The following is a 56,250-nucleotide window of genomic DNA, read 5'->3' on the forward strand; positions in this document are numbered from 1 at the left end:
GGCGCGAGCGCGGCTGCGGTCGTGGCGACGGCGACGGCCGCGGGCGCGGCGGAGGCGCTCGTGGCGGCCGACGCGGACGAGGCCGTCCCGCCCTCGGCGCTCGACGTGGTCTCGCCGGGCATCGGCACCGAGCGCGCGCAGGCGCCGAGGCCAAGCGCCCCGAGCCCGATGAGCCCCATCACGATCCGCCGCTGCACCACCCTTGCTCCTCCCAGAGAGCTAGCAGGGGAGCGAGGGGGCCCGCAAGAAAGTCCCGTCTGTTTTTCCTTTGATTACATAACGAAATACGAACCGCGTCATGCCGCTCCATCGAGCCCGGCGGCGATCCGGGCGATGGTCTCGCGGTCTTCCTCGAACAAGAACTCGTCGACTTCCTCGATCGACCCCACCTTCGCGGGGGCGACGCCGAGGCGCAGCGCCGCCGCGCGCGCCACGGCGGCCACGATCGGGTGGGGCGAGCTCGACAGGCGTAGCAGCTTCGGCGTGACCTCCTTCGCGCCGAGCAAGGCCGCGCAGATCGCCGCGATCGGCCGCGGATCCGCCGACCCCGGCACGTCACCCGCGAGCGCGCGGCCGAGCACGACCAAGGTCTCGGGCCCCGGCGCCCGCAGCAGCGCCCGGCGATAATCGCCCGCCGGCAGGTGCAGCCGCGAGGCCCCCTGGCTCGTCGAGCAGAGCTCCTGCGCGTGCCGGAGCAGAAGGCCCACCACGGGCCCGATCCCGTCCTCGCCGAGCACGTCCATGCCGTCGAGATCCGTCGCCAAGGGCCGCGCCGCCTCGTCCGCGTAGGCATCGAGGTTCACCGTGAGCGACTCCAGGCCCACGGCCCCGGCAGCGTGCCCGACGAGCACGTCGTGCTCGGTCTGCACGGTCACCACGCTCGATACGATCGCGGGCGTCCCGCCGCGCAGCGTGTGCCTGACCGCCACATCGACCTTTCGAATGGCCGACCAGCGCAGAATCCGCGCCTCGGCGCCCGGGTCGACGAGCACGCCCCAGGGCACGATGGCCATGTTCACCTCGCGCGCCCCGGGCGGCGCCCGCGGCCTCTGGATCTGCCGCACGAGGCCGACGGCGAACGCGGCGCCGCCGGCCACGGCGAGCCCGATCGGGAGGGATCCCGACGTGAGCGACCAGGCCGCCGTTTCCGGCCCGAGCGCGAGGCCGAGGCTGGAAAGCCCCACGGTGCCGGCGGCGATCGTGAGCGCCCGGAAGCTCGGCCCCGGGACGAGCCACACGTACCGAAAATCCGGCGGAGGAGCGTAACGCAGCACGACTGCTGGAAGGGTAAGCCGATCCTCGCCCCGGCGGAAGTCCCGAGCGGACCAACCATGGCATCCGGGTAGGATGGTCAGCCAGGATTCCAGATGTGGCCGGATTTGGTATGCATGGAGGATGGTAATCGTAGATTCCAGCCACGTCGAGGTCGTGCGTCCGTGAAGACGTGGATACGGAAAGGATGATAGGGTCTGTTCATACGTGGATCCGGCATCCGGGGGGGAGGCCGGACCACGCGAGAAAGGTCGGTAGCTTGAACATGCGAACAATCGGAATGCTTGTGGTCGTGGGCGCGATGCTGGCGGCGGGCGCGGGCTGTGGCGACGATACGGGCACCGGCGGCTCGGGCGGGACGGCCGGCACGGGCGGCACCGGCGGCGGCACCGGTGGAATGGGCGGCGCAGGCGGCGCCGGTGGCGGTATGGGCGGTACGGGCGGCGCAGGCGGTGGTATGGGCGGGATGGGCGGCGCAGGTGGCGGGATGGGCGGCGCAGGTGGCGGGATGGGCGGGATGGGCGGCGCCGGCGGCGGCGGCATGATGGCGGTCAATGGCTGCACCGTGGACATGGCCGAGGATCACACGGCTGACGCGTCGACGACGGTGAAGACCATGATGATCTCGTACACCCCGAAGTGCATTCGCGTGAAGGCGGGGACGGACGTCATCTTCGATGTGAATTTCCTGAGCCACCCGCTCGTGGGCGGCACGGTCGACGGCATCATGAAGACGGAGGACCCGAATTCGCCGATCAAGAAGACGACCTCCGGAACGATGGCGAGCTTCAACCTCCCGAACAAGGGCGTGTTCGGTTATTACTGTGACACGCACGGCACCCTCGGGATGACGGGTGCGATCTTCGTCGAGTAATCCCATGCGAATCCTTGCCGTGGCCCTCACGGGCGCAGCGCTTTGCGGCGCCGCGCTCGTTGCCTGCGGGGACGTGGAGGAGGAAAACGTGCCCCTCGGGAGCAACACGACGGCCTCGTCGAGCAGCAGCAGCAGCACGACGGGGACTGGCGGAATGGGCGGCGCGGGGGGAATGGGCGGCGCCGGCGGGATGGGCGGCGCGGGAGGAATGGGCGGCAGCGGCGGCGCCGGGGGAATGGGCGGCGCCGGCGGCGGCGGCTCGATGATGCCCTGATTTCGCCTGCTCGGGCGCGGGCCTCGCGAGGTGGTTTTCGCGAGGCCCACGCCTTCCTCAGCCGAGGTCGACTCCGGGTGTGAGGTCGACCCACGCCTTGCGCCGGTGCGACGCGTAAAGCGCCTCGATGATCCTTTGCACCTCGAGCGAACGCGCGAAGCTGGCCGGCGGCTCGCCCCCGTCGCGGACGGCCTGCGCGAATCCGTCGAAAAGCCTCCCGAGCGAGACGCGCTGCCCGCCGCTTCCATCGTTCGGATCGGCTGCGACGACGCGGCCGTCGACCATGCACAGGCGCTCCGGGACCGGCACTTCCTTGCCCGTGGGCTCCATGGCGAAATCGCTCTTGGCCGCGTACAGCTTGGCGGAACCGACGCTCGGATAGCGCAGGGCGTCGAGCCGCAGGCGACCCTTGCTGCCGAACGCGTCGATATGAAAACCCGGACAGTCGGCCGCGGTCCACGAGGTCGTCAGGGTTCCCATCGCGCCGCTCGCGAACCTGAGCAGGGAATGCGAGGTGTCATCGGTCTCCACCTGCATGATCTCCCCGCTCGGCAGCTTCCAGGTCTTCAACTGCGTCTGCATCTGCCCGACGACGGATTGAATGGGGCCGAAGACCTGCCGGAGGGCATGCAGCATGTGCGACCCATGATTGCGCGTGACGCTCACGCCCAGGCCCGACTTGCCGAACCACGTGTAGGGGAAGCCTGGGAAGATCTCGAGGAAGAACGACATCTGCCAGGAGCAATGCACCTGGAAGACCTCGCCGATGGTCCCCTCGTCAATCATCTCCTTCATGAGCGCCAGGTGCGGCAGGCCGACGAGGCTGCATGCCGCGGCGCCCACGACGCCCTTCTCGCGCTGCAGCGCCCCAAGCCTCTCGGCCGCTTCGAGCGAGGAAGTGAAGGGCAGCTGGTTGACCACGTGCTTGCCGGCGTTCAGGGCCGCGGTGACGATTTTCTCGCGGAGGTTCGGGTTCGTGCCCGCGTCGATGACATCGATGTCCGGATCGGCGCACATGGCTTCGAAGTCCCAGAAGGGCCGGGCCACGGCGAATTGCTTCGCGGCGGCTTCGGCGGTTTCCTGTCGCGACGTGCAGATCGCGCTGACTTCGACGTCATCGAGGAGCCGCCACGCCGGAAGGTGGGCGATCGCGCCCCAGTTTGCACTCACGATTCCGACCCGAAGCTTGCCCTTGTTCGTTCCCGCCATGCGCTGTTCCTCTTGGTTGAATGCTTCGATGGATGCGGACTGTTCGCATCCCCGGCTCATCCGGGAGATACGCGGCCTGCGGGAGGGGGGGCCAGAAAACGCGCAGATTTCTGACCCGCGCTCCCGCTCCCGCCTCCCCTTCTGGAGCAGCGCGACGAACGCTCCCCATTCGCACGAGCATCCTGGATCGCGAAATTCGTGCTTCCCATACACCTTCAGCCAGCGGCGGCGCAGACTGCCAGGCTCACGCTTCTGCGTGGATCTTTGCTTCAACCCTGGCTTCATCGAGGTGACCATGCGCCCCGGAGTCCCCTGGCAACCCCCCGTGACCGTCACGCTGCTCTCGCTCATGACCAGCGCCGCCGTCCTCGTGACCAGCACGAGCGCCCCTGCGTCGGACGCGCCGCTCACGTGCCAAACGTTCCTCACGAACCCTCGGAATGGGCAGACGTCGACGCCCGCGGACGTCGTGATCACCGGGTTCTCGACGTGCGCCCAGCCGCAGAAGCCCAGCTTCACCGATGACACCGGCGCCGCGCTCCCTGTCGATTTCGTCGTGACACCCACGCAATCCGGGTCCGATTTCACGCTCACCCCGCAGGCGCCCCTCGCCGCGGACCGCACGTTCACGGTCTCTGCATTCAACGAGACGGTCCATTGTGTTCGCCCGCCGAACCGGATCACCTTCTCGACGGCTGCAAACCCGAGCGTGGCCGAGGTCGAGATCGTGAGCGAAGAAGAGGAGCTGGTCGCCCTGAAGGTGTACCTCTCCGAGCCCGTGATGAACCCGGGCGATCTGAGCGATCACTCGTCCTTCTTCTCCGTCGCGATCGATGGGTTCGATCTCGCGGGCGTCGGCACCGCGGAGCACGACGGCACCGGGGTATCGATCACCTACAAGCCCCTCGCCTCGCAGCCCGACACGACGCAGGCGGTTCACGTCCGACTGAAGCAGGGCCTCGTCTTTGCTTCCGGGGAGACGCTGGCGGAGGATCTCGACGTCTCGTTCGTGCCCTCGGAATGGCCCTATGGTTGGTCGCCCGCCGGCAAGATCCCCGTTGGTTGTGCGCCGCCATCGAATGACTCCGGTGGTTGCAGTGCGTCGCCCACCGGAAGCGGCGAGGGCGGGAGCGCGATCTTCGGGGTGGTGATGATGGGCTTGCTCGCCCGGGCACGGTGGCGACGCGATTGCTCCAAGAGATGCCCCTTGGAAATCCCTCGACCGAGGCTGCGCGCGACGCGCACGCGGCGGTCGGCAAGCTGTTGGCTGCGATAATAGAGTTTCGTTCGCGCGGCCCCTCGGGAGGAGTGCCCCCGGGGGGCGTGCGAGTGTGCCCGCCAAAAACGCATTCCTCGATCCGGAGGCGCGCCGGCTGGGACAACGATGAAGGGCGGCTTCGGTGAACGTCTCGCGGTTGCTGTTTGAAGGCGCCGATGCATCGGTGTGCTCGCCGTGCAAGAAAACTCGATGAAGAACTCGACACTCAGCGCGATATCCACGGGGGATGGTGTCTTGCTGTAGCCGGGGAGCATTTATTGACGCTCATCCGAGACCTCTCGGGCACTGTGCTCAGAATTCGTGATCTCGAGAAAGGAGCGTACGAGCGGATCCGCTTCGTCAGCGGCGCGCCACACGGAGCGACCAAGGATGACGACGTCCAGGTCACGAACCCGCTTGAGGACCGCTCCAACTCGGATGAAGGGTGCGGCGCTCTCCGTAAAGAAGCTGAGACCCTCGCCGCTCGCGACGAGCGTGACGAGGGCTTCGTTGTCCGCCTCCTCGTGGGCGATCTCGAGCGTTTGGCCACGCGCTCGAAACGCGGCGATGACGTCATCATGGAGCCGCGGACTCCGCTTGCGCGGGATCCATATGAAGCGCTCGTTCTTCAGGTCGGCGATCCGGGTAGCGGCACGAGGCGCACCTCGACGCGCGGATGACGTGCGCGGAACATCTGCACGCCCCTGGGCAGCAGGCCGCTGTAGGCCATGCCGCCCTCGAATCCGACCACGACCGTTCCGATGCGGCCCTGCGCCGCCTCGAGGGCGTCCTCGACCGCCCGCGTGGCGCGTGCCAGCGTGGCGCGCGCACCTTCCAGGAAGCTACGGCCGGCGGGGGACAGCTTTACCCCGCGTCCTGAGGCTACGAAAAGCTTGGCGCCGATCTCCTCCTCGAGCTGGGCGATCTGCCGGCTCAACGGCGACTGCGAAATGTGAAGCTGCTCGGCAGCCCTTCCGAAGTGCTCCGCTTCAGCGACAGCGATAAAGTACCGCAGGTGAAGTAGCTCCATGATTCAGACCCATAGGGTCTGGAACCGTTGCGATCAATGTCCTAGTCGTATCGAACGCGAGGTCGTACGCTCTTCGAAGCGACCCTGCTCGAGGTGGAGCATGTGCCCAACGAACGGCGCGCCAGCCGTCGTGGAACGACCCTTCAGTGCGGGGAATTATCGGCCCGTGCGCTTGCTGGACACGTCATCGGCGCGCTCGTGAAGAAGGGATCTCTCAAATGGTAGAGCCGAATCGCACTGTGACCCTCCGCGACGGCGACGGTGGCTTCGCCACCACGCGCCTCGAAGCGATGCTTGGGTGGGCGCGCAAGTACTCGCTCTTCTGCTATCCGTTCGTGACTGCGTGCTGCGGCATGGAGTTCATGGCGCTTTCCGGCCCGCGCTTCGATCACTCACGCTTCGGCGCGGAAATACCGCGCTTCTCGCCGCGTCAGGCGGACCTCCTCTGGGTTGTCGGAACCATCAGCCAGCGTCAGGCGCCGGCGCTCCGTCGGATCTACGAGCAAATGACCGAGCCGAAGTGGGTCCTCGCGTTTGGCACTTGCGCCAGCTCTTCCGCCCCCTCGATTCGCTGTGGCACGCGCTTGATTACCGCGCCTGGCCGAACGCGCACTGGTTCATGCACGCCGAGAGCATTCTTGTATTCGCAGCGACGGCCTTCTTCGCGGCCCGCCTTTATCGAAGGCTGCTCGGCGCCACGGTCGCCGCAGGGATCGCCGCGCTGATCTTCGCGGTCGACGACGCCCATTCGACGGACATCGGCTGGATTGCGAACAGGCACGCGGTCCTCTCGACGCTGTTCGGCGTGCTCGCGCTCGTCGCGCACGATCGTGCCCGCCGGGACGGCTGGAAGCCGGGCGTCTTCCTCGCGCCGCTCGCGCTCCTCGGGAACCGACGGGTTATTTTCCCTAAGCGCTCTTCTTCTTCATCCGCTGACCTGACCCCCGCACCTGACGCCAGGCGTACCGCCGGCCCTGGGTTATCCTGGGGGCCGGACCATGACGAAGCCGCGCAGCGCCTACCAGTACCCTCCCATCGACGCCCTCTCGCACGAACGGAGGATGCGCCTCACGGTCCATCCTGCTCCGGGCCGAGGGTGGCGCGACATCTTTCGCTCGCCTCACTACGAGCACCAGCTCTTCGAGGCCGAGGTGGCCGGCTACCGCGCGGCGCTCCCGAGCGAGCATCTCCGGTGGCGGCACGAGCGCCCGTCGGCCTGCCCCTGGGCGGGGTTCGTCCACGACGACGGCTCGTGTGCGGTGCTCCACGCGGACGACGAGCTGATCTTCGTTGATCCGAAGGGGACGCTCACCGGGGCGTGCAACGTGCTGAGCTTGCTCCGGCGCGATCTGCTCGAATCGGGGAGCTTTCGCGAGCGCACCTCGACCGCCGGCACCTTCTGGACCGCGGTCCCCGCGGGGCTCTTTGTCGAGACGGCGCAGGGGCTTCGCTTCGTGCTTCGCCTGGAGAGGCGGCTGCGCGTGTGCTTCGACCCCGCGACCGCGACGCGCGATCGGGAAGCCGAGAAAAGCGTCGATTTCTCTCGCGCCGAGCGCATCTGGATCCTTGATTCACTGCAGTCCGCGCTCGAACAGGGCGACCTGCCGCGGGCCGGGGCCATGGCGCTCTTTGCGGGGCAAGATGGCCTGACCGACGCCATCCCGCTCATTCTCTCGCTGGAGTCGCGAGCTTCCAGCCCCGACGCTCACATCATGAACTCCATCTGGAGCGCCACACGCTCTCGTGATCGCCTCCGCGCCCAGACCGCGCTGGTGCGCCTCGGGGCAGATTTCGAGCCGTCCAACGCCTTCCAGGAGCTCGCGCAGCCCAGGCCCGACGACTGGCACGCGGCGCTGGTGCGTGTCCGCCCCGGGATGACCAGCAAAGAGATCTTCCAGGCCGCCGGGGCTCCGTTCTTCGATGGTCACGTCGAGAACGAGGCCGTGTGGGAGTACGACGTTCGCATGGGCGATGGCTACCGGACCTTCCGTCTCTTGTTCTCGGACAAACGCCTGCGCGAGGTTCGCTGGGTCGGCGAGGCATTCCGCGAGCCGCACCGCGACGATGCCCCCGAATGACCACGGGAGGCAGCCCTGATGCGCCGCCTTCGGTGAACGTCTCGTCCCCGCTGATTGCCGGCGCGGATGCATACGTGTGCTCGCAGGGCAAGAAAAACTCGACGATGAGGCGCATTCTCCGCGAGAGACCCGAGGATAGGCCTCACGGCCAGCGGCGCGCCCCGGCTTGCCGAACCGAACGGCCCCGTCTATGGTCGCCCCGATGTCGGCGCAGCGTATTCCGAAGTGGTTTCGGGCGGTCGCGGGAGCAACAGCGGTCCTCTGGATCATCGTCAGCATCTATTATTGGCTCGGCGCCGGAGGCATCATCGAGCGCGTCCTCGCGGCGCAAGCGCGTGCCATTCGGACCGCCGTCGTAGTAATTTGGCCGAACGAAGAGGTGATACGGTGACGAAGGACGTGACGGGATGCTCGTGCAAAGCCTTTGCCGACGCACGCAACCGCAGATTCGTGCGCGAAGATGCAAAGGGCTTCTGGCTCGCCGATCTCGAGCAGGGCTCGTCCGGCATGGCGGGTTATCAGCGGACGTATGGCCCCGCGATCGCGTTCTGCCCGTTCTGCGGCACGAAGCTCGTGACGGCGCCGCGCGACTAAGACCGGCTTGCCGCCGGGCGTGATCACCGTGCTGGAGAGATCGCCCGCGAGCGCGGTGGCTCGATCGCGCCTTCGGCGTCGCCTGCGGGCGAGTGAACCTGTCGTTCATCGCTCACAGAGATCCTCCACGACGAATTTCAACCATCGCGAGTGCACGCTTGCCCTTGTGGTGGAACATTCTCCGCGTGGCCATCTCAAAAGAGAAAATGCAGAGCTGGGCGATGCGGATGATCGAAGAGGCTCGCCCGCCGTCGCGGACCATCACCGCCATCGATGACCTGCTCGCGTTACGCAGCTTCTTCAAAGGGGACCGGACGCTCTTGTTCGGTATGAAGACGACGCCCGACGCGTTCGACGATCCGAGCGCGCTCGTCGAGGAGGCGCGCGGCGCGCTTCGCGAATGGTTCGATCACTTCGCCGAGATCGGCGATGCGAAAGAGCAGGCACGGCTCTACTACCGACTCGAGCACCTGCTCGACATCCCCGAGCCCGAGTTCGTGCGCCAAGAACGCGCGGCCAACGAGGCGCGCGAATCCGCGAAGCGCGACGCATTGAGCGTGCTGCCACGACCGCTCGATGCGGTCGCCGCGGTCTCTCCGTCGCTCGCGGCCGCGCTGCAGAACCCCCAGGGCGAACGTTCCGAGGACTTCTTCGCCGAGTACGGGGAAGCGCTGACGCCCAAGGGCAACACGTCGCTCGACATGTCGAACTTCGATTGGCTGAGCGCCGATCCCGACTGGGACGATCTCGTCGGCTCCGGATTCGACACGCCGTTCTTCCCCATCGCCGGATCGGATGGCGACTACGTCGGCGTGCTCGTCTTCCTCGAGGCTCCGGACGACGACGCCGTCGTCCTCTATTACTCGCACGAAGAAGGCTTCTTCTTCATGGCCGAGAGCCTTCAGCACTGGAATGCGATGTGCGACGCGGCCTCGGTCGGCGGTCGTGGAGTGAAGAAGAAGGTCGACCGCGCTCGCGGCCGCGGACCGCGTTGGAACATCGACGGCGCTCTTCCGCCGAACGCCTACGGCGATGCGCTCGCGCGGGCGGAGGCGATCATCGAACGCCTCCACCGCGGCAGCTGAAGGCGCGAACGCTCACTTCTCCAGGAAGCTACGCGCACGTCGTGCTCGCCGCGCGTCATGGCTTCGAGGATGCGATCGTGGGCCTGCCCAGCCGGGTGCCAAGAAGGGCTCCTTCGACTAGCCTGCCGCCATGAGCGATGTGGTGGCATGGGTCGAGCAGCGCATCGCCGAGCATCGGCCCGGCGCGCAGCTCGAGCAAGGGCTGGGCGCGCGGGTGCAGGCGCTGGCCGAGGCGCTGGCGGCGATCACGAACGGGCCGGGCAGCGTGTTCGGCATGCACGCGAGCGCGGCGGTGATCGCGGCGCGTGATCGGCTGGAGCCGCTGCTGCGCGACGCGCTCGCCGCCTGGGATCAGCGGATCAACGGCTCGCCGCCGAGCGCGGCGCAGAGGGCACCGAGGCCTTCCGCACCATCGTGGGCCGCTTCGGGCTGCGCCTCTGGGATCGCGCGCCGGGCCCCGAGCCCACGTCCAAGGAGCTCGCGCTCGTAGCGCGCATCGCGGCGCAGCTCGAAGAGCTCGACGCGCTGACCGCCGCCTGGCGCGAGGCCGACAGGGTGGTGGAGCTCGAGGACGTGGTGTGCGTGGAGATCGGCGCGCCCGACGCCGAGGGGCTCGACACGCTCGCCGACGACTACACGCGAAAGACCGGCGCTCCGTTCCCCGCGCTGCTCCACGCGCTGTGGTCGAAGCTCAACGGCGTGGCGGTGTTCTCGACGGACGGCCACTCCACCGTGAGCGTCGTCCCGCCGAGGGAGCTGTCCGAGCCCGCGCTCTGGCCGGTGAACGTGTGGGGCGAGCACTGGTGGGAGGTCGACCCCCACGCGCACCTCTTCGTCATCGGCGGGCTCCCCGACTCCGGGAGCATCGCGCTGCGCGTGGTCGACGCTTCGCCGGATCCCGAGGTGGTGTGGATCGGGCGGAACGAGGATCCTCGGCTGATCGCCCGGAGCCTCGCGGCGTACCTCGAAGCGTGGGCGGGCGCCGCGTTTTGCCTGCCGCTGGTGCTCCGCCGCGCGCGCGTGCCGGGCTGGGGCGCCTAGCAGCCTGTGGAATGATCGTCGCGAGCGCCCCGAAGCGAGGGCGACGGAGCGAGGAATCCTGAAGGATTTCGGGCGATGTCGACCGACGATTCGGGGCGCGCAGCAGACAAGCTGCTAGCGGCGCTCCCGCCCCCGCTTCCGATGAGCATCATCAGCACTTCGCAGGCCGCTTCGCCGACTGCACACACTCACGCAATCCCGCGCGGAAGCTGCGGCGTGTGTTCATTGCAGACAAATCGACCCCGAGCTCGACGAGCGCTCGGGCCACGGCGGGTCGAATGCCCGTGAGCATGCAGGAGGCCCCTAAAAGGCTCGCTGCCTGTACAACCTGGATGAGATGATCGGCGACCTGCGTGTCGACGATGGGCACGCCCGTGACGTCGACGATGACGAATTTGGCGTGTTTCTCGACGATCGCCGAGAGCAATCGCTGCATGATCTCGGCTGCGCGCTTGGTGTCGATGAGCCCGATGATGGGCAACGTGAGGATATCGTCCCAGACTTCGAGGACGGGCGTGGACAACTCTTGGATGATGTCGCGTTGGCGGACGATGACCTCGTTTTGCTCTCTGACCACCTGGAGCTGCTGCTGGAGCTCCTGGTTGTAGGCTTGGAGCTCGAGCGATTTGCGTATCTCCAGATCTTCCGCGTGACGGCGACGCACGAAATCGCCGAGGCGTTCAGCCAGCACCTTGAGGAGGTGACGCTCCTCCTTCAAAAACGGCCCTTCATCGCCGGGGGGCCTCTCTTCGAGATAAAAGACTTCCACTGTGCCGATGGTTCTGCCATCGATGGCGATTCGTTGCGACTGACGAAATGGCCCTTCTCGAAACGATTCCGAGACGAACGTCTCGCCCTCGCAGACGATGCGGGCGCGAGTGACCTCCGGGTATTGAAAAGCCGGCGGGATGCTCTCGACGATACCTTGGAAAACGTCCTCCCTGGAGGAGGAATCGTCATGGGTCAGCTCGGAGACATTATAAAGACAATGGAGCTCCTTGACGCGCTCACCGATGCGACGCTCCACTCTCGTTTCGCGTAATCGTTCGCCCACGACCTTTGCGACGGCGTTGATGAAGCGCGGCTGCCATGCCTCCGACGTTTCGTCGCCCTGCGACTGGAGATCGCGCGCATAAAATATCTCCACGACGCCGACGTGCGTGCCGTCGGCGATGACCTCGCAGAACTGCCGCCAAGGTGTCTCGGAAAAGCGCGGGGTCTCGAAAGAGCGTCCTTCCAGGACGATCCTGGCGCCGACGACCTCCATGCCCTGCGATCTCGTCGATACAATCTCGAGGATGCCGTTCAGTTTGTCCTCCAGGCCCTTCTCGGCATCCATCGCGGTGCTCGCGACCCGATAAAGGCACTGGAGCTCGTCCTCGCGCGCAGCGAGCTCGCGACGCGCCCGCTCGAGGTCCTGGGAGAGCTTTGCGAGTTCCGTTCGGACGTCCCCACCCTCATTCACACGCGCTGCCCTCCCCGAGCCCTCGATCCACGGAACCGTGGATCGTTTGCCCAGACTGCCATGTTCCGTTTGCGAGGGAAACAGGAAAATCTAGCGAAATCCGCTTGCCGCTCCTGCTCCCGCTACGGATTCCGGACGCGCGGGCGCCCCACTGCGACGACGGGCCCCCTCTGCGCGAAGCCACCACCGAACCCACCTCGACCGTCTGCAACCTCATATCGTGCCGCTACGGGTCGTGGTTCGCCCGCCCGAGCGATTGATGTTCAACCTCGGGATGGGGCTCGCTCGACCGCGCGGGAAGCGTGCTACGCCTCGGAGGAGGCGGGCGTGCCCAGCGAGGACACGCTCTCGCGCGCGCTCGAAGTGAGTGTGGGGGGCTCTGCCGAGAACAAGCGGCTCGCTCCTTCAACCCCGGCGTCCTGGAGGAGAAGTGTCGAGAAGCGGGGCTCCTCTCGTGAACGCCCCCCGGAGAAGACGGCGTATGCGCGGATGAGGCTTGCGTACGCGGAGCTCACACGGCGGAGTAGCCGCTCCCGCTCCCGCTCGAGTCTCCGAGCCTCCTTCTCATTCGATCGGGCTACGACCGCTCGCTGCTTGTACCGCTGGCCTTCCTGCTCGCCCTCGACGGGAAGAACCCCTCTCATGTCGCGCTCAGCCGCCTCGCCGTGCTCGGCTTACGTTACCAGGCCTCTCTTGCAGGGACTTGGCCCGGCGGCGATTCTCGCGGCAGCATCGTCGACGTGAGGGTTCATGCCGCCGATTCTCCCGAAAAACTCCCGTGAATCCGCGAGGCGGCCGCATCCAGCGACCGTGGTGCAGCCGAAGCGGACCGTCGGCGAGCCATCGCCGCGGCCGCCACACCCAGCGACCGTAGCGCAGCCAAAAGTGGCGTTCGGCGGCGTGGCGCAGAGGCCGCCGCATCCGGCGATGGTGCGCGGAGCGGACGCGCGGGGCGGCATGATTCAAAGGGCAGCGAGCGCGACCTGCGAGATCTGCCAGGGGGACGACCACACGTGGAAAAAGTGCCCCTACGGGGCCGAAGAAATGGTCACTGAGGCGAAGCGTCCCGAGAAAAAGGAGAAGCCCAAGAAGCCCACGAAAAAAGAGGAGCAGGAGGCGAAGGAAAAGGCCGGGTTCGGGGCACCGGTCGTGCCCACCTTCACTCGCCCGGATGTGGGGACGACGCTCGCCCACCTGCAGGGGATGGCGGGCCTCGCGAACCTATTTCCTTGGACCATCGCGCAGACGATGGCGAACGTGGGCGGTGCCAGTGCCAGCAAGGTAAAGGTCCTCCCGGGCGGCAAGGGTACGGAGGCGGAGACCTGGGAGTGGGTCGTGTCCCGGAGCGGCGTATCCTTCGTCGTTCATTATCATCCCAACGTCGAGATCCCCAAAGGCGCCCTCAGCGGTGAATCGAAGTGGCACGTAAAGGGCTCCCGAAACACCAAACATCACGAAAGCATCACCGACGACCTCCTCGCCGAATTCAAGATCGCTCTCCCCTCGTGAATCGGATCGTCCCCTCATGCCGCCCGAGCCTTCGCCCGCCTCGCCGCCCAGGGTCGCCATCGAGACCGAGCAGCGCCTCTCGCGCTCCCTCCTCTGGACGCTCCAGCGGCGATACTTCGAAGAGGCCGGGGTCTCCGCGTGGAGCACCTCCACCGTCCCCCATTACGTCACCAACAACCCCGCCATTGCGCACGCCTACGCCGCGGTCTTCTTCGGCTTCCTGCGCGACTGCGCGCCCACGCTCCACCCCGCCGAGCCCTTGACCATCGTGGAGCTCGGCGCGGGCAGCGGCCGGTTCGCCCACTTCTTTCTCCGGGCCCTCACGGACATGCTCCGTCGCTCGCCTCTCGCCGGGAAGAAGATCCGGTACGTGATGACGGACTTCACCGAGAGCAACGTCCGCTTCTGGCAAACGCAGCCCTCCCTCCGCCCCTTCGTCGACCAGGGCATCCTCGACTTCGCGCTCTTCGACGCCGAGCAAGACCACGAGCTCCGCCTCCTCCACGCGGGCGTCACGCTCTCGCCCGGAGCCCTTCGAAACCCTGTCGGCATCATCGCCAATTACATTTTCGACGGCATTCGCCAGGACGCGTTTTCCTTCGCGGGCGGGCAGATGCAGGAACGCCTCGTCTCCCTCACCGCGCCGGAGCCCGCTCCCGACCCCACGAGGCCCGACCTCCTCCGCACGCTCGAGGTCTCCTTCACCGAACGCCCCGCGCCGCTCGATTATTATGGGGAGCCTGCGCTCGACGCGATTCTGCGCGGCTATGCGGCGCGCCTCGACGGCGCGACCCTCCTGTTCCCCTGCGCGGCGATCCGGTGCGTTGGCCGCCTCGCCGACCTCTCGGGGGGACGCATGCTCCTGCTCTCCGGGGACAGGGGCGACAGCCACGAGGAGGCGCTCGCCCAGGACGAGCACCTCGGCCTGGCCGTGCACGGCAGTTTCTCGCTGGAGGTCAACTACCATGCTCTCGCCGAATATGTGGCCGGACGAGGCGGCCGGACGCTCCGGCACGCGCACCGGCACGCCCACGTCTGCATGACGGCGTTCCTCCTCGGCGAGCACCCCTCCGCATATGCCGAGACGGCGTTCGCATACGAGGAGGCCATCGAGCGCGCGGGGCCCGACGACGCGTATGCGTTATGCCGGCAGCTTCGAGCGAACGTCGAGAGCATGGATCTCACGCACGTGCTTTCCCTCCTCCGGGCAAGCCGCTGGGACCCGCGGACTCTTCTCGACGGCTTGCCCGTGCTTTGGCGACACCAGCCCACCGCCTCCGGGGCCGACGCACGGGAGGTGGTGTTTGCCGTGATGCGAGCCTGGGACAGCTATTGCTTCATCGGCGAGGAGCAGGACCTCGCATTCGAGCTCGGGCTGCTCCTCCACGGTTACGGCGCTCACCGCGAGGCGATCGCGCTGTTCGAAGCGTCGGCGCGAAACCACGGGGACGAAGCTAGAGTGCGGTGGAACGTGGGGCTCTGCCACTACGCGCTGGGAGAGGTGGAGCGGGCGCTCGGTTGCTTCCGGGAGGCGGCGCGGCTCGATCCAGCGTTCATACCCGCCGGGGCCGCGCAGATGAGGCAGGCCGAGAGCGGGTGATCGGGCGCCGCGGGGAGCTCCATCGACCCGGTCGAGGAGGTCACTCGACCGGGTCGAGGCGGTCCGCGACCGGGTCGAGGCGGTCCGCGACCGGGTCGAGGCGGTCCGCGACCGGGTCGAGGCGGTCCGCGACCGGGTCGAGGCGGTCCGCGACCGGGTCGAGGAGGTCACTCGACCGGGTCGAGACCATCCACCGACCCTCTCGAGCAGGTCCGCGACCGGCTCCAGACCGTCGACCGACCTCTCAGGACAGCGGCACCGCGAGCAAGATTACCTCCTTGCCCCGCACCTCGACCTTGTACCGCACGGGTTTCCCGTGCTTCTGCGCCATCTGCTTCTCGCTCGCCACGATCCGCGCGAGGAACGCATCCCGCGTGATGTGATCGACCGCATCCCCCACGCTCTTCTTCGCGCGGATGTAATCGGCGAAAATGCGCGCGTGATACGCCGCCTCGTCCTCCGCGCCGAGCGCCGTCGAATCGCCGCCCGACGCCTGCTGTGTCGCGAGCGACTCGTCCACCGCGAGCGCCATCGCCGCCGGCGGCGCGCCGGTCTCGTCTTCCGACACGCCGAGCAGCTGGCTCAACAGGCTATTCAGCCGCGACACGAGCCCACCGAGCTCCGCGTGCTCGATCTGGAAGCGCAGGTCCGTCCGACCATTCATGATCGCGAGCAGCCCCTCCTCGATCTCCTCGACCGGCCGCGTGATCGATTGCCCGAGCACGTGCCCCGCAATGGCCACGAGCACGATCCCGAGCGCGATGGCCCCGAGAAACGGAAAGAGCAGCGTCGTCGCCGCCGGCGCATTCGCCCGCGAAACCGCCACGAGCAGCGCCCGCTTGCCGTCGCCATACCCGCCGAGCGGACCCACCTTCACGCCGAAATCGGGCGGCAAGGCCGCGACGTCGACCGCCTGACCCGTCGAGAGCGCCGACGCCGCGCCCGCTTCGAGCTGCTTCGTGTCGATCGCCGAGGCGAGGTCCGGCGCGCCGCCCTTCGATTGCGCGACGATTCGATAGCCGTCCTTGTCCTTGACCTCGAACCAGAGCGTCGCCCCGCTCGTTTGATTCGCCACGTCCGTCAAGCGAGCGTCGCCGAGCGCCGTCCCGAGCACGAGCCCGCCGAGCACCTGCCCGTCCTCGCCCCGGATGGGCGCCCAGGACACGAGCAATTGCTCGTTCCGCGCCGGCGTCACCCACACATCCGAGCCCGCCCGCCCCTCGGCGAGCCCGGCCCGGAGCGCTGGGTAAATCCCGCCCAGATCGTCGCCGCGCAGGAATGGCGAGCCGTCCCGGCCGAGCGCCGTGCCCTTCGCGTCCACGATCGCCACGAGCGAGGGCTCGAGCCCAGCGATCGCGGGCGCTTTGCTGGTGGCGGTCTTGATACCGTTCGCCACACTGGTGGCGCCATCACTCCTGGCCTGGCCCGTGCCTGCGCTGAACGGCTCACGCACCTTCGGATCCGCGGCCTGGGACGCGAGCCATCGCTCGACCTCCCCGGCCTGGACCCGAAGAACCGCCTCGGCGGCGACCAGCGCTCGAGCCGCGTCGGCCCGGGGCGACCCGGGGTTCAAGGAGGCCCGGGTCAAGGCAAACGCGAGCACCCCCACCACCAGCACGACCACCGTGAAAACGGTAATGATTTTTGCACGCATGAACGGCCGCCCTCCTTTGCGGGCGACGGGGGGGTTCGGGGCGTAGCTCGGCTTGTCCGAGCGTAGCCCCCGAGCGTCGAGTGGGGGTTTGGGGGCGTAGCTCGGCTTGTCCGAGCGTAGCCCCCAAGCGCCTAAAAGGAAGTTACCATCCGCCCGGGCGTGTCCTCAACCGTCCCTGCCGGAGTCCCATGATCGCAACGAACCCCGCCTCGCAGATCCTCGTCGTCGGTGACGCGCTCTTCGACGACCACCGCTCGCGCGGCTACCACCCCGAGCGCCCCGAGCGGCTGCACGCGGCGCGCGCCGCGCTCGATCGTTGTGCTCGTGAAGGCCTCGGCGTCACGTCCATCGAGACACGTGACGCGACCGAAGAGGAGCTCGCGCGCGTGCACGACGAGGCCTACCTCGCGAACCTCGCGAAGCTCGCCGGCCATCACGCCTCGCTCGATCCGGACACGTACCTCGCTCCCTCGTCCGTCGCCGCAGCGCGGCGCGCGGCGGGCGCCGGCATCACGCTCGTCGACGCGCTGCTCGATCCGTCGAGCCAGAAGCCCGGCGAGGCGCGCGCGCCCGGCCTCGCGCTGCTCCGTCCGCCCGGCCATCACGCGACGCGTAGCCGCGGCATGGGCTTCTGCCTCCTGAACAACGTCGCGGTCGCGGCCGCGAGCGCGCTCGCGAAGGGGCTCGAGCGCGTGGCGATCCTCGACTGGGACGTGCATCACGGCAACGGCACGCAGGACATCTTCTGGACCGATCCGCGCGTGCTCTACATCTCGCTGCACCAGTACCCGTACTACCCGGGCACGGGCGGGTTGCACGAGAAGGGCGCCGGCGACGCGGAGGGCTACACGGTGAACGTGCCGCTCTCGCAGGGCGCCGGGGATCGGGTGTACGCCGAAGCGTTCCGGCAGATCGTCGATCCGGTGCTCGAGGCGTTCGAGCCGGAGCTCATCCTCGTGTCGGCGGGCTTCGACGCGCACCAGCGCGATCCGCTCGCGGACATGTGCGTGTCGGATCAGGGCTACGCGACGATGGCGACGCAGATCGCGCGCGCGGCGCAGCGGAGCGCCGAGGGCCGGCTCGCGTTTTTCCTGGAAGGCGGCTACGACCTCTCGGCGCTCTCGAGCTCGCTCGCGGAGACGCTGCTCGGCGCGGCGTCCGCCGTCTCGGCCGAGCCGAGGTCGAGCAACGCGCCGCCCGCCTCCTTCCGGCACACGGGTGAGGTCACGCAGGCCCGGACGACGGCCGCCGAGCGCTGGCGAGGGATCTGAAACGAAATCGTTGCACGCCAGGCCGAACCGTGTATAGTGCGCGCCCGGTGTTGCCCCTCAGGGGTCGTACCACGGTGGGTATAGCTCAGTTGGTAGAGCGCTGGTTTGTGGTACCAGCTGTCGCGGGTTCGAGCCCCGTTACTCACCCCAAGTCGTCGATCTGAGCCTCAGCGTGCGCACTTGCGCCGCGCCAGACGTTGATTCCTCCGTTCGTTCGCCTCCGACGCGAGCGCCCGGTCCTCCTCGGTCTCGCAGACGAGCGCCGGGACGGGCGCGGGCTTGAGCGCGCCGTCGACCTCCTGCATCGCCACGAAGGTCACGAACGCGTGCGCGCACCGCCAGCGCTTGCCCGAGGGCGCGTCCTCGCCCTCGACCTCGACGAGGATCTCGACGGACGTGCGGAACGCCGCCGTCACGCGGGCGCGGAGCAGCACGACCTGCCCGACCTTGATGGGCGCCTCGAACGAGACGTCGTCGAACTCCGCGGTCACCGCGAGGCGGCCGGCGTGGCGCTGCGCGCAGATGGCCGCGCAGAGATCGATCCACGCGAGGATCTGCCCGCCGAAGACGTTCCCGAGCGCGTTCGCGTGCGTCGGGAGCACGTACTCGGTCATCGTCGTGATCGAGTCGCTGACGTTGCGGGGAGGAAGCGGGGCGGCGAGGGTCGACATGGATGCCGGGTACCACGGAGGCGTGGCTGCCGTCACCCCACCTCGATCTCGGCCTCCGGCGAGGGCGGCAGCTCCGACTTGCTCCCGCTCGTCATCTGCAGGCGCCCGAAGATCGCCTCGGCGCGCGCGTCCATCGTGCTCGCCTCCTTCTGCACGTCCTCGTTGCCGGCGAGCTCCGGGTTCTTCCGCAGGAAACGCGCGTAGGTCTTGAACGTGCGCGCGAGCTCCACCTCGTTGCCGCTCTGCTCGAAGATCGCGACGGCGCGGTCGAAGTACTCGCGCGCGCTCGTCGTATGCGCGTGGCCCCAGCCGCCGGCGGCCGTGATCTCGCCGAGCGTCCGGAGCGCGGCCGCGAGGTGGACCTTGCTGCGCACCGAGGCGAAGAGATCGACGGCGCGGCCGATGCAGTCGCGCGCCTTGCCGAGGTCGCCTTGCATCAGGTACGCCTTGCCGAGCGCGCGCAAGGTCTCTGCGAGCTTGAGCCGATCGCCGAGCTCGTCGCACAGGCCCTCGGCGCGCACGAGCACGCCGATCGCCTTCTCGGGCTCGCCGCTGCGGTAGTAGGTCGTCCCGATGTTCGTCAGCACGAGCGCGATCTTGTTCCGATCGCCGATCTGCTGCGCCACCTCGAGCGCCTCCTCGAACATCACGAGCGCCTTCTGGAAGTTCCGGCGCTCCTCGGCGATCGTGCCGAGGTTGTTCAGCGTCGTCACCACGCCGACGAGGTCGCCGACCTCGCGCCGGATCGCGAGCGACTGCTCGAACGCCTCGAGCGCCTCCTTGAACTGACCCGAGTCCTGCAGCGCGAGGCCGAGGTTGTTCAAGGAGAGCGCGATCGATCGCCTGTCACCGAGCTTCTGCCTTCGCGCGAGGCCGTCACGGAAGCTCGTGAGCGCCGACTCGTACTCGCCTTTGAGCCAGGCGATCTTGCCGAGGTCGTCGATCGTCGAGGCCACGCCGCGCTCGTCGCCCGAGGCTTCGAAGAGCGACATCGCCGTCGTCAGGTGCCGCTCGCCCTCGTCGAGCGAGCCCATGTCGCGGAAGAGCCGGCCGATGCGGTTGTGCGCGGCGCCGCCCTTCTTCTTCATGTCGAGCCGGTACGCGAGCGTCAGCATCCCGCGGAACGCAGCCATCGCGTCGTCGATGTAGCCCATCGACTGGAGCACGTCGCCGTACGCGTGCAGCGCGTCGATCCGCGCGCCGTCGTGCGAGTCGCCGAGCAGCTCGAGGCCCCGCTGGTAGTACTCGCACGACTTGCCGTTCGCGTACCTGCGCCGCGCCACGGCCGCGGCCTCCAGGTACGCGAGGCCCGCCTGGATCGACTCGCCCGCTTGCTCACGGTGCCGCGCGAGCGACGCGATCCGCTCCTCGCTCGTGCGCACGCCGGGCTGGTGCTCCATCCAGTCGGCGATGACGCGGTTGTAGAGGCCCTTCGCGTCGGCGCTCGTCTCCGACGCGATCGCCTCGCGCTCCTCGCTCCGCGCCCAGGCGTACTCCACCGAGCCCGGAAAAATGGTCCCGGCCCGGCGCGCGATCCACCCGTTCTTGCAGAGGCCGTCGAGCATACGCCCGATCCGCGCGACGTCGCCCGTCTCCTCCTCGACCCAGAGGTCCGGCGCTTCGAGCCCCGTGCGCGCGAGCGCGACGAACGCGCCGCTCCAGAACACGGCGCCCATCGCCGCCGCCTGCTCGAGCACCACGCGCTCTTCCTCGTCGAGCGAGGCCACGCGCGCCTCCACCGCGTCCTCGACGGTCGCCGGAAGCCGCGCCGCCGCGAGCCGCTCCGGGTGGAGCACGAGCCGCGCCTCGCCCTCTTCCGTCGCAGCCTCGGCGATCACGCCCTCGGCCGCGTAGATCTCCATCATCTGCGCGAGGAGCCCGGGGTTTCCTCGCGCGAACGCACACGCCGTCTCGACGAGCGGCGCGGGCACTTCACCGCCGTTCGTGTAGACGGCGAGCATCGCGCTCGACACGCGCGCGCTGTCCGCGTCGCCGAGCGGACCGAGCGAGAGCAGCGTGTGCCTTCGCTCGCCCACGCGCGCCCAGTCCTCCTGCCGGTAGACGAGATCGTCGCGGCCCGTGCAGATCACGAGGATCGGGCCCGTCAGGTATTCGAGCAGGTAGCGAAGGAGCGAGAGCGCGTCCTCGTGCGCCTCGTGCAGGTCTTCGAGCACCAGGATGAGCGGACCCTTCTGCGCGTCTGCTTCGAGGAACGCCTTCACCACGGCGCGGCGCACGAGCTCGGCTTCATGCGGGTCGTCGCTCACGGCGCGCGTCAGCGGGCTCTCCTCTTCGGTCAGGCCGAGGAGCTGCCCGAGGAACGTGACGGCGTCGCTCACGCGCCGCGGCTCGAGCACGCCTTCGAGCTGCCGCCGGATCGCCCCACGCGCCTCGTCCGGATCCATGCCGCGCACGAGGCCGAAGCGCGAGCGGATGAGCCGCCCGAAGAGCGAGAACGACACCGAACCGTCGCGCGCGCTGCCTTCGAACGCGCGGACCTCGTCCTTGCGCGACGCGACGAACTCCGCGACGAGCCGCGTCTTGCCGATGCCTGCGGGTCCGACGATCGTCACGATGCGCGTGTCGCGCCGCTCTTCGACGGCGGCGAGGCTCTCGGCGAGCAGGGAAAGCTCATCGTCCCGGCCCACGAGCGGACACGCGGGCGCGCGTGGCGCACTGACGTTTGGTCTCTCGGTCTCCATCGAGCTCCGCGGAGGTCTGGCGAGGGAGGTTTTTCTCCGACGCGGCGAGGGTATAGCCTTGCCCGCTCCGAGGAAAGCGGCGCCGGGGGCATTTTCGCGTGTTCGCCGCCCTCAAGAGGGGTGGAGCAGCGAGCTGTCTGCTCCACGAGATCGCGCAGCGAGCTCGCCTCGGGGGGTGAATCGGCCGGGCTCTGCCCGGACGAGAGGGGGACGCGAGGCGTCCCCCTCGGGACTAAGACGGCCGGAGCCGCGGGCGGAAGACCCGGAAGCTCGGCCCGCCCGGGGTGCGGCCGGTCCGACGCAGGGATCTCCGCCGTTGCCACCACTTCTCCAGGCCGATGACCGGCAGGACCACGAGGGCGGCCGCCGTGGATTTCGCCCACTCCGAAGCGCCGAGCGGGGCGGAGTCGAAGAGCGTGTGCATGAACGGCACGTACACGAACCCGAGCTGGAGCAAGAGGAGCGCGCCGATCCCGACGTACACGAACGGGTTCGAGAACAGCCCGATCTCCAGGGACGACCCGTGGAGCGAGCGGCAGTTCAGGAGGTAGAACACCTGGAACAGGACCATCGTGGTCACGGCCATCGTCTGCGCCTCGCGCAGCGCGAAGTCCGGCGGCAGCCCGGCGTCGAGCTTGTCGCGGTACTCCATCAAGAAGAGCCCCACCGCGCCGGCCGTCATGAGGAGCGCCACGACCACCGTCCGCGCGAGCACGAACCGCCCGAGGATGGGCTCGTCGGTGCGGCGCGGCGGCCGCTCCATCAGGTTCGGCTCCTTGGCCTCGAACGCGAGCGGGAGCGACAAGGTCACCGTGGCGACGAGGTTGATCCAGAGGATCTGCACGGGCGCCATCGGCAGGAGCGGTCGCCCGCCTTCGAGCGGGAAGAACAGCACCGCGATGAGCAGCACGAGCGCCTCGCCGATGTTCGTCGGAAGCACGAACGCGAGCGCCTTGATGAGGTTGTCGTAGACCCGCCGCCCCTCCTCCACTGCCGCGCGGATGCTCGCGAAGTTGTCGTCCGTGAGCACGATGTCGGCCGCTTGCTTGGCCACGGCCGTCCCCGTGATCCCCATCGCGATGCCGATGTTCGCCTGCTTCAGCGCCGGCGCGTCGTTCACGCCGTCGCCCGTCATCGCCACGACCTGCCGCGCGGCTTGCAGCGCCTCCACGAGCCTGAGCTTGTGCTCCGGCGCCACGCGCGCGAACACGTTCCGCGTCCGCGCCGCATTCGCGAGCTCCGCGTGCGACATCGCCGAGAGCTCGCGGCCCGTCACGACCTCGTCCGAAGATCCGATCAGCCCGAGCTCGATGGCGATCGCCTTCGCCGTCACGGGATGATCACCCGTGATCATCTTGACCGTGATCCCCGCGCGGTGACACGCCTTCACCGCCTCGATCGCCTCCGGCCTCGGCGGATCGATCATCCCCACGAGCCCGAGCAGCTCGAACCCGCTCACCACCTCCGCCTCGCCGAGCCCCGCGAGCGGCTGCTCCGGCTTGCGTGACGCCACCGCGAGCACGCGCATCCCGCGCGACGCCATCACCTCCACGTGCCCGAGCACGACCTCTCGATCGAGCGCCGCTCCCCCGGCGAGCCGACTCGCGCGGCAGAGGACCACCTCCGGCGCGCCCTTCATCAAGATCTCCTGCTCGCCCGACGCGGCCGCGTGCAGCGTCGCCATGTACTTGTGCTCCGACTCGAACGGGATCGCGTCGCGCCGCGGCGCCTCCTCGTGCAGCGCGTCGCCCGTCATCCCGAGCTTCTGCGCGGCCACGACGAGTGCCCCTTCCGTCGGATCGCCCGTGATGCCGAAGCCTCCGCCTTCCCGCTGCACGAGGCGCGCGTCGTTGCACAGCGCCGCGGCCCGGAGCAGCGCGCGCACGTCGTCCGGCGTCGGGCCCAAAGGCTTCCCGTCGCGCCTGAGCTCGCCTTTCGGCTCGTACCCCACGCCCGAGAGCTCGTAGCCATCCGACGGCGTCCAGATCGCGGACACCGTCATCTCGCTCCGCGTCAGCGTGCCCGTCTTGTCCGTGCACACGACGCCGGCTTGCCCCAGCGTCTCGACGGCCGGCAGCTTCCGCACCACCGCGCGCCGCGCCGCCATCCGTCGCACGCCGATGGCCAGCGAGATCGTGATGATCGCCGGCAGGCCTTCCGGGATCGCCGCCACCGCCAGCGTGATCCCCGCGAGGATCGCTTCGAGGAAGGGGTAGCCGCGCAAGAGCGCGACGCCCACCAGGAGCGCCGCCACGATCGCGATCGCCACCGTGAGCACCTGCGCCACGCGCGCGAGCGAGCGCGTGAGGGGCGTCTCGAGCTCCGTGGCTTCGCGCAGCATCGACGAGATCTTCCCGATCTCCGTCTGCGCGCCCGTCGCCACCACCACGGCTTGCCCCGTGCCCGTCGTGATCAACGTGCCGCCGTGGACCATGCTCTTCCGATCGGCCACGGCGGAGTCCTTCGGCATCGGCTCGACGTGCTTGCGCACCGGCACCGACTCGCCCGTCAGCGGCGCCTCGTCGGCCGCGAGGTTCTTCACGTAGAGGAGCCGCATGTCGGCCGCTGCCTTGTCACCGGCCGCGAGCAACACGACGTCGCCGGGCACGAGCTCTTCCGCGGGCACGGTGATCCTTCCGCCGTCGCGCAGCACCGTCGCGAGCTCGGGCACGAGGGCCGAGAGCGCCTCGATCTCCCGCCCTGCGCGGTACTCCTGGATGAACCCGATCAGCGTGTTCAGCACGACCACGCCGAGCACCACCGCGCCGTCCGTGTACTTCCCGAGCGCGAAGGCGAGCACCGCGGACGCGATGAGCACGTAGATGAGCGGGCTCTTGATCTGCCGGAACAGAAGCGCGAGCGGGCCTTCCCGGGCGGCCCTCGGCAGCACGTTGGGTCCGTGCTCCGCGAGCCTTCGCGTGGCCTCCGTGGAGAGGAGCCCGCTCTCGGAGCTCCCGAGGGCTGCGAGAACGGCCCGGGTGGGCTCCGCGTAGTACGCTTTCTGCTCGATGCGGGCGGGCGCGGGCGCGGCTTGCTTCATGTCCTCCCCCGACGCCTTCACGGCGCGTGCCGAGTCCTTTCAACGCTCGGGGCTACGCTCGGACGAGCCGAGCTGCGCCCCGAACCCCGATCGTTTCGTTTCGAACGGGCGAGGGAGCGCTTCCGGTGCCCACGGGCCGCGGGCCGGGGTAAGCTCCCGGCGTGAGCGACCAAGGGGAACGGCCGAGCTACGATTCGGCCGAGGTGCGCCGAAGCATCACGCTTTGTTTCAGCGCCAAGGATCTACGCGAGCTCGCCGAGGGCCTCGGCGCGACCGGCCTGCCCGGCGAGGGTCGCGGCATCCAGGACGTCGCGCGTGAGGTCGTCCGGCACTTCGAGCGGCAAGGCACGCTCGATCGACTCGTGGAAGCGCTGAAGCAAGCGCGACCGCTCATGGAGTGGCCCGCGCCGATCCAGCGCGCCGGCGCAGCGCCCGCCTTCCCGCCGCCGCCTCCGCTCGCGCCGCTCACGCCCGAGGCCGCTCCCGTGCCCGCAGCCGAGCCCGCAGCCGAGCCCGCAGCCGCACCCGCTCCCGCGCCCGAGACTGCTTCCGCGCCCGCGCCCGCGCCTCCTCCCGCGCCCGCTCCCACCATCGTCGAGCCTCCCCGTGGCACCGAGGCCCCGCTCCTCCGGGATCCGTACGCGCCCGTCTGGCCGGGCACGGCCTCCCCGCGCGAGCCTGCGCGCCCCGTCGATGGCCGCCGCTTCACCTTGCTCTTCGCCATCGCCGCCGTCGTCATCGTCGTCGCCTCCGTCGGCGCTTTCCTCGTCGGCCGCGCCGGCTCGAACTCGTCTGGCCCGGCGCCGCTGCTCGCCGGCACCGACGCGCAGGCCAAAGGCGAACGACCTCTCCGCGAGAGCGGCCCTTCACGCCTCGCGGCCGACGCGGTGCGCAAGAGCCTCGGCAACCTCGCGCGTGGCTGCGACTTGCCCCTCGGACCGAACGAAGAGCCGAGCACCGACCTCTTCAAAAGCGCCTACGAGCAATGCGGCATGCGCCCCATGATCGGCCGTCCGCCCTCGATCGGCCGTCCCTCGCGCCCTGCGGACGCGCCCGGCGGCGCGCCTCCGACCTCCGATGACGCCAATCCTCCCGACACCCCCGCGCCCGCAAAGGCCCGCGCGGCGCCCGCGACCCAGCCTCGCAAAGCGCCTGCCACGACGGACAAACCCGCGCTCCCGGACAATGGCACGGCCTGCGTCGACCGCTGCTCCGCCACGCAGAAACAATGCAATCGCGGCTGCGGCAGCGAGCCGACGCTGAGCAGCGAGTACGGCCGCTGGCAATCCTGCCAGGCGCAGTGCCTCTCGGCTGCATCGCGCTGCCGTCTCGCGTGCCAGTGAGCGTTACGCCTCCACGCGTTCGCTCGGCGTCACGAATGCGAGCTTGTACCCTTCCGGATCCGTCACCACGAGTTCACGCGTGAACCAGGGCTGGTTACGCGGCCCGTCCACGGCGGCGCCGGCGGCCTCGGCCCGGGCGCGCAGATCGTCGAGCGACCCCTCATCGCCCACGTGAAAAAACAGGATCACCCCGAGCCCGCGTTGTCCCGGCAGCTCGACGCCGGCCGGCATCCCGACCAGGAACACGTCTGCGTAGCGGGCCCAGCGCAGGTGCACGAACACGCCGTCGCGATTCACGCAGCGGAAGCCGAGCGCCTCGTAAAACGCCGTCGCGCGCGCCGGGTCCGAGACGAGCAGCCTCACGTGGGAGGGCATGAGGTAGGGTTCGTCGGGGGTCATGCGCTCTCCCTAGCACGGCCGGGCGCGCGTCGGGATGGCCCGGCGCGCGCCCTCGTCCTCGTTCAGCGAGAGGGCTGGGCCTTCGCGACCGGCGACGGCTGGAGCACGAAGCTTCCCGGGCCCGCGGCGCGCGGGATGAGCTCCTCCACGAGCACGTACTCCTTACCGTAATTCTTCGCGAGCCACACGCTGCACGTCCGCGAATACTCGTCGAAGTATTGATACTTCGCCGCGTGATTCACGCAAACCTGGAACGACTTCTTCGCCTGCAGCTTCTGGGGCTCGCTCGCCTCGTCGAGCTTCTGGTAATAGGCCGTTCGCAGCTCCTCGTAGGTGATGGTCGTCCCGGGCACGGTCCCGTTGTTCCGCCATTCCTTCGGGATCGGGGCGGCGCGGAACTCCGCGACGAACTTGGCCCACAGCATCCCCACGCGCGACGCCGAGGCCACCACCCACTTCGGGGGCGGCAAGGGCTCGAGCGCGAGCACCTTCGTGTATTCCTTCTCCACCTCCTCGATCGCCGGGCGCTTCTTCTTCACCCATTCCACGACCTTCGTGTTGATGTGCTTCATCACGGATTCGCGGTCCGCCGGCCCCTTGTATTCGGGATACTTGATGGCATCGACCTCGACCCGCTTTTGCTCGGCGAAAAAGAACAGCGCCTCGCCCACGTCCGTGAGCGACCGCCCGAGCCGCCGGGCCTGGTCCTGGTCGCTGCCGCCCATCGCCGCGAGCTGCTTCACGCTGGCCTCGGGATCCTTCCACGCCGCGCGCACGACCTCGTACTCCTTCGCCGCGCCTTTCGTGTCGTCGAGCTTCTTCAGCGAGCGCGCGAGCAGCGTGTGCGCGTGGATCCGCTCCTGCAGGCTCCCGCCCTTGTCCACCGTCGCCATCCACTTCTGGAGCCACCCGCGCGCTTCGAGCCACGTCTCCTCGCCGACCAGGAAATCCGCGAGCGCCACGGCGAGCCGCGCCGTCTCCTCCGGCTGCTTCGCCCCGTAATTCTTCGCGAAGAGCTCGACGTCCTGGGCCGCCGCTTTCGGGTCCCGGAGCCCGCTCCGCAGCACCACCGCCTCCATCAGCGCCGCGGGCGCCTGCGCCATTTGCGGGAACTTGCGCGCGGCCGACTCGTGGTGATTCGCGGCCTCGGCGAACTCGCCGATCGACTGCAGGTTCGTGGCGACCGTGAACGCCGCCTCCTTGCCGTAATCCGTGTAATCGAGCCGGTTCTTCGGGTCGAGGATCATCTTCCGCACGGCGATCGCCCGGTCTCGCTTGTGCGCCGCCTCGAACGCCGCCGCCGCCTTCACCAGCGCCTGCCCGGCCGCTGCGCAACCCGGCTCGTTCTTCTCGCAAAGGGGCTTGCCGCTCTCGTTCCACGTCTTCAGGAACGCCTCCGCATCGGCCGCCGGATCGGCCGCCGCTGCCCCTTCCGCCTTCGGCTCCGGCGCCGGCGCCGGCGCGTCCTCGGCCCCCGCGACCCCCGTGACCAGTAACGACACCCCCAGAATCACGCGCGAGCTCCACCGCTTCGGGTTCATGTGCACCTCGATGCCTGGTTTGTTGTATCACACCCGCGCCCTCGGACGGATCGCCGGGTTCGCGGACCGCAGATAGACGGAGCGACACGCCGTTTCTTGGTGGGTTCCTGCGATCCTCCGGCGTGGGGGCTTCCCAAGCGCGCCGCGCGCGGGTGATGATGGCGCCGTTCATGGACTACGTCGCTCCGTCGAAGGTCGTCTCCACCATGCTCGACGCGGGCGCGGCCAAGGCCGCGGCGTCGCTCCGGGACCTCGTGATCCGCGGCTTCCTCGCGGGCGCGCTCCTCGGCTTCGCCACGAGCTTGGCCATCACCACGACCGTCCAGACCACCCTCCCGGTCGCCGGCGCGCTCGTCTTCCCCGTCGGCTTCGTGATGATCATCCTGCTCGGGTTCGAGCTCGTCACGGGCAACTTCGCGCTCCTGCCCATGGCCATGCTCGACAAGCGCGTGACGCTCTGGCAGCTCCTCCGCAACTTCGGGGTCGTATTCTCCGCGAACCTCGCCGGCAGCCTCTTTTATGCGTGGCTGCTCTCGATCTCGCTCACGATGGCGGGCAGCGTCCCGCCCGACGCCGTCGCGAACAAGATCGTCGCCATCGCCCAGGCCAAGACCCAGTTCCCCCAGTATGGCCTCGCCGGCCTCCTCGGCGTGTTCGTCCGGAGCATCCTCTGCAACTGGATGGTTTGTCTGGGCGTCGCCATGCCCATGACGTCCACGTCGACCGTCGGCAAGATCGCCGCCGCCTGGCTACCGATTCTCGTGTTTTTCGCGCACGGCTACGAGCATTCGGTCGTGAACATGTTCGTCATTCCGGCCGGCATGATGCTCGGCGCGAAGGTGACCTTGGCGGACTGGTGGCTCAAGAACCAGCTCCCGGTCACGGCCGGCAATTTCGTGGGCGGCTGTCTCTTCACGGGGATGGCGCTTTATTTCACGCACAAACCCAAGCCCGAGGCCGCCGCGGCGACTCCCGCGCCCCCGGAGCTCGCCGCGCCGCTCCCTGCCTCGGCCCCCGCGCTCGTCCTCGTCCCCGAGCCCCCGGTGCTGGAGCTTCTCGCGAGCGAGCCCGAGCCCACGTCCGAGCGCGAGCCGGCCGCTGCTACGGATTCCGCTTGATCACACCGCAGCCGATCCGGGCGCCCGCATTGCCGGCCGGCTGCGAGGTGAAATCGTCCGGCGCTGCGTGCACCATGAATGCGTGATTGACCACGTCCGTCTTGGATTCGTCCCCGAGGGTCCAGAGATCCGTTCGGAGAGAGAGCCACGCCTGTCCCATCATGTCCGCCGTCACGTTGCCGATATCGCCCCGATGAAACGGCGGCCTCCCCCACTCCCCGTGCGCCTCGTTCGTCGGGTTCCAGTGCCCCATGGCATTGTTTCCGTCCATCCCGCAGTCGGGCATTTCGTGGATGTGCACCGCGTGGACGCCGGGGGTCAGACCATTCAAGTGAAGGTTGAGCCGCACGAGCTTATTCTCCTCGGTGAACACGGCCGTCCCCGTTACGGTCTGGCCCGCCGAGGGCGTGATTTCCGCCGTCGCCCGGGCTCCTCCCGCGACGCCCTCCGGCTCTTCGGCGACGTTGTCACTGCACCCGCAGAGCACCGCCAGGACACACGTGCCCAAGACCGCGAAAGGATGGCCATTCTTCGTCACGTACCCCTCCCTGCCGTTGGTCCTCCAAGCACTCCTGCCTGGAAAGTTCGCGCATCATGGCGCGTTCACCGGGCTCGGCAAGCGTGGCTTCGTGGGCCCGATCGCCTCCTCGAAGGTGTAGCCAAGGAACGGCTGGAAACGGTAAGATCCGGCCTCGTATGCGAATGTGTCCGGAGTGCCGCGAGGGCCACGAGGACGACGTGCCCGTATGCCCGGCGCACGGCGCGGCGCTCGTATCGCCCGATTTTTTCCCGACGGACGACACGCTCGAGCCCGGCACGATGGTCGGCGAGTACCGCATCGACCGCAAGATCGGCGGTGGGACGTTCGGCGACGTCTATGCCGGCGAGCACCCGCTCATCGGCAAGAAGGTCGCCGTCAAGGTCCTGAACCGGCGCTTCGCCTCGGACCCGGAGGCCGTCTCCCGGTTCATTGCCGAGGCGCGCGCGGTGAACAAGATCCGCCATCGCAACATCATCGACATCTTTTCTTTCAACACGCTCCCCGGCGGACGGCATTACTTCGTGATGGAGTACGTCGAGGGCCAGACCCTCGCCGCGCTCCTTTTGCAGAAGCGCCGCCTTCCGATCCCGACGGCCCTCCAGATCGCCCAGGGCGTCGCCTCCGCGCTCGACGCCGCGCACGAGGCGGGCATCACGCACCGCGACCTCAAGCCGGAAAACATTTTCCTCGCCGCCGAGCGCGACGGCTCTCATTTCCCCAAATTGCTCGATTTCGGCATCGCGAAGCTCATGGACGACGACGTCGCCCACAAGACCGGCTCGGGCGTCCTGCTCGGCACGCCGCTCTACATGTCGCCCGAGCAAGCGCGCGGCAAGAAGGTCGACGCTCGGTCCGACATCTATTCGCTCGGCGTGATGATCCACGAAATGCTCACGGGCGCGGTGCCGTTCGCCGGTGACTCCGCGATGGACGTCGTCCTCAAGCACGACACCGAGCCGCCGCCGGCCATGGCGAGCGTTTGTCCGGACCTCCCCCCGGCGCTCGACGCGCCCGTCCTCGCCATGCTCGAAAAACGCCCGCGCAATCGCCCCGCATCGGCGGGCGAGGCGGTCGCGGCCCTCGTCGCGCAGGCCGCCCTGCTCGAAAGCGCGGACGTCCGCGCCACGGCGCAGGCGGGTCGATCAGCTCCTGCGGAGACGCCGCACGCGCGCTCCGAGCCTTCGTCCACCGAGCGCATGTCCGCCCTCGATTCGTCGAGCGTAAACCGAAAGAATGGTCCGTCCGCGCGATGGCTCTTCGCCGCGCTCGGCATTGCGGCGATCGGCGGGACGGCCTCGCTCATGGCGCGGAGCCCTGCCCCGAGCGACGAGCCTTTCGGGCCCGGCGCGAGCTCCGGCATGCAAGAGCAATCCCCCGAGCCGGAACGGATCCCGACCGCCACGCCCTCCCCCGCGCCGCCGGAAATCAGCCCTGCGCCCGCGCCCACGCCGGCGACCTCGGCTTCGGCGGCCCGAGAGCCACGCCCGGCCAAACCCGTGAAGACCAGAACACCGACGAAGGCGCCGAACCTCGATCCGATCCTCGGGGAACGTGAATGAAGCGCTCTGCGATTGCCTTTTTGCTCGCGCTCGCCGTGATCTCCTCCGGTGCCCGCGCGCGCGCACAATCGCCCGAGGGCCCGTCGATCGCCGTCGCCGAGGCGCTCTTCCAGCAGGGCCGCAAGCTCCTCGACGAGCAGCATTATGCCGAGGCTTGCATGAAGCTCGCCGAGAGCCAGCGCCTCGATCCGAAGCTCGGCACGCTGCTGAACCTCGCCGTCTGCCATGAGAAGGAAGGAAAATTCGCGACGGCCTGGGCCGAATTCACGTCCGCCGCCTCGCTCGCCCGCGGCAAGGGGCAAAAGGACCGCGAGCAATTCGCGCGCGACCACGTCGCCGAGCTCGAGAAAAAGCTCGCCTACGTGGTCCTGCGCATGGAAGCGCCGCCCGCCGGGCTCGGCATGAAGCTCGACGACAAACCCATCGACGTCGCCGCGCTGAACGTCCCCTTGCCGATCGACCCGGGCAAACACACCGTCATGGCGGTTGCTCCGGGCAAACGGGCCTGGAGCGGCGAGGTCACAGTCCCCTCGCAGCCGGGCGAGATTCCCGTCGTGATCCCCGCCCTCGAAGACGCGCCGGAGCCGCCGCCCGAGACGCCGAAGCCCCCGCCGCCCGAGCCCTTGAGCCCCATTTCGCAGCCGAAGCCGCCGCCCGCGGCGCCTCCCCTGCCTGCGCCGACCGGCCCGAGCGCCTCCGCGGTCCTCATGGTCACCGGATTCGGCGGCGGCGGCGCGGCGCTCCTCGTGGGCGCGGTGACGGGGATCGTCACATTGGCCAAGGCGAGCGAGATCCTGCCGAATTGCGACGGCTCGTCATGCCCCGGACAAGAAGACGCGCTCGCCACCGCGAACACCCTGGCGAACGTGTCGAACATCGGGTTTGGCGTGGCCGTCCTCGGCCTCGGCGTGGGGATCGCCGGCGTCGCGCTCGCGCCGAAACGCGAGAATGCGTCCCCGCCCGCCGTCTCCGTCACGCCGCTCCTCGGTCCCGGCGTCCTCGGGCTCCGCGGCACGTTCTGACGTTCAGAGACACGTCTCCGATTTACAATCACACGAGCCGCCGCAGGTCTGCTCGATCTCGACGGCGGTGTCACACGTGGCCGTGCAGCGGTTGTCGCCACAGATCACGGTCGCACCCGCGCAGCTCTGGCCCTTGCAGACGAGATGGCACTCGCCGTCGGGGCTGCATTTCAATGTCATGTTTTGACAACCTCCCTCCTCGCAGACGACCTCGCAGGGAGAGCCGCCCCCGCACGACACGAGGACGTCATGGCATTGATCCTTGCACTCGAGCCGCACGGGGGCCGCCCTCGTGTCGATCGGGATGTTCAGGGTCCCCGCGTCGGCCTGCATGCACTCGTTCGGCTGGTCGCAGATCCTCGTGCACACGTTCCCGGCGCAGGAATCACATTCGACGCTCGGACAAACCCCGGGCATGGCCGCCCATCCGCATTCGTTGCACGTCCCGGGCTGGTTCATCGGAGAGGCACAGACGGCGTCCTCCTTGCACCCCCCCGCCATCCGGGTGCAGCTCGTGTTGCAGGCCGTCCCCTCCGCATTGCAGGCATAAGGGCCACACGCCGCCTCGTCGCAGGTCTCCTCGGTATCGTCCGTCGCCGAAAGCCCCGCGATCCCCGCGACGAACTGGCAGCCGAAAGCCACGAGGCCCGAGGCCCCCACGATCAGGGCGATCTGCGCCGCCTTCCCTGTTTGCATGATTGCACCCTCCGGCCGAGGATACCACGGGACGCCCACGCGGGGCCGTCGCCGTGGTAGGCTCTGCGCCCATGTCGGCGAAGAGCACGTTGCCCCTTCATTCTCGGCCCAAGGAGCTGCGCCTCGACGGCTTCTCGCTCACCGTGATCGAGGGCCCTGGCGCCGGCACCTCGCTGCGCGCCCAGATGAGCGAGATCTCCGTCGGCACGGCCCAGGGAAACGACTTCGTGCTCCCCGATCCCACCGTCTCCCGCCACCATTTCAGCCTCTCGGCGACCCCCGAGGGGTATCTGTTGAAGGACCTCGGCTCCTCGAACGGCACGTGGGTCTCCGGCATGCGTGTCCTCTCGGGTTACGTCGAGCCCGGCGCCCGTGTACGCGTCGGACGCACGACGCTGCTCGTCGATCAGGTGAACGAGGACATCTGCGAGGCGCTGAGCCCCGAGGACGGCTTCGGCCCGCTCCTCGGGGCGAGCGCCGCCATGCGCCGCATTTTCGCGGCCTTGCCGCGCGTCGCGCAATCGGAGAGCACCGTCCTGCTCGAAGGCGAGACCGGCACGGGAAAAGGCGTCCTCGCGGCGGCCATTCACGAGGCGAGCCCGCGCGCGTCGGGCCCGTTCGTGGTCCTCGATTGCGCGGCCATCGCGCCCACGCTCATCGAGAGCGAGCTCTTCGGGCACGTCAAAGGCTCGTTCACGGGCGCGCAGACGGACCGCGCGGGCGCGTTCGAGCAGGCGAAGGGCGGCACCATTTTCATCGACGAGATCGGCGAATTGCCGCTCGACATGCAGCCGAAGCTGCTCCGCGCCCTGGAGGAGCGCAGCGTCAAGCGCGTCGGCAGTAACCAGCGCGTCAAGCTCGACGTCCGCGTGATCGCCGCGACGAACCGCGACCTGCGCACCGAGGTCAACCGCAACACGTTCCGCGCCGACCTCTTCTATCGGCTCAACGTGGTTCGTATCCACGTCCCGCCGTTGCGCGAGCGCACCGGCGACATCGAGCGCCTCGCGCGCCATTTCCACGCCGAGCTCGTCCCCGACAACCCCATCCCGGACGACCTCCTGGAGTCGCTCCGCCGGCAATCGTGGCCCGGCAACGTGCGCGAGCTGCGCGCGGCGATCGAGCGCGCCGTGCTCCTCAATGATCCGGCCGTCCTTGCGCTCGGAAACGAGGTCGATTCGGGACCCGGGCTCGAGGAGCGGGACGACGACATCGACCTCGAAGTGCCTTTCCGCGTGTGCAAACAAAAAGCCTCGGATCAATGGGAGCGGCGTTATGTGCGGGCGCTGCTCCGGGCGACGAACGACAACATCTCCGAGGCGTCGCGCCGGGTGAAGATGGACCGCAGCCACCTCAGGACGCTCTTGCGAAAATACGGCTTCCGTGGGGCGGACGAGGGCGGAAGCTGAGAACCCCGAGCGATCGCCGCGCGTGCAACTGCTCCGGGCGGCCGCCCCTTGACACGATCGGGGTCGTTCGTGCTACGTTCGTGTGGTCAGCCACCCTGACGCCTCGATGGCGGTTCGGCGCTCGCCGGTCCGTAGAGCGTCCCCGGCGGCCACGATCGACCCGCGACCGCTGGGAAACCCCTCCGGTCGCTGTGTGAGTGTGCCCGTGATCTCCGTCTTCTCGCTCCTCTTGCTGGGCTTTTTCCTCGGCATGCGGCACGCAACCGATCCGGACCATGTCGTCGCGGTGACCACGATCGTCAGTCGGGAGCGCACGCTCCGCGCAGCCGCTCCGCTCGGAGCGATCTGGGGCCTCGGCCATACCGTGACGATTCTCGTCGTCGGGGGCGCCATCGTCCTCTTCGGCATCGTGGTCCCGCCCCGCGTGGGCCTGACGATGGAGCTCTCGGTCGCGCTCATGCTGATGCTCCTCGGCGGCCTGAGCCTCGCGAGGATCGTGCGACAGACGCGCGATCACGACGCACACCCTGATTCCGGACACGAGCGCGCGCACGCCCTGCTGCTCGGGCTCGATCGCCGGCTCGGGCACCTCGGCGCCTATCACGTCATTCGGCCGCTCGTCGTGGGCGTGGTGCATGGAATGGCCGGCTCGGCCGCGGTGGCATTGCTCGTGGTGGGGACCATTCACGAACCGGGGTGGGCGCTCGTCTACCTCGTCGTCTTCGGCGCCGGGACCATTGCCGGCATGCTCCTCATCACGACCGCCCTGGCGATTCCGTTCGCGTACGTGGCGCGCCGCTTCGAACGGCTCCACCGCGGCCTCGGGCTCGCCGCGGGCGTGTCGAGCCTGGCCTTCGGGGCGTTGCTCGCCTACGAGATCGGCTTCGTGCAAGGTCTCTTCACCGGCAATCCCCAATGGATTCCAGGCTGATCGTGGCAGGAGGCGAGCCGATGTCCCTCGAACTCCGTTCCCTCGTCGTTTTTCTCCTCGCCGTCGGCTGCTCTTCGTCCGACCCGGCGCCTCCGAGCTCCAGGCCCAGCCCGGTAACGCTCCAGTTCGAAGCCGTCGACGCCGCGGGGACGCCCTACGTCTGCGGCGCGAAGGGGCTCCACATCGCGGGGCTCACGGATGCGATCCCCGGCGATCTCCGCTTTTATGTGCACGATGTCCGCCTGCTGAAGGGCGACCGGACGATCGAGGTGACGCTCGTTCAGGACAAAGCCTGGCAATACCAGAACGTCGCGCTGCTCGATTTCGAGGACGCGACGGACGCGTGCTCATTCGTCATCTTTGGCAAGAGCAAGACCCCCGATACCAACCGCGTCTTGCGCGGATTGCCTGCCGAGGCGGGCCCGTACGACGGCGTCGAGTTCACCCTCGGCGTGCCCGTCGCCTTGAATCACCGCGAGACCGCCGATTCGAAGAGCCCGCTCAACACGACGGGCATGGACCACGGCGCCGCGGACGGGCGGCAGTTCGCGCGCGTGAGTTTTTACTCTGTCACGACCGGGGCGACGGGAGACAAGGACCACAACCTCCTCGTGTTCCGGAGCGTATGCAACAATGTGACGAACGGGGGCGAGATCCCCGCCTCTGCGGATGCATGTAACAAACCCAATCGACCGACGATCCGCCTCTCGCAGGCGGGGTTCGACCCCGCGAAGGATGTGATCGTCGTCGACGTGGACGCGATGTTCCGCGGCTACACGACGCCGGGGACCCCGGGCGCCCACGCCGATCTGAGCAGTGGGGGACGCGTCGATTGTTATGGTCCGCTGAACGCGGGAGACCTGGGGCCGCAGATCGGCGCCGAGCGCTGCGGGAAGTTTTACCCGAACATCGGCCTCGATTACGCGACCGGCAGACCGAAGGGAACGCAGGGCGTCTTCCGCATCGAAAAGGGCAAAGCGCGGTGAGCCTGCCCGGCGTGAGACGCTCGTCGATGGCGCTCCTCCTCAGCGTGGCGGCGCTCGGGTGCAAGCCCTCCGCCGATCGCCCCGCCGAGCAGCCCTGGGTGTGGGATCTTCCGCCGGGTTTTCCCGCGCCGCTCGTGCCCGCGGACAACCCGATGAGCGCGGCCAAGGTCGCGCTCGGTCGGATGCTCTTTTACGACAAACGCCTCTCCGCGAACGAGCGCATTTCGTGCGCGACGTGCCACCAGCAAGCGCTGGCATTCAGCGACGGACGAACCACGCCGGTCGGCCTCGCGGGCGACGCGCATCCGCGGAATGCTCCAACGCTCGCCAATGTCGCGTACGCCCCGCGGCTCAACTGGGCCGATCCGGGGACGAAGGCGCTGGAGGCACAAATGGAGGGGCCCGTGTTCGGACACGGCGCGCCCATCGTCGAGATGGGGCTCGTGGACGAACCGCGCCGCGAGGCGGCCCTCGCGCGGCTGCTCGTGGACGAACGGTATCGCGAGGCCTTCGAGCGGGCCTTCCCGGACACGGCGAAGTACACGTTCGCGCATGTCTTCAAGGCCATCGCGAGCTTCGAGCGCACGCTGGTCTCGGGGATGTCCGCCTGGGACCGGTATCGTGCAGGCGACGACACGGCGCTCGGAGCGGCGGAACGCCGGGGAATGTACATCGTGCGCGATCACGCCGGCGGCGCCCTTTGCCATCATTGCCACGATGGCTTCAATCTATCGGGACCCGTCAAACACGTGGATGCGCCGTTCGACGAGATCGTGTTCGCGAACATCGGCCTCTACAACGTGGGGAGCACGGGCGCGTATCCCGAGGGCAATCAGGGCCTCTACGAACACACCAAGAACCTCTCGGACCGCGGGAAGTTCCGTACGCCCACGCTGCGCAACGTGGCCGTGACGGGTCCGTACATGCACGACGGCAGCGTCGCGACGCTCGAGGACGTGCTCACCGTGTACGCGGAGGGAGGGCGCGTGATCGAGGGGGGCCCCTACGCGGGGGATGGTCGCAAAAACCCGCACAAATCAGCGGGACTCGGTGGTACACCCTTGAGCGCCGAGCAGCGGCAGGATGTCATCGCGTTCCTCGGCGCGCTCACGGACGAGGGGTTTCTCTCCGATGCGCGTTTTTCGACCCCGTATCCGGAGGACCCACATTTCGGGGAGTGAAGGCCCCGATGGAAAGAACCCTATGAAACGTGTCTTGATCCTCGGTGCCACGTCCGCGGTCGCCGCGGAGGTCGCGCAGATTCACGCAAACCGCGGCGACCGCCTTCATCTGGTGGGTCGCAACCCCGAAAAGCTCGCCGCGGTGGCGGCGCGATGCGCGGGGTCGACCGTCTCCGTGGCGACCGCCGACTTCGGCGAACTCGGCGCGAACGAGCGCCTCGTCACGGACGCGATCTCGACGCTCGGCCACGTGGATGCCGCGCTCATCGCGCACGGAGACCTCGGCGATCAGCTCGCCAGCGAGCGCTCCTTCGACGAAGCAGAGGCGATCATCCGCACGAACTTCACCAGCGTCGTCTCGCTGCTCATTCCGCTGGCGAATCACATGGAGGCCGCCCGGGAGGGGCGGATCGGCGTCATCACCTCGGTCGCCGGAGACCGCGGGCGCCCCCGCAACTACACCTACGGCGCGGCCAAAGGGGCGCTCAATGTTTACCTGCAAGGGCTTCGAACGCGCCTTTATGCTTCGGGCGTGACCGTGACGACGCTGAAGCTCGGCCCGGTCGACACGCCGATGACGCGGGATCATAAAAAGACCGTTCTTTTCGGCAAGCCCGCCGCCGTGGCGAAGGACATCGTGCGCGCGATGGACGACGGAACGCCCGAGGCTTACGTACCCGCGAGGTGGGGCCTGATCATGCCCCTGGTGCGGCGCACGCCCGAGGCCCTTTTCCAGAAGCTCCCCTTCCTCTCCGGGCGCTGAGGACCGCTCAGAAGCCGATCCTGCGCATCACGAAGCGCGGCAGCCATCGAATCACGAGCATGACGAGCGCCCATATCGCGGGCGTGTAAAGGAGCGGCTTGCGCGCGACCATCGCGCGTACGACGTGCTTCGCGACATCGTCCGGCTCACCGGCGAACGGCGGCGGCTTGAGCCCCGCCGTCATGCCGGTCTTGACGAATCCGGGCTTGACGCAAAGGACGGAGAGCCCCTTCGCGTGAAACTTGTGGTCGAGCGCCTCGAGATAATGCGAGAGGCCGGCCTTGCTCGATCCGTAGAGCGCGACCGGCTTGCGTCCCCGATCGCCCGCCACCGACGAGAAGACGGTGAGCTGGCCGCCGCCCCGCTCGAGGAGTCGTTTGCGCGCGTGCTCGCAGAACACGACGGTATTCGTGTAGTTCACCGTGAGGAGGCGGCGCGTGAGCTCGACGTCCGCCTCCAGCGCCTCCTGGGTCGCGAACATGCCTGCCGTGACCACGACCGTGTCGAATCCGCCGAGCGCCCGGTCGGCCTCGTCGAGCGCCGCGGCAAACCCTTCGGGTTTTTCCAGGTCGCATACAGCGTACGCCACGCGGGCGTTCTTCGGTTGCCGCGCTTCGAGATCGGCCGCGCTCCGGGCGAGGTCGCCCGCGTCGCGCCCCATCAGGAAGATTTCGTCTCCCCGCTCCGCGAGCTTTCGCGCGACCGCGCGACCCATGCCTCCCGTGCCACCGAGAACGACCGCCTTCATGCCCGATCTCCAAAAAGCCGCACGGACTGCGCGCTCCGCAGCCGCCTGTGAGGATCCCATTTCTCTCGTACCGCGAAGAAACGTTCGAGCCGCGGCTCCATCGCGCGAAAATGCTCTGGCCGCGTGAAACGATCCTTCGTCAGGTAGATCCGCCCGCCTGCCGCGATGACGAACTCGTTCAGGCGATCGACGATCCGCTGGATGTCCGGCGAGATCGCCATGTCCACCGCGATCGACGTCCCTTCGAGCGGGAACGAGAGCAGCCCCTCGCCTTCGGGCCCGCAGTCCTTGATCACGCAAAGCGGCGACGCACCGCCGAGCCGCGTCAAGAGCTCCATGAACGCACGCACGGCAGCCGGCCCGGCCGCGCGCGGCAGGACGCACTGGTACTGGGTAAAACCCCGCGGGCCATACACGCGGTTCCAGTGCAGGATCGCGTCGAGCGGATAGAAGAACGGCTCCGGCGCGACGATCGTCTCCACGCGTTGCTGCGTGTGTCGCCAATAATAAGCCGTGTTGAAGAGGCTCGCCGTCGTCGGGTTGAGCGCCCAGTCGGGGAGCTCGACCGGGAACGTCAACTCGGCGGCCGCGCGCGGCGGCTCCTTGGGGGCCTCGTGCGGCTCGGCCCATCGGCCGGCCATGAGGATCCCACGGCCCATCGATCGCCCCCGCTGGAGGCAATCGATCCAGCCCATGGTCATGGGCCACCGGGGCGCGGCGCGGCCGAGGGCGGCGAGGAACTCGTCGATGTCGCGCACGCGCTCGCTTTCCATGAAGATCCACGGACTCGGAATGCGGTGCAGCGTGAACTCGACCTCGAGGATATGCCCGAGCAGGCCCATTCCGCCGATGGTCGCGTGGAAGAGATCCGCGTGCTCCGTGGGCGAACACGTGACGATGCTGTCGTCGGCGAGGCGCATGCGCAGGGAGCGTACGTGCGCGCCGAAGCAGCCTTCGCGATGATGATTCTTGCCATGCACGTCGCTCGCGACCATCCCGCCGAGCGTGACGAACTTGGTCCCTGGCGTGACGGGCGGAAAAAAGCCGCGCGGAACGAACAATCGATTGAGCTCGACGAGGCTGAGGCCTGCCTCGGCGCGCACGACGCCCGTCCGCGCGTCGAATGCGAGGATCCGGTTCGCGAGCCGCGTGGACACGACCCTGTCGGTGCCACGGGCGGGCAGCGACGAGTCGCCGTACGAGCGACCCATGCCCCTGGACAGCGTGGTGCCGAGCGAGAGCGATTCGAGGTTTTCCCCGAGGAGCTCGACGCCCGGCAAGGCAAGTCGCCCCCATGCCGAGAGGATCGCTTCGGCCATGGCTCCCTCCTACGAGAGCTTCGACAGCAGCGCGTTCGCCGCCTCCGGGTGTTGCTTGTATTCGAGCAACGCGCTGAGGAGCAGGGGCGCCACGATGGTCGCGTCCGACTCGATCACGAACATGGGCGTCTCCTTCGTGAGCTTGTCCCAGGTGATCTTCTCGTTCGGCGTCGCGCCCGAGTACGAGCCGTACGACGTCGTCGAATCCGAGATCTGGCAGAAGTACGCCCAGGGTTTCACGGGCTGCTCGAGGTCGTACTTGATCGACGGCACGACGCAGATGGGGAAGTCCCCGGCGATGCCGCCGCCGATCTGGAAGAAGCCCACGCCCGATCCTGCCGAGAGCTCACGATACTGATCGTAAAACGCGGCCATGTACTCGATGCCGGACTTGACGATGCTCGCGCTGCACTCGCCGAACTTGACGTGGGAGGCGAAGATGTTGCCGAACGTCGAATCCTCGTAGCCGGGGACCACGATCGGGAGGTTCTTGCGCGCGGCGGCGAGCAGCCAGCACGCGTCCGGGTCGCCTTCGTGGAGCGCCGGGTCGAGGCGCTGGATGAGGTCGTAGAAGTATTCGTGCCAGAAGCGCCGCTCGCCCGCCGTGCTCGCATTTTTCCACATGGGCACGAGGTACTTCTCGACGGCGCGGAACGCCTCGTCCTCGGGGATGCTCGTGTCGGTGACGCGCCGCATGCGGTCCTCGAGGATCTTCGTGTCGTCCTCTTTCGTGAAGTAGCGGTAGTCGGGGAAATCCTTGTAGCTCGCGTGCGCGACGAGCCGGAAGAGCGACTCTTCGAGGTTCGCCCCCGTCACGGAAAAGCCGTGGATGAGCCCCGCGCGGATGGCGGGCGCGAGCGTGATGCCGAGCTGCGCCGACGACATCGCTCCCGCGAGGGCCCAGAACATCTTCCCGCCGCTCTCGATGTGTCGAACGTAGGCGACCAACGCGTCACGCGTCGCGCGCGCATTGAAGTTCTTGTAGTTCTTCAGGATGAACTCGAGAATCGGAAGCGTGGGGGGCGTCATGAGAAGTCTTTCCATTCCTTCGGTCGATCGCGTGAGGGAGAGCCGGGCCATCGAGGTCGGCCGCGTGGCGGCCGAGGCGTAGCACGTCACGTCCTACCCGGCACATGCCACATCACGCAAAAGATTCGCGTTCACGCGGCCGGAACGTCAGCGTGACCTGTCAATCCGTCGCGCCGGCCGGCGCCGTGGGCTTGACCTTCATGCTCTTGTATCGCGAAAGCTCGACGAGCCCCGCGGGGGCGCCACGCGGCTTCGAGACCTCGGACGCGCGGCAGAAATGCACCTCGACCTTCGGGGCGCCGCGTGCTTTCGAATACCAGGCCGCCGCCGCCGCGGCGACCTCGATGACCGAGCGGGGGACCTCGACACGCTCAGGGTTGCGCACGACGACGTGGCTCCCCGGTGTCCCGCCTGCCACGTGCAGCCATACGTCGTGCGGCGCCGCGACGTCGAACGTCAGGTAGTCGTTGTCCTCGGCGCCGCGGCCGATGAGGACCTCGAAGCCCTCCACGGTCACCGTACGGTACGGTCGTCCTTTGCTTCCCACGCGCGGAGTCTGCCTTGCGAAGGGCCGAACCTCAAGACCAGGCGACGAGACCGAGCTTCCGGACGCACGGCTCGACGACCTCTCTGAGCGCCTCGCGCCGGAGCGCGCCGAGCATCCGCGCCCCGAGCACGCCGAATTCCTCGTTTTCCACCGGCATCTTCGGCGGATCCTTTTCATGCATCGCTCGGGCCCGCTCGAACGCCCGCGCCGCGGCCTCGCGCGCCTCGTCCCCGAACGCGTCGAGCGCCCATTGCAAGGTTTTCCACGCGAGCGCCGCGTGCCGCGCCTCGTCCTCGGCGATCCGGGCGAGCGCGGCACGCAGGCCCTCGTCCTTCACCGAGCGCGCGACCTCCTGCCCCTCGGCCGCGCCGAGCGTCTCGCCCACGCAACCCTCGACGACCAGCGACTCCACGAACGAAACGACGTCGGTCGCGAGCCGCGCCGTCGCCTCCGGCAGTTTGTCCGGGCCGATGGTTCGCCCGCCGATCCGGGAGGCGACGGCGTATTCGACCCGCGCGTGCTCCACCTCGTCACGCGCGGCGTTTTGCGCCTCGGCGAGCAGCTCCGCGGGCGCGCCGAGCGCGAGGAGCTGGAGCGAGAACCGCGCGAAGCTCGCGATCGAGGCATGCTCCATGGCCGCGATGGCCGCGTGGTGCGCCGCGATCGCCTCGCGCGCGTCGGCGACGAGGTGCCCCACGTCGAAGACGAGCGGCGCTCGCCAGTCCGCGCGGTCGCGGGGACGGGCGGCGCGGGCCTCGCCTTCCACGACGAGGGGACGGCCGATCACGCAAGACATCGACGCGCATTGCCAGGTCGGCTTCGCGCCCTTCGGCCCGATCGCCACGCAGGCGCCGCCGGGCCGCGGCGTACTCCCGCAATCCGCGTCGCTCTTGCAGCTATCCTCCTTCGTCCGGCAAGCGAGCGTGACCTGTTCGAAACATCCATTGAAATACGTCGACAAACCGCAGGAGCCTGCGCCACAATCGGCGTCGGTGCTGCAGGACGCGTCCCCGCAGACGGAGTGGCGCGCGCGCAGGGCGCCCGTGCCCTTGCAGACGCAGGCCTTTCCGGCGCCGCAGTCGTCGTCGGTCTCGCACGAATAGGTGCAGCCGCAATACGTCCCCACCTGCCCGACCCCGCTCGTACACTTGCCGTGCGGATGCTCCGTGCAATCGGCGTCCGTCTTGCAGGACTGGTGTCTCTCCGTGCCCGCGCAGGCGGGGATGTCGATCGTCGCGTCGCACGTCACGCGGCTCGCGCGGTGGACGTTGCCGTTTTTCTCGGCCACCCAGCCGACGCCCTTCGGCTTTTCCGGCTCGGGCTCGCCGTCGGGCGGGGGCTCGGCCGTCGCGCTCGCGGGCGACGTGGGGATGGCGACGACGGCGCCGTCGCCGGCGCCGGACGGGGCCGGAGGCGAGGCCGAGCACGCGGCTCCGCCGATCGCGACGAGGAGGGAGAGGCGTAAACTTCCGTAACGATCCACGCCGCGAGCGTACCACAGTTCCGCGCGGCGATGTCGCGCCTCGTGGCTACGAGATGCGCGAGGGTGTCTTCGCAACCAGCGCGTCGCGGATCTGCGCGAGGAGGTCGTGATCCGACTCCTCGGGCGGCGGGGGCGCCGCGGGTCGCGGCCGCCGCATCGCATTGAGGGCCTTGACGAACAGGAACAGCGCAAAACCCACGATCAAGAAATTGACCACGGCGGTCAGGAACTTCCCGTACTCGATCACCCCATTGCCGAGCCGGAACGTGAGCGCGTCGAAGTTCGGTTTGCCGAAGATCGCCGCGATCAGGTTCATCAGGATGCCGTCCGTGAACGCGGTGACCACGGCATTGAACGACGCGCCGAGCACGACGGCGATCGCGAGATCGATGACGTTGCCGCGGGAAATGAAGTCCTTGAATTCCTTGACGACGGCATGTGCCATGGCTGGCCCCCCTCCCGAACAAATTGTGCACGGGGCGTGCCACGAAATGTCGGCCCGCCAGGTTCTGGAACGCGTCGTGCAGCGGCCGCCCCCGACCAAGACAGGTCGCCCCCGACCCACGAAGGAGGGCTCGATGATGCGGACACAGTGGATCCTGGGTACGATTTTGGTGTTCTCGCTCGTCGCGTGCGGCAGCAAGGAGGGAGACGCGAGCGCCCCGCTCCGGATACCCACGTATCACGAGGACGTGGCGCCCATCCTCGCCGAGCATTGCCGGAGCTGCCACGAGAAGGATGGCATTGCCCCGTTTCCCCTCGTCGATTACGAGGACGCGCGCCGCACTGCCGAGGCGATCCGCATCGCCACGGCTTCGCGCAGCATGCCCCCGTTCGTCCTCGACAACAGCGGCGAATGCAACACGTACGTCGAGGGCCGCTGGCTCTCGGACGCGCAGATCGACACGATCACGGCCTGGGCCCGCGCCGGCGCGCCCGAGGGCGAGAAGTCGGTGGACGGCCCCCCCGCGCCGACGGCCCTCGAAAAGCTCGATCGGGTCGACCTGACCATCGACATGAAGGACACGTATACCCCGGATGCCGCGAAATTCGACGATTACCGGTGCTCCGTGCTCGATCCCGGGCTCACGGAGGACATGTTCATCACCGGCTTCCACGTTCGTCCGGGCGTACCGTCGATGCTGCACCACCTCACGCTTTACTCCATCGACACGAAGGAATCGGAGGCCGAGGCCGAGGCGCGCGACGCGAGCGAGCCCGGATTCGGGTATTCGTGCATCGACGACATCCACGTGACGGACGCGCGGTGGCTCGTCGGCGCGGGCCCGGGCAGCGGGGCGCTCCGCTTCCCCGAGGGCACGGGGCTCCGCATGCGCGCGGGGCGGAAGACGATCTTGCAGATCCATTACAACCAAGAAAATGGGCGCCACGCCGATCGCACCCAGATCGACCTCGTGCTCGAAAAGAGCGTCCCGAAGGAGGCCACCGTGCAGCGCATCGCGGCCACGAACCTGCTCTTGCCGCCGAAGCAGCCGAGCGTCGACCAGAGCGCGAGCATGCCCGTGTCCATGAACATCAGGTTGTGGGGGCTCTGGCCGCACATGCACAAGCTCGGCAAGGGGATGCACGTCTCGGCTTTGCAGGGCGGCGAGGAGAAATGCCTGGCCCGCGTGAACAACTGGGATTTCCACTGGCAGGGGTTCGCCCATTACACGAAGCCCATCGACCTCTCGTGGGGCGACCTGATGCGCATCACGTGCACGTACGACACGCTCGGGCGCGACACGACGACGACCTGGGGCCAGGGCACGAACGACGAGATGTGCATCGCGTTTTTCTACCTGACGGAAAATTGATGTCCGGGGCGGCCGGCGCTCTTTCCCGAACCCTGCCGATCGTGGAGCGCTTGACAGCATGCGGAAAAAGCGGTTTGTTTGATGGGCAATGATTATTGCCCGACGAACTCTGCTCACCTTCGGAATCACCCTCCTCGCGGCGACGACGTTGCCGAGCGCGACCGCCCTGGCCGTGCTCACGGAGCAAAGCGCCGCCCCGAACGCGCGTGTCGAGGACGCCGAGGGGAAAGCCGTGGAGATCAAGTCGCTGAAGGGAAAGCCGATCGTCATCGTCTACGACGACCGGACGTCGGCGCCGAAGAGCGAGGCATTCCGGCGTGAGCTCGTCAAGCTCCTGAAATCGGGGCCGTACGCGTCGAAGGTGTCGCTCCTGCTCGTCGCGGACGTGAGCCCCTACGATTTCTGGCCGGCGCGCGGCAGCGTGAAGGACGCCGTCCGCGAGGAGACGAAGAAACAGGGGACGACGGTCTATTGCGATTGGACCGGCGGGATGCGCTCGGCCTACAAGCTGAAGAACGAGATCACGAGCGTGGTGATGGTGGGCAAGGACGGCAAGGTGATGTTCGCCAAGGAAGGCGTGCCCGCGGGCGCAGACCAGAAGCGGCTCGTCGACGCGCTGAAGGCCGAGGTCGAGGGGAGCTGAAGAGCGTTCGCAGGATGGCCGCTGCGGTTCGGTCGCGGTAGGATGCGCCGCGATGTCCACCGCCGTCGCGGCGCCCCGGCCCTGGCTCTTCGGCCCGTGGCCCGATCTCCTGCTCGGATGCGGGATCGGGTACGGGCTCGTCGTCGTCGCGCTCGCCGCGATCGGCGCGCCGATGGGCTCGCTCGAAGGGTGGCTGCCGCTCGTCGTGCTCGTGACCGGGATCCCGCATTACGGGGCGACGCTGCTCCGGGTCTACGGAACGGAATCTGCGCGGCGTCGGTATTTTCTTTATGCCTTCCCCCTCGGTTTCCTGGTCTGGGGGGCGTTCGCGGCGTCGTTCGCCGCGCCGCGGCTCGGGACGTGGCTCATCACGCTCTATCTCACGTGGAGCCCATGGCATTACACGGCGCAGAACTTCGGGCTCGTGATGATGTTCCTGCGCCGCGCGGGGATCACGCCGAGCCCCGCGCTCCGGCGGCTCGTCTGGATCTCGTTCGTCCTCTCGTTCGTCCTCGTCTTCGCGAACATCCACGGCTCCGCTTCGGCCGGCGGGGCCGATCCTCTGCAAGCAGCGAGCGCCTCCTATCGATTCGCGCCGCTCGGGATTCCCACGGGGTTTGCCCTGGGCGCGCTTTCCGTCGCGGGGGCTTCGTACGTGGTGGTGACGGGGCTCGTGATCCGGAAGCTCGGAAAGCTCGCCGCGATTTCGCGCCTCGTGCCGGCGCTTTCGCTCGTCGCGAGCCAGGCCGCGTGGTTCGTCCTGCCCGTGCTGCTCGGCCTCTTGCGGCCGGCGCTGTATGGTCCGAAAGGGGCGACGGCGCTCGCGTTCATCTGGGTCGCGATCGCGCACAGCGTGCAATATCTGTGGATCTCGTTCCATTACGCGCGTGCCTCCGGGAGCGTGGCCAAGGCGGCGCCGGCGGGGCTCGCGTATCTCGGAAAAACCGTGCTGGCGGGCTCGGCGATCTGGGTGCTGCCCGCGATCGTCTGCGCGCCGGGCGCGCTCGGGATCCTGCCGTTCGAGTCGGGGCTCGGGCTGCTCGTGGCGGCCGCCGTGAACGTGCACCACTTCATCCTCGACGGGGCGATCTGGAAGCTCCGGGACGGCGCGGTCGGGAATGTGCTGGTGGGCCAAACGAGCGCGGCGCCGCAAGCGGCACCGGCGGTGCGCGGCTTCGGGGCGTGGGTGCTGCGCGCGGCGTTCGTCGCGGTGGGGCTCGTGGCAGCGGGCGCCTGGGCAGCGTCGGCCTGGGAAAAGGAAATGGGGATCCGGCGCGCGGCGGCGGCCGGGGACCTCGCGCGGGTCGAGGCAGCGGCGCAGAGGCTCGCGCTCCTCGGGCGGGATGGGCCGCGGATTCATGTGGCGATCGGACGGCTCTACGAGGCGCGCGGAGAGAAGGACGCGGCGCACGCGGCGTACGAGGCGGCGCTCGCGCTCGACCCCGAGGACGCGACGGCGCTCGATCGGATCGCGGAGTCGTGGATCAAGCGCGGGGATTTCCAGCGAGCGCTCGACGCGCGGTATCGAGCCGCACGAAACGCGCCGGATCGCCCGGCCTTCCGGCGTCGCTACGAGGAGCTGCTCGCGCGATTGCAGGCGCCCCCGGAGGCGGGGGACACGGAGGTTATCGTGGTCGGAGGGGCCGCCCCGGCGAGCGAGGCGGACGCTGCCACGCAGACGTCACGCACGACGCCTTGAAGACCGGGACGAACGGAGTATGGTGGCGCCCGCCATGCGATTCGCCGTCTTCGTCACGCCCTTTTTCAACGAGAGTGCCATCCGATTCCTCGCCGCCCTGCTCGACGTGCCGGGCCTGCGGCTCGCGATCGTGAGCCAGGACGTCGAGGAGAACCTGCCGGCGGTGCTCCTCGACCGGGTCGTGAAGCATTTTCGCGTGAGCGACGTGCAGGACACGGCGGAGCTCGTGGCGGCGACGCGCTGGATCCACGCGAACGTCGCGCCCGTCGACCGGCTGCTCGCCGTGAGCGAGTTCGTGCAGGTCGCGGTCGCCGAGGCGCGGGACGCGCTCGGGCTGCCGGGGCCGGGCGCGGAGGTGATCCGGAACTTCCGCGACAAACCGCGCATGAAAGACGTGCTCCGCGCGGCGGGATTGCCCTGCGCGCGTCACCACCTCGCCCCGGACGAGGCCGAGGCGCGGCGCTTCGCGGCCGAGGTGGGTTTTCCGCTGGTCGCGAAGCCCCCGGCCGGCGTGGGCTCGGCGAGCACGTTCGTCGTGAAGGACGCGGCCGAGCTCGATCGCGTGCTCGCGCAGAGCTCGCCGACCCCGGCGTCCCCCGTACTGCTCGAGGAGTTCGTGCGCGGGGCGGAGCACACGTTCGACGCGGTGGTGATCGACGGCAAGCCCGTCTGGTACTCGATCTCGCGGTATCTGCCGAATCCGATCGAGGTCGTGGAGAACCCGTGGATCCAGTGGTGCGTGCTCCTGCCGCGCGACATCAGCGGGCCTGAGTTCGCTCCGATCAGGGAGCTCGGGTTCCGGGCGCTCTCGGTGCTCGGGCTGGAGACGGGCATTTGCCACATGGAGTGGTTCCGGCAAAAGGACGGGCGGATCGTGCTCTCGGAGGTCGCGGCGCGGCCGGGCGGGGCGCAGCTCATGAACCTGAACGCGCGCGCCCACGATTTCGACATGTACGGGCAGGTCGCGCGGCTCATCGCATTCGATACGTTCGAGGCGCCGCGCGAGCGGAAGTACGCGACGGGCGCGGCGTTCCTGCGCGGGCAGGCGCCGGGCGTGGTGCACGAGGTGTGGGGGATCGAGCAGGCGGAGCGCAAGCTCGACGGGATGATCACGGACGTGAAATGGCCGAAGGTCGGCGAGCCGCGGTCGGCGAGTTACGAGGGCGAAGGGTATGTGCTGGTCCGCCACCCGGAGACGGAGGGCGTCGCGGAGGCGTTACGCGAGATTGTCCAGCTCGTGCGCGTCATCTCGCACTGATCGGCGGGCGAGCGGCGCGCGGAGGAGCGTGCGCGCGGCGGGAAGGACGACGTCGGCCATCGCGCGGCGCATGACGTCGCGTTTTTCCGCGGCCGAGAGGCAGCCGTGGTCGGCGAGTTTGTCGGGGTCCGCGCCGGGGACGGCGAGGACCTCGGGCTCGGGGCAAACGGCCATGGAGAATGCTTTTTCGAGGGCGCGTGCGACCTCGGGGCCGCCCGCTTCGAGCGCCCACGCGAGCGTGCGCCACGCGAGCTCGGCGTGTGTGGCCTCGTCCTCGGCGATCCAGACGAGCGTGGCCTTCACCGCGGGGTCCGTCGCGCGCAGGGCCTCTTCGCCCGCGACGAGCGCGGAGAGCGTCTCGTTGACGGCGCCTTCGAGGGCCGTGGCGAGCGCGATGTCGGCGAGGGTCCGCCGGATCGAGAGCTCGGGCATGGGGAGCGTGCCAGGACCCACCGGCGCGCCCGCGTAGGCGCTGGCGAGGCCGAAGCAGAGTTTGGCGTGCCGCACCTCGTCCGCCAGGGCTTCCTGCGCGGCGGAGACGAGCGAGGCCGGGGCGCCCGCGCCGAGGAGCTCCAGGACGAACCGTGCGAACGAGGCGACGGAGGCGTGTTCGTAGAGACCCGAGCGCGTAAAATGGTCGGCGAGGGCGCGGCGCGTGGCGGGGTCGAGGTTCGATAGATTGGGTGGCTCGGCCAAACCTTGCCCGGCTTGCAGGAGCCAATCGGCGCGGGACGCGGGGTCGGCGGTGCGCGCTGCGCCGTCCACGACGAAGGGGCGGCCTTCGCACATCTCGAAGGTGATGGCCACGTTATAACAACACTGAGCGCTGATCGAGAGTTCCTGGCAGCCGAGGCCGGGATGATCGTAGCAGCAGGTCCCGGAGCCGACGCATTCGTCGGTGCCCTTGACCTGCTTCATGAGCTCGTCCTGGACCTGGCCGAGCGGGGGGCAGTTGCCGCCCACGGAGCCTTCGAGGCAAAGGAGACGATATTCGGCATTCGGGGGCGGCGGATTCTCACACGGGAGCGCGCCGCCCGCGCCCGTCCCGCCGACGCTGGAGCTGACGGTGCTGCTGACGGTGCTGCTGACGGCGCTGCCCAAATCGCCGCCGGTGCCGCCCCCCGTGGCGCCCGAGCCGCCCGAGCCGCCCGAGCCGCCCGTGCCGCCCGTTCCCGCTTCGATGACCACGTTTCCGCCGCACGCGGCCGCGGCCACGGCGAGGGTCGCGCCCGCGGTGACCCCCGCGGCTCGCAGGATTCGCGTGAAGAGCGCAACGGAGAGAGGAGAAGGATGTTTCGCGTGGGTCATGTTGTGCCTACCTCGATGCATCGAAGATCGCGGTGGCGCAGAGGCCACGCGGGATGGGACGTAATGCCTGCATCCGGGCGACGAGGGGTGGCAAGATTCGCGCCGGGCGCGAGGAACTCAGGCGCGCGCGCGTTTGCGGGGCGCGGCGACGGGCTTTTTCGCCCTGGGGCCGGCCCAGCCGAAACGATCGAGGGAGACATTTCCGCGCGTATCGAACGTGACGCCCTCGGATTCGAGGAGCGCGCGCTGGAGGGCGCCGCCGACGGGATCCTTGATCGTGACGGCCGCGCGATTGCGCGGACGGCTGCCGAGGACACGCTGCCACGGGACGGAGCTGCCGCCGCCGGGGTCCTTCAGCGCGGCGAGGGCGAATCCAACGTGGCGCGCCGAGCGCGGGTGCCCGGCGAGGGCGGCGATCACGCCATAGGTGGTGACGCGGCCGCGAGGAATGCGGCGGACGACGCGGTAGAAGTCTTGCCACCAGGAAACCGGCTCGACGGTGTCGTCAGGCTCGGCGCGCGAGACCCGGGCCCGCGTCGTCAGAGCCGTTTTCGTGGCCTTCTTCGCGGGCATCTTTTTCGATTTCGACGTCGCGCCGCGGGCGCTCACGGGATCTCCTCGATTTCTTCCCCGCGCAGGGAGCGGAGGCGCGGCAGCGCGGCGCCCTCGGGCAAGCGGACGCGGAGCCGCTCGGCGAGGCTCTGGAACGCGAGGCACATCGAATGCGCCGCGGCGTCGCCTTCGTCGGCGCGGGTGCGCATCTCGGGGTAGATGGTATGTGCGAGTCGGTAAAACACGTTCTGGGTTTTCCAGAGGTCGACCGAGAACCCGGCGCGATGGGCGAACTCGACGGCCATGTCGAGATCCGCGAGGAGGAGCGGATCCGTGGGGCGTTCGCGAAGGCGCTCGGCGAGCGCGGAGAGGCTCTGGCCGAGGGTGAAGGTCACGGCGGCGCGGTCGACGTGGAGGTCCTGCTCCTTGGCCTGCGCGAGGAGGCGACGCATGGAGAGGACGTCGGGCGGGACGCGCTCGGCGGCGCGCAAAAGGTCGGCGCCGAGGACGAGCTCACCCGCGACGAGCAAGGAGCGCGGCGTGGGGCTGCGCAAGGGGGCGAGGCGGCGGAGGAGCGGGGCATATCGCTCGAAGAGGGCGCGCTGGGCCGCCTCGACCTCGGCCAGCGTGGGGGAGAGGAGGCGCTCGACGATGCGGCGCTGATCGTCGCGAAAAACGGAGTCGAGCGAGTCGATCGTGCGGTCGCAGCGGCGATAGAAGAGGCGCATCGTGCCCTCCATGTCGCCCGATTCGAAGGTGCGGACGAGCTCGGCGCGGCGCTCGACGTGATCGTCGCCCTCGGGATCACGCAAGACGCCGCCAGCGACGCGGTGATCGCCGAGGTGGAGGACGCTGAAGTCGTGGCATTCGGAGGCGAGCGTGAGGCGGCTCGTGACGCGGGTGCGTCCGAGGAGGAGCTTGGCGCCATTGCGCTCGTGGGTCTCGAGGCCCTCGACGTGGACGTCGTAACAATAGGTGCTCGGGGGGCCGTCCTGGACGAGGCTCGTCGCGAAATGGGCGGTGACGGCCGGGAGATCGACGCGCGCCCGGGTGACGAAGCGATCCCAGACGCGGCGGCCGTCGCCCATCTCGGGGAGGTTCGAGCGGGCCTTTTCGAGTTTTTCCAGGAACGGGCCTTCGAGGCTCTTGCCGAAGAGCGCCTCGCCGAGCTCGACGACGCGGCCGGCATACTGGAGGCATTGAACGGTCTCGATGCCCGAGAGGTCATCGAAGAACCAGCCGCAGCTCGTGTACATGAGCATCGCGTTGCGCTGCAGCTCGAGGAGCGCGAGGGCCTCGCTTTGCTCCTCGGCCGAAAGCGCGTGTGTCGCGTGCGCGGAAAAGAAGCGCGTGAGGGTGGCCGGGGAGCGATCGAGGACGACCTCGATGTAAGCGTCGCGGGCGGCCCAGGGGTCGTGGAAGAGGCGCTCGGCCGCGCGCTCGAAGGGGCCCGCAACCTCGTCGCGGAGGGCGTCGAGGGCATCACGGAGGGGCTTGCGCCAGGACTGGTTCCATCCGTGCGGGGAGCCCGAGCGGCAGCCGCAATCGGCGCGCCAGCGCTCGACGCCGTGGGCGCAGCTCCAGGAGGTGCGCTCCAGGATCTCGGCCTCGTGCGTGGGCGGGTGGCGTTCGAGGAACTCACCGTAATTGGTCAATTTGGCCAAACCATGCGCCTCGATGTGGCCGAGGGCCCAGGCGAGGGCCATTTCGCCATAGCGGTGGTGGTGGCCATAGGTCTCGCCGTCGGTGGCGATGTGGACCATCTGCGGGAAGGTGCGCTTGCTGTCGAAGGCGGAGGCGAGCCGGCCGGCGAAATGTTCGCCATTCGCGAGGAGGCGCTCGAAGGCGACGGCCTGGGAGACGGGGCCGTCGTAAAAGAAGACGGCAATCGAGCGGCCGGAAGGGAGCTCGACGCGGTAGGCCATCGAGGGGTCGACGCGGCCGCCGCGGACGTCGATCCATTCCTTGCCGCCGATGCGGCGGATACGCGCGGCCTGCCGAGGCGCGAGGATGGTGAAGACGATGCCTTCGGCCGCGAGGACCTCGAGCGTCTCGGTGTCGACGGCCGTCTCGGGGAGCCACATGCCCTCGGGCTTGCGGCGGAACCGCGCGACGAAATCGGCGATGCCCCAGCGGACCTGCGTGAGTTTGTCGCGCTGGTTCGCGAGCGGCATGATGAGGTGGTTGTAGGCCTGGGCCATGGCCGAGCCGTGACCGCCGAAGCGGCGCGCGCTCGCCTCGTCCGCCGCGAGGATCGCCCGGTAGGTTTCCTTCGCGTGGTGCTCCATCCACCCGAGGAGCGTGGGGCCGAAATTGAAGCTGATGCGTGAGTAGTTGTTGACGATGCGCGTGATGCGGTCCTCGCCGTCGAGGACACGCGCCGCGGCGTTTGGCGCGTAACACTCGGCCGTGATGCGCGCGTTCCAGTCGTGCCAGGGCGCGGCCGAGTCCTGCTGCTCGATCGCCTCGAGCCAGGGGTTTTCCCGCGGGGGTTGATAAAAATGGCCGTGGACGCAGACGTACCGCTCGGGTGCCTTCATCGAGCCCTCACGTAAAGCGCGGCCTCGGACGGGCCGAGGGTGACGCGGACGAGGCCGGTCGACGTGATTTCCTCCGGAGCAGAGACGTCCCCCTTGCCGCCGAAGCGGGCCTCGGACGAGGCGAGCGAGCGGCGGAAGGTGCCCGAGGGCACGGGCAAGGTGACGGTGACGGGGTGGTCGCCGAAATGGTAAATCACGAATACCTCGGAGTCACGGTTCCAGCGCCGCACGTAAAGGAGGCGCTCGTCCTCGAAGGCGACGGCCTGCCGCCCGCCCTCCGCGGCGAAGGCGAAGAGCTCACGCCGCGCCCGGAGGAGCTCCTTGTACCACGCGAGGAGCCTTCCGTGATCCCCCGTGGTGCGAAGCTTGAAATCGAGCTTGGCGCGGCGGAACGTGGCGTCGTCCTGCGGATCGAACGGTTCTTCGGAATATCCGAGCCGGGCCATCTCCGCGGCCCGGCCCTTGCGGACATTCTCGACGAGCGTGGGATCGCCGTGGCTCGTGAAATACGGGAACGGCGCGATTTCGCCATATTCCTCGCCCATGAAGAGCAGGGGCAGGAAGGGCGAGAGCAGGACGACGGCGGCCGCGAGCTTCTGCTTGTCGAAGGAGACCCGCGCGGAGAGGCGCTCGCCGCGCGGGCGATTGCCGACCTGGTCGTGGTTCTGGACGAACGTGACGAGGCAGCGTGGGTCGACGCTCGCCGCCGGGCGGCCGCGGCGGCGCTGGCGATATTTGGAATATTCACCGGTGAACGCAAAATTCTCGCGGAACGTCTTGGCGAGCTGCTCGACGAGGCCGAAGTCCTGGAGGTAACCGACACGCTCGTTCGTCAGGAGCGCGAGGAGGGCATAATGGACGTCGTCGTTCCAGAGGCCGTCGAGGCCGTGGCCGCCCTGGGACGAGGGCGTGACGAGGCGCGGGTCGTTGTCGTCGCTCTCGGCGATGAGGTGGACGAGGCGGCCGAGCTCGGAGGCGCGGCGATGGACGGCCTCGCCGAGCTCCTCGAAGAACGAGCGGGGCGAGTTGTCGACGATCGCATTGACGGCATCGAGGCGGAGGGCGTCGATGCCCATCTGCGTGACGAAATGGAGCGCGCTCTCGATGAAGAACTTGCGGACCTCGTCCGAGTGCGGGCCATCGAAATTGAGGGCGTCGCCCCAGCGCGTGCGGTAATACGAGGCGAAGTAGGGGCCGAAATCGGCGAGGTAGGTGCCCTCGGGGCCGAGGTGGTTGTAGACGACGTCGAGGACGACGGCGATGCCCTCGGCATGGCATGCATCGACGAAGCGGCGCAAGCCCTCGGGGCCGCCGTAGGACGCCTGGACGGCGAAGGGATACGCGCCGTCGTAGCCCCAGTTGCGCTCGCCGGGGAACGCGGCGACGGGCATGAGCTCGACGGCGGTGATGCCGAGCTCGCGGAGGTGCGAGAGGCGCGAGATGGCGGCGTCGAACGTGCCCTCGGGGGTGAATGTGCCGACGTGGAGCTCGTAAATGACGTATTCGTCGAGCGGGCGGCCGGTCCAGCCAGGGGTGTGGTCGGAAAAACTCCGCACGACCTCGCTCGCGCCGTGGACGCCCTCGGGCTGGAGGCGTGAAGCCGGATCGGGGCGGAGCTTGCCGCCGCCGAGGTCGTAATGGTAACGCGCGCCCGGGGCGACGCCGTCGACGAGGGCCTGGTGATAGCCGTTCGCCTCGGGTTCGAGCGGGATCCTGCGCTCGAGTTTGCCCTGGAGGACGAGCTCGACCTTGTCCGCGTTCGGAGCCCACACGCGGAAGCGGGCGCGGTCCTCGCCGAGGTGGACGGCGCCGAGCGGGCGCTCGGAGACGGCGAGGCCCTCGTGCACGAAGAAGACGGCGCCGAGGGGCGGGAGCGTGATCTCGACGGAGTTTTTCCGGCTATGCCATTCGATGTTCTCCGCGACGACGTCGCCGCCGCCGCCCATGCCGCTGCCGCCGAACTCCAGGGCGTCGCTGGAGACGAGCTCCTTCCAGCGGCCACCGCGCGGCAGGCCGACACGATAACGCTGGCGCGGCATGGGCGTGAAGTTCAGGGCGACGAGGACGAGGGCGTCGGTGGAGCGGGCGCGGCGGTAGAAGACGATGACGCTGTGGTCGGCGTCGTTGCAATCGATCCACTGGAAGCCCTCGGGGCTCGTGTCGAGCTCGTGCAGGGCGGGATATTCGCGGTAGAGGCGATTCATCGCCTGGACGAACCGCTTCATGCCGGCATGGTAGGGCCCCTCGTCGAGCAGGTGCCAGTCGAGGCTGGATTCGTGGTTCCACTCGCGCCGCTGGGCGATTTCGCCGCCCATGAAGAGCAATTTTTTCCCGGGCTGGGCCCACATGTACGCGAAGAGCAGGCGCAGGTTCGCGAATTTCTGCCACTCGTCGCCGGGCATCTTGCCGAGCAGCGAGCCCTTGCCGTGGACGACCTCGTCGTGCGAGAGCGGCAAGACGAAGCTCTCGCTGAACGCGTACATCATGCGGAACGTGAGCTGGTTGTGGACGAACTTGCGATAGACGGGGTCGCTCTGCATGTATTTGAGCGTGTCGTTCATCCACCCCATGTCCCATTTGTAGCCGAACCCGAGGCCGCCGACGTACGCGGGGCGGGAGACCATGGGCCAGGAGGTGGACTCCTCGGCGATGGTCTGGACCTCCGGGAAGGCGCGGGAGATCGATTCGTTGAGGCGGCGGAGGAAATCGATCGCCTCGAGGTTCTCGCGGCCGCCGTAGCGGTTCGGGACCCACTCGCCGTGCTTGCGGGAGTAATCGAGGTAGAGCATCGAGGCGACGGCGTCGACGCGCAGGCTGTCGGCGCCGTACCGATCGAGCCAGAAATGGGCGTTCGAGAGGAGGAAGCTCATCACCTCGTGGCGGCCATAGTTGAAGATGAGGCTCTTCCAGTCGGGGTGATAGCCCTTGCGCGGGTCGGCGTGCTCGAAGAGGTAGGTGCCGTCGAAATAGCCGAGGCCATGCTCGTCGGAGGGGAAATGCGAGGGGACCCAGTCGAGGATGACGCCGAGGCCAGCGTCGTGGAGCGCATCGACGAGGTACCGGAAATCGTCGGGGCCGCCGAAGCGCGAGGTGGGCGCGTAATAGCCGGTGATCTGGTAGCCCCACGAGCCGCCGAACGGGTGCTCCATGACGGGCAGGAGCTCGACGTGGGTGAAGCCCATGCGCGCGGC

At 68.6% G+C, this 56,250-nt stretch carries 51 protein-coding genes, 1 tRNA gene and 2 pseudogenes (1 of these 54 only partly in view); 27 read left to right on the forward strand and 27 right to left on the reverse strand.

The annotated features are described in order from the left end of the window. Nucleotides 1-197, reverse strand: a 197-nt coding sequence (locus QHF83_RS36035; protein WP_282422569.1) for a hypothetical protein, incomplete at its 3' end; no start/stop codon positions are given. Between the two features lie 99 nt (nt 198-296). Further along, nucleotides 297-1,274, reverse strand: coding sequence for a hypothetical protein (locus QHF83_RS36040; RefSeq protein WP_282422570.1), 978 nt, complete (start codon nt 1,272-1,274; stop codon nt 297-299). A gap of 263 nt (nt 1,275-1,537) precedes the next feature. Here QHF83_RS36040 and QHF83_RS36045 point away from each other — a divergent pair, with 263 nt between their 5' ends. Together QHF83_RS36045 and QHF83_RS36050 are read left to right on the forward strand one after the other, a co-directional pair. Further along, entirely contained in the window at nt 1,538-2,146 is a 609-nt protein-coding gene (locus QHF83_RS36045; protein WP_282422571.1) for a plastocyanin/azurin family copper-binding protein, read from the forward strand. Between the two features lie 4 nt (nt 2,147-2,150). Then, a complete protein-coding gene (locus QHF83_RS36050) occupies nt 2,151-2,420 on the forward strand; it encodes a hypothetical protein (protein ID WP_282422572.1) in 270 nt (89 codons plus the stop codon). Between the two features lie 57 nt (nt 2,421-2,477). Here the strand turns inward: QHF83_RS36050 and QHF83_RS36055 are convergent, their stop codons facing one another. Then, the gene (locus QHF83_RS36055; protein ID WP_282422573.1) at nt 2,478-3,629 is read right to left on the reverse strand and encodes a Gfo/Idh/MocA family oxidoreductase; all 1,152 of its coding nucleotides are present in this window, start codon (nt 3,627-3,629) and stop codon (nt 2,478-2,480) included. Between the two features lie 295 nt (nt 3,630-3,924). On the opposite strand from QHF83_RS36055, the gene QHF83_RS36060 reads away from it, so the two are divergent. Then, a complete protein-coding gene (locus QHF83_RS36060) occupies nt 3,925-4,905 on the forward strand; it encodes a hypothetical protein (protein ID WP_282422574.1) in 981 nt (326 codons plus the stop codon). Between the two features lie 257 nt (nt 4,906-5,162). Here QHF83_RS36060 and QHF83_RS36065 read toward each other — a convergent pair whose 3' ends face one another. Further along, nucleotides 5,163-5,630 (reverse strand): LysR substrate-binding domain-containing protein, encoded by a 468-nt coding sequence (locus tag QHF83_RS36065; protein WP_348980505.1) that lies wholly within the window; start codon nt 5,628-5,630, stop codon nt 5,163-5,165. Next, nucleotides 5,516-5,917, reverse strand: a complete 402-nt coding sequence (locus tag QHF83_RS36070; protein ID WP_282422575.1) for a LysR family transcriptional regulator — start codon at nt 5,915-5,917, stop codon at nt 5,516-5,518. The genes QHF83_RS36065 and QHF83_RS36070 overlap by 115 nt, the downstream gene beginning before the upstream one ends. 290 nt (nt 5,918-6,207) lie before the next feature. Here QHF83_RS36070 and nuoB point away from each other — a divergent pair. Further along, a pseudogene (gene nuoB, locus QHF83_RS53580) lies at nt 6,208-6,471 on the forward strand (NADH-quinone oxidoreductase subunit NuoB); the annotation flags it as partial. Here nuoB and QHF83_RS53585 read toward each other — a convergent pair. Next, nucleotides 6,414-6,743, reverse strand: coding sequence for a hypothetical protein (locus QHF83_RS53585; protein WP_348980508.1), 330 nt, complete (start codon nt 6,741-6,743; stop codon nt 6,414-6,416). The pseudogene nuoB and the gene QHF83_RS53585 overlap by 58 nt on opposite strands. Before the next feature lie 172 nt (nt 6,744-6,915). On the opposite strand from QHF83_RS53585, the gene QHF83_RS36080 reads away from it, so the two are divergent. From QHF83_RS36080 to QHF83_RS36105, 6 genes are all read left to right on the forward strand, one after another. Beyond that, entirely contained in the window at nt 6,916-7,995 is a 1,080-nt protein-coding gene (locus QHF83_RS36080; RefSeq protein ID WP_282422576.1) for a hypothetical protein, read from the forward strand. A 202-nt stretch (nt 7,996-8,197) separates the two neighbouring features. Beyond that, nucleotides 8,198-8,386, forward strand: a complete 189-nt coding sequence (locus QHF83_RS36085; protein ID WP_282422577.1) for a hypothetical protein — start codon at nt 8,198-8,200, stop codon at nt 8,384-8,386. Beyond that, nucleotides 8,383-8,589, forward strand: a complete 207-nt coding sequence (locus QHF83_RS36090; RefSeq protein ID WP_282422578.1) for a hypothetical protein — start codon at nt 8,383-8,385, stop codon at nt 8,587-8,589. Before QHF83_RS36085 ends, QHF83_RS36090 begins: the two co-directional genes overlap by 4 nt. A gap of 185 nt (nt 8,590-8,774) precedes the next feature. Further along, entirely contained in the window at nt 8,775-9,674 is a 900-nt protein-coding gene (locus QHF83_RS36095) for a hypothetical protein (RefSeq protein ID WP_282422579.1), read from the forward strand. Nucleotides 9,675-9,804: 130 nt separating this feature from the next. Next, a complete protein-coding gene (locus QHF83_RS36100; RefSeq protein WP_282422580.1) occupies nt 9,805-10,164 on the forward strand; it encodes a hypothetical protein in 360 nt (119 codons plus the stop codon). After that, a complete protein-coding gene (locus QHF83_RS36105) occupies nt 10,089-10,715 on the forward strand; it encodes an SMI1/KNR4 family protein (RefSeq protein WP_282422581.1) in 627 nt (208 codons plus the stop codon). Before QHF83_RS36100 ends, QHF83_RS36105 begins: the two co-directional genes overlap by 76 nt. Before the next feature lie 151 nt (nt 10,716-10,866). On the opposite strand, the gene QHF83_RS36110 is transcribed toward QHF83_RS36105, so the two are convergent. Further along, a complete protein-coding gene (locus tag QHF83_RS36110) occupies nt 10,867-12,180 on the reverse strand; it encodes an STAS domain-containing protein (protein ID WP_282422582.1) in 1,314 nt (437 codons plus the stop codon). Nucleotides 12,181-13,137: 957 nt separating this feature from the next. Here QHF83_RS36110 and QHF83_RS36115 point away from each other — a divergent pair. Beyond that, nucleotides 13,138-13,689: a hypothetical protein gene (locus tag QHF83_RS36115; protein ID WP_282422583.1), complete on the forward strand. Its 552-nt coding sequence runs from the start codon at nt 13,138-13,140 to the stop codon at nt 13,687-13,689. 16 nt (nt 13,690-13,705) lie between these two features. Further along, nucleotides 13,706-15,289, forward strand: coding sequence for a tetratricopeptide repeat protein (locus QHF83_RS36120; protein ID WP_282422584.1), 1,584 nt, complete (start codon nt 13,706-13,708; stop codon nt 15,287-15,289). A gap of 40 nt (nt 15,290-15,329) precedes the next feature. Here the strand turns inward: QHF83_RS36120 and QHF83_RS36125 are convergent, their stop codons facing one another. Both QHF83_RS36125 and QHF83_RS36130 read right to left on the reverse strand, forming a co-directional pair. Next, complete coding sequence (locus tag QHF83_RS36125; protein ID WP_282422585.1) at nt 15,330-15,479, reverse strand: hypothetical protein; 150 nt, start codon at nt 15,477-15,479, stop codon at nt 15,330-15,332. 54 nt (nt 15,480-15,533) lie between these two features. Beyond that, nucleotides 15,534-16,943 (reverse strand): MXAN_5187 C-terminal domain-containing protein, encoded by a 1,410-nt coding sequence (locus tag QHF83_RS36130; RefSeq protein ID WP_282422586.1) that lies wholly within the window; start codon nt 16,941-16,943, stop codon nt 15,534-15,536. Nucleotides 16,944-17,131: 188 nt separating this feature from the next. Between QHF83_RS36130 and QHF83_RS36135 the strand changes: the two genes are divergently transcribed. Both QHF83_RS36135 and QHF83_RS36140 read left to right on the forward strand, forming a co-directional pair. Then, nucleotides 17,132-18,214 (forward strand): histone deacetylase, encoded by a 1,083-nt coding sequence (locus tag QHF83_RS36135; RefSeq protein ID WP_282422587.1) that lies wholly within the window; start codon nt 17,132-17,134, stop codon nt 18,212-18,214. A 74-nt stretch (nt 18,215-18,288) separates the two neighbouring features. After that, nucleotides 18,289-18,364, forward strand: a tRNA-His gene (locus QHF83_RS36140). A gap of 17 nt (nt 18,365-18,381) precedes the next feature. On the opposite strand, the gene QHF83_RS36145 is transcribed toward QHF83_RS36140, so the two are convergent. From QHF83_RS36145 to QHF83_RS36155, 3 genes are all read right to left on the reverse strand, one after another. Continuing rightward, nucleotides 18,382-18,885, reverse strand: coding sequence for an acyl-CoA thioesterase (locus QHF83_RS36145; RefSeq protein WP_282422588.1), 504 nt, complete (start codon nt 18,883-18,885; stop codon nt 18,382-18,384). 32 nt (nt 18,886-18,917) lie between these two features. Further along, nucleotides 18,918-21,587: a tetratricopeptide repeat protein gene (locus QHF83_RS36150; RefSeq protein ID WP_282422589.1), complete on the reverse strand. Its 2,670-nt coding sequence runs from the start codon at nt 21,585-21,587 to the stop codon at nt 18,918-18,920. 232 nt (nt 21,588-21,819) lie between these two features. Then, complete coding sequence (locus QHF83_RS36155; protein ID WP_348980506.1) at nt 21,820-24,627, reverse strand: HAD-IC family P-type ATPase; 2,808 nt, start codon at nt 24,625-24,627, stop codon at nt 21,820-21,822. Between the two features lie 161 nt (nt 24,628-24,788). Between QHF83_RS36155 and QHF83_RS36160 the strand changes: the two genes are divergently transcribed. After that, on the forward strand, nt 24,789-25,970 hold the full coding sequence (locus tag QHF83_RS36160; protein ID WP_282422591.1) for a hypothetical protein: 1,182 nt from the start codon (nt 24,789-24,791) through the stop codon (nt 25,968-25,970). Nucleotides 25,971-25,973: 3 nt separating this feature from the next. Here the strand turns inward: QHF83_RS36160 and QHF83_RS36165 are convergent, their stop codons facing one another. Together QHF83_RS36165 and QHF83_RS36170 are read right to left on the reverse strand one after the other, a co-directional pair. After that, nucleotides 25,974-26,369: a VOC family protein gene (locus QHF83_RS36165; protein WP_282422592.1), complete on the reverse strand. Its 396-nt coding sequence runs from the start codon at nt 26,367-26,369 to the stop codon at nt 25,974-25,976. A gap of 62 nt (nt 26,370-26,431) precedes the next feature. After that, nucleotides 26,432-27,910, reverse strand: coding sequence for a hypothetical protein (locus tag QHF83_RS36170; RefSeq protein WP_282422593.1), 1,479 nt, complete (start codon nt 27,908-27,910; stop codon nt 26,432-26,434). Between the two features lie 122 nt (nt 27,911-28,032). Between QHF83_RS36170 and QHF83_RS36175 the strand changes: the two genes are divergently transcribed. Further along, nucleotides 28,033-29,028, forward strand: a complete 996-nt coding sequence (locus QHF83_RS36175) for a formate/nitrite transporter family protein (protein ID WP_282422594.1) — start codon at nt 28,033-28,035, stop codon at nt 29,026-29,028. On the opposite strand, the gene QHF83_RS36180 is transcribed toward QHF83_RS36175, so the two are convergent. Further along, nucleotides 29,012-29,566 carry a superoxide dismutase family protein gene (locus QHF83_RS36180; protein WP_282422595.1) on the reverse strand — a complete coding sequence of 185 codons (555 nt, stop codon included), beginning with the start codon at nt 29,564-29,566 and terminating at the stop codon, nt 29,012-29,014. The two genes, QHF83_RS36175 and QHF83_RS36180, sit on opposite strands and share 17 nt — an antisense overlap. Before the next feature lie 158 nt (nt 29,567-29,724). Between QHF83_RS36180 and QHF83_RS36185 the strand changes: the two genes are divergently transcribed. Further along, nucleotides 29,725-31,128, forward strand: coding sequence for a serine/threonine-protein kinase (locus tag QHF83_RS36185; RefSeq protein WP_282422596.1), 1,404 nt, complete (start codon nt 29,725-29,727; stop codon nt 31,126-31,128). Further along, on the forward strand, nt 31,125-32,150 hold the full coding sequence (locus tag QHF83_RS36190; protein ID WP_282422597.1) for a hypothetical protein: 1,026 nt from the start codon (nt 31,125-31,127) through the stop codon (nt 32,148-32,150). The genes QHF83_RS36185 and QHF83_RS36190 overlap by 4 nt, the downstream gene beginning before the upstream one ends. 3 nt (nt 32,151-32,153) lie before the next feature. Here the strand turns inward: QHF83_RS36190 and QHF83_RS36195 are convergent, their stop codons facing one another. Next, nucleotides 32,154-32,846 carry a hypothetical protein gene (locus QHF83_RS36195; RefSeq protein ID WP_282422598.1) on the reverse strand — a complete coding sequence of 231 codons (693 nt, stop codon included), beginning with the start codon at nt 32,844-32,846 and terminating at the stop codon, nt 32,154-32,156. Between the two features lie 71 nt (nt 32,847-32,917). On the opposite strand from QHF83_RS36195, the gene QHF83_RS36200 reads away from it, so the two are divergent. The 5 genes from QHF83_RS36200 (at nt 32,918) to QHF83_RS36220 (ending at nt 38,116) form a co-directional block, all read left to right on the forward strand. Beyond that, nucleotides 32,918-34,255 carry a sigma 54-interacting transcriptional regulator gene (locus tag QHF83_RS36200; protein WP_282422599.1) on the forward strand — a complete coding sequence of 446 codons (1,338 nt, stop codon included), beginning with the start codon at nt 32,918-32,920 and terminating at the stop codon, nt 34,253-34,255. Between the two features lie 205 nt (nt 34,256-34,460). Beyond that, nucleotides 34,461-35,186 (forward strand): high-affinity nickel-transport family protein, encoded by a 726-nt coding sequence (locus QHF83_RS36205; protein WP_282422600.1) that lies wholly within the window; start codon nt 34,461-34,463, stop codon nt 35,184-35,186. Nucleotides 35,187-35,206: 20 nt separating this feature from the next. After that, complete coding sequence (locus QHF83_RS36210) at nt 35,207-36,172, forward strand: MbnP family protein (protein WP_282422601.1); 966 nt, start codon at nt 35,207-35,209, stop codon at nt 36,170-36,172. A gap of 26 nt (nt 36,173-36,198) precedes the next feature. Beyond that, nucleotides 36,199-37,353: a methanobactin export MATE transporter MbnM gene (locus QHF83_RS36215; protein WP_282422602.1), complete on the forward strand. Its 1,155-nt coding sequence runs from the start codon at nt 36,199-36,201 to the stop codon at nt 37,351-37,353. A gap of 22 nt (nt 37,354-37,375) precedes the next feature. Next, nucleotides 37,376-38,116 carry an SDR family NAD(P)-dependent oxidoreductase gene (locus QHF83_RS36220; protein WP_282422603.1) on the forward strand — a complete coding sequence of 247 codons (741 nt, stop codon included), beginning with the start codon at nt 37,376-37,378 and terminating at the stop codon, nt 38,114-38,116. Nucleotides 38,117-38,123: 7 nt separating this feature from the next. On the opposite strand, the gene QHF83_RS36225 is transcribed toward QHF83_RS36220, so the two are convergent. The 6 genes from QHF83_RS36225 to mscL form a co-directional block, all read right to left on the reverse strand. Beyond that, nucleotides 38,124-38,864, reverse strand: coding sequence for an SDR family NAD(P)-dependent oxidoreductase (locus QHF83_RS36225; protein WP_282422604.1), 741 nt, complete (start codon nt 38,862-38,864; stop codon nt 38,124-38,126). After that, on the reverse strand, nt 38,861-40,183 hold the full coding sequence (locus QHF83_RS36230) for an FAD-binding oxidoreductase (RefSeq protein WP_282422605.1): 1,323 nt from the start codon (nt 40,181-40,183) through the stop codon (nt 38,861-38,863). The genes QHF83_RS36225 and QHF83_RS36230 overlap by 4 nt, the downstream gene beginning before the upstream one ends. 9 nt (nt 40,184-40,192) lie before the next feature. Then, entirely contained in the window at nt 40,193-41,212 is a 1,020-nt protein-coding gene (locus tag QHF83_RS36235) for a deoxyhypusine synthase family protein (protein ID WP_282422606.1), read from the reverse strand. A 160-nt stretch (nt 41,213-41,372) separates the two neighbouring features. Beyond that, a complete protein-coding gene (locus QHF83_RS36240; RefSeq protein ID WP_282422607.1) occupies nt 41,373-41,759 on the reverse strand; it encodes an NFACT RNA binding domain-containing protein in 387 nt (128 codons plus the stop codon). Nucleotides 41,760-41,790: 31 nt separating this feature from the next. Beyond that, nucleotides 41,791-43,242: a ferritin-like domain-containing protein gene (locus tag QHF83_RS36245; RefSeq protein ID WP_282422608.1), complete on the reverse strand. Its 1,452-nt coding sequence runs from the start codon at nt 43,240-43,242 to the stop codon at nt 41,791-41,793. Between the two features lie 46 nt (nt 43,243-43,288). After that, entirely contained in the window at nt 43,289-43,687 is a 399-nt protein-coding gene (gene mscL, locus QHF83_RS36250; RefSeq protein ID WP_282422609.1) for a large conductance mechanosensitive channel protein MscL, read from the reverse strand. A 133-nt stretch (nt 43,688-43,820) separates the two neighbouring features. On the opposite strand from mscL, the gene QHF83_RS36255 reads away from it, so the two are divergent. The 4 genes from QHF83_RS36255 (at nt 43,821) to QHF83_RS36270 (ending at nt 48,659) form a co-directional block, all read left to right on the forward strand. After that, nucleotides 43,821-45,059, forward strand: a complete 1,239-nt coding sequence (locus QHF83_RS36255; RefSeq protein WP_282422610.1) for a hypothetical protein — start codon at nt 43,821-43,823, stop codon at nt 45,057-45,059. Between the two features lie 88 nt (nt 45,060-45,147). After that, a complete protein-coding gene (locus QHF83_RS36260; protein WP_282422611.1) occupies nt 45,148-45,702 on the forward strand; it encodes a YtfJ family protein in 555 nt (184 codons plus the stop codon). A gap of 52 nt (nt 45,703-45,754) precedes the next feature. Next, nucleotides 45,755-47,401, forward strand: coding sequence for a tetratricopeptide repeat protein (locus tag QHF83_RS36265; protein ID WP_282422612.1), 1,647 nt, complete (start codon nt 45,755-45,757; stop codon nt 47,399-47,401). A 34-nt stretch (nt 47,402-47,435) separates the two neighbouring features. Next, nucleotides 47,436-48,659: an ATP-grasp domain-containing protein gene (locus QHF83_RS36270; protein WP_282422613.1), complete on the forward strand. Its 1,224-nt coding sequence runs from the start codon at nt 47,436-47,438 to the stop codon at nt 48,657-48,659. Here the strand turns inward: QHF83_RS36270 and QHF83_RS36275 are convergent. The 5 genes and pseudogenes from QHF83_RS36275 to glgB form a co-directional block, all read right to left on the reverse strand. Beyond that, complete coding sequence (locus QHF83_RS36275) at nt 48,618-49,967, reverse strand: ferritin-like domain-containing protein (protein ID WP_282422614.1); 1,350 nt, start codon at nt 49,965-49,967, stop codon at nt 48,618-48,620. The genes QHF83_RS36270 and QHF83_RS36275 overlap by 42 nt on opposite strands. Nucleotides 49,968-50,084: 117 nt before the next feature. Beyond that, on the reverse strand, nt 50,085-50,576 hold the full coding sequence (locus QHF83_RS36280) for an MGMT family protein (protein WP_282422615.1): 492 nt from the start codon (nt 50,574-50,576) through the stop codon (nt 50,085-50,087). Continuing rightward, entirely contained in the window at nt 50,573-53,059 is a 2,487-nt protein-coding gene (locus QHF83_RS36285) for a DUF3536 domain-containing protein (protein WP_282422616.1), read from the reverse strand. The genes QHF83_RS36280 and QHF83_RS36285 overlap by 4 nt, the downstream gene beginning before the upstream one ends. Further along, nucleotides 53,056-54,906, reverse strand: coding sequence for a malto-oligosyltrehalose trehalohydrolase (treZ, locus tag QHF83_RS53590; protein ID WP_348980507.1), 1,851 nt, complete (start codon nt 54,904-54,906; stop codon nt 53,056-53,058). The genes QHF83_RS36285 and treZ overlap by 4 nt, the downstream gene beginning before the upstream one ends. After that, nucleotides 54,907-56,250: pseudogene (gene glgB, locus QHF83_RS53595) on the reverse strand (1,4-alpha-glucan branching protein GlgB) (its annotated part continues 561 nt past the right edge of the window); the annotation flags it as partial.

The organism is Polyangium sp. 15x6 (assembly GCF_029960785.1).
Lineage (GTDB): Bacteria > Myxococcota_A > Polyangia > Polyangiales > Polyangiaceae > Polyangium.

What these genes read in the sequence shown, in the direction of transcription:
- QHF83_RS36045 (WP_282422571.1), top strand. Translation starts at nt 1,538, where the DNA reads ATGCGAACAATCGGAATGCTTGTGGTCGTGGGCGCGATGCTGGCGGCG.
- QHF83_RS36050 (WP_282422572.1), top strand. Translation starts at nt 2,151, where the DNA reads ATGCGAATCCTTGCCGTGGCCCTCACGGGCGCAGCGCTTTGCGGCGCC.
- QHF83_RS36055 (WP_282422573.1), bottom strand. Translation starts at nt 3,629, where the DNA reads ATGGCGGGAACGAACAAGGGCAAGCTTCGGGTCGGAATCGTGAGTGCA.
- QHF83_RS36060 (WP_282422574.1), top strand. Translation starts at nt 3,925, where the DNA reads ATGCGCCCCGGAGTCCCCTGGCAACCCCCCGTGACCGTCACGCTGCTC.
- QHF83_RS36070 (WP_282422575.1), bottom strand. Translation starts at nt 5,917, where the DNA reads ATGGAGCTACTTCACCTGCGGTACTTTATCGCTGTCGCTGAAGCGGAG.
- QHF83_RS36080 (WP_282422576.1), top strand. Translation starts at nt 6,916, where the DNA reads ATGACGAAGCCGCGCAGCGCCTACCAGTACCCTCCCATCGACGCCCTC.
- QHF83_RS36085 (WP_282422577.1), top strand. Translation starts at nt 8,198, where the DNA reads ATGTCGGCGCAGCGTATTCCGAAGTGGTTTCGGGCGGTCGCGGGAGCA.
- QHF83_RS36100 (WP_282422580.1), top strand. Translation starts at nt 9,805, where the DNA reads ATGAGCGATGTGGTGGCATGGGTCGAGCAGCGCATCGCCGAGCATCGG.
- QHF83_RS36115 (WP_282422583.1), top strand. Translation starts at nt 13,138, where the DNA reads ATGATTCAAAGGGCAGCGAGCGCGACCTGCGAGATCTGCCAGGGGGAC.
- QHF83_RS36120 (WP_282422584.1), top strand. Translation starts at nt 13,706, where the DNA reads ATGCCGCCCGAGCCTTCGCCCGCCTCGCCGCCCAGGGTCGCCATCGAG.
- QHF83_RS36125 (WP_282422585.1), bottom strand. Translation starts at nt 15,479, where the DNA reads ATGGTCTCGACCCGGTCGAGTGACCTCCTCGACCCGGTCGCGGACCGC.
- QHF83_RS36130 (WP_282422586.1), bottom strand. Translation starts at nt 16,943, where the DNA reads ATGCGTGCAAAAATCATTACCGTTTTCACGGTGGTCGTGCTGGTGGTG.
- QHF83_RS36135 (WP_282422587.1), top strand. Translation starts at nt 17,132, where the DNA reads ATGATCGCAACGAACCCCGCCTCGCAGATCCTCGTCGTCGGTGACGCG.
- QHF83_RS36145 (WP_282422588.1), bottom strand. Translation starts at nt 18,885, where the DNA reads ATGTCGACCCTCGCCGCCCCGCTTCCTCCCCGCAACGTCAGCGACTCG.
- QHF83_RS36150 (WP_282422589.1), bottom strand. Translation starts at nt 21,587, where the DNA reads ATGGAGACCGAGAGACCAAACGTCAGTGCGCCACGCGCGCCCGCGTGT.
- QHF83_RS36155 (WP_348980506.1), bottom strand. Translation starts at nt 24,627, where the DNA reads ATGAAGCAAGCCGCGCCCGCGCCCGCCCGCATCGAGCAGAAAGCGTAC.
- QHF83_RS36165 (WP_282422592.1), bottom strand. Translation starts at nt 26,369, where the DNA reads ATGACCCCCGACGAACCCTACCTCATGCCCTCCCACGTGAGGCTGCTC.
- QHF83_RS36170 (WP_282422593.1), bottom strand. Translation starts at nt 27,910, where the DNA reads ATGAACCCGAAGCGGTGGAGCTCGCGCGTGATTCTGGGGGTGTCGTTA.
- QHF83_RS36185 (WP_282422596.1), top strand. Translation starts at nt 29,725, where the DNA reads ATGCGAATGTGTCCGGAGTGCCGCGAGGGCCACGAGGACGACGTGCCC.
- QHF83_RS36190 (WP_282422597.1), top strand. Translation starts at nt 31,125, where the DNA reads ATGAAGCGCTCTGCGATTGCCTTTTTGCTCGCGCTCGCCGTGATCTCC.
- QHF83_RS36195 (WP_282422598.1), bottom strand. Translation starts at nt 32,846, where the DNA reads ATGCAAACAGGGAAGGCGGCGCAGATCGCCCTGATCGTGGGGGCCTCG.
- QHF83_RS36200 (WP_282422599.1), top strand. Translation starts at nt 32,918, where the DNA reads ATGTCGGCGAAGAGCACGTTGCCCCTTCATTCTCGGCCCAAGGAGCTG.
- QHF83_RS36210 (WP_282422601.1), top strand. Translation starts at nt 35,207, where the DNA reads ATGTCCCTCGAACTCCGTTCCCTCGTCGTTTTTCTCCTCGCCGTCGGC.
- QHF83_RS36215 (WP_282422602.1), top strand. Translation starts at nt 36,199, where the DNA reads ATGGCGCTCCTCCTCAGCGTGGCGGCGCTCGGGTGCAAGCCCTCCGCC.
- QHF83_RS36220 (WP_282422603.1), top strand. Translation starts at nt 37,376, where the DNA reads ATGAAACGTGTCTTGATCCTCGGTGCCACGTCCGCGGTCGCCGCGGAG.
- QHF83_RS36225 (WP_282422604.1), bottom strand. Translation starts at nt 38,864, where the DNA reads ATGAAGGCGGTCGTTCTCGGTGGCACGGGAGGCATGGGTCGCGCGGTC.
- QHF83_RS36230 (WP_282422605.1), bottom strand. Translation starts at nt 40,183, where the DNA reads ATGGCCGAAGCGATCCTCTCGGCATGGGGGCGACTTGCCTTGCCGGGC.
- QHF83_RS36235 (WP_282422606.1), bottom strand. Translation starts at nt 41,212, where the DNA reads ATGACGCCCCCCACGCTTCCGATTCTCGAGTTCATCCTGAAGAACTAC.
- mscL (WP_282422609.1), bottom strand. Translation starts at nt 43,687, where the DNA reads ATGGCACATGCCGTCGTCAAGGAATTCAAGGACTTCATTTCCCGCGGC.
- QHF83_RS36255 (WP_282422610.1), top strand. Translation starts at nt 43,821, where the DNA reads ATGATGCGGACACAGTGGATCCTGGGTACGATTTTGGTGTTCTCGCTC.
- QHF83_RS36260 (WP_282422611.1), top strand. Translation starts at nt 45,148, where the DNA reads ATGATTATTGCCCGACGAACTCTGCTCACCTTCGGAATCACCCTCCTC.
- QHF83_RS36265 (WP_282422612.1), top strand. Translation starts at nt 45,755, where the DNA reads ATGTCCACCGCCGTCGCGGCGCCCCGGCCCTGGCTCTTCGGCCCGTGG.
- QHF83_RS36270 (WP_282422613.1), top strand. Translation starts at nt 47,436, where the DNA reads ATGCGATTCGCCGTCTTCGTCACGCCCTTTTTCAACGAGAGTGCCATC.
- QHF83_RS36275 (WP_282422614.1), bottom strand. Translation starts at nt 49,967, where the DNA reads ATGACCCACGCGAAACATCCTTCTCCTCTCTCCGTTGCGCTCTTCACG.
- QHF83_RS36285 (WP_282422616.1), bottom strand. Translation starts at nt 53,059, where the DNA reads ATGAAGGCACCCGAGCGGTACGTCTGCGTCCACGGCCATTTTTATCAA.